We start from the raw sequence: 57,671 nt of genomic DNA, 5'->3' as shown, positions 1-57,671 counted from the left end.
GAGTCGCTGGCCGAGCCGAAGCCGTTGATATCGAAATCGGCTTCGGTGCGACCGACTTCCGCACCCACGAAGCCTTGGCCTTCAGCCGCCATCGCGACGGTGGACAGCGAGGCCAGCACCAGTGCGCACGAAAGAACCAGAATCTTCTTCATCATCTTTATCCGTAAGAGTTAGCCCCTACTGGGCGGGCCAGAGGTTGCGGCGTTGCCCTTGGATTTGTCAAATTTATGTTAAACGCTGAGTGAATCGACCCGGCGCTGCCGGTGGGCGCAAGCGGCGGCATTGCGCCGCCTCAGTCCGGGCGACGGAAGCGCAGCACCACGCCGCGTTGTTCGTCATCGGGTGCCGGCCGTTGCCACAGCACGGGTACATCCTGTGGCGCGCCAGGTTCGAGTTCATCGTGTCCACGCTGGGCTGCCAGGGCCGCGGCTTCCTCTTCCAGTTCCCAGCTGTAGCGGCGCCGCGGCGGCACGGGGTCGCTGCGGCGGAACAGCCACGCTGCCAACAGTCCGGCCGCCGCGCCACCGAGGTGCGCCTGCCAGGACACACCGGCTTCGCGCGGCAATACCGTCAGCAGCATGCCGCCGTAGAGGAAGAAGGCGATCATCGCCGCCGCCACCGCCGGTCGGTCGCGGCGTAGCAGGCCGAGCCCGAACACCAGGAACATCAGTCCGTGGCCGAGGCCGCTGGCGCCCAGATGGTGCGAGCCGGCTTCACCCAGCGCCCAGGCCCCGAGTCCGGACCCCAGCCAGAGCAACGGCAGGGCCCGCACCGTCGCGCGCGGGTAGACCGCACCGGCGAGGGTGCCCAGCAGCAGCAGCGAAATCGCGTTGGCGGCGAAGTGCTCGAGCGAGCCATGCAGCAGCGGCGCGGTCAGCACCCCGCGCAGGCCGGCCAGGACGTGCGGCTGCACCGTCCACCGCTCGACGTCGAACGTGCCCTGGGCGAAGAACACCGCCGCCAGCACGAGGACGAAGGCGAAGCTCAGGTTGAAGGCGCGCAACAGCCGGCGGCGGTCGTGCGCGCGCTGGGCCGGCGTGTCGGCGGGCAACTCGGGAGTGGGCAGGTGCATGCCTAAGCAGTGGCGACCGCGGGACCGCGATGCAAGGGCGGAGGGGCGGGACATTGAATCCCGCGGCTTAAGCACCCCTCATCCGGCGCTACGCGCCACCTTCTCCCCGCAAGCGGGGAGAAGGACGCCGAGTGCGTAAAATGCGGCGATGAATACCCCCGAACCGTACCCGATCGTCCGTCTCAAGAACGCCTGGAACTCCACCCATCCCTGGATCTTCCAGCGCCTGGTCGACAAGCCCGCGACGCGGCCCAAGTCCGGCCAGATCGTCGACGTGGTCGGCGTGGACGGGGTCTGGATCGGGCGCGGCTTCTACAACGGCCACTCGCGCATCGCCCTGCGCATGCTCGAGCGCGAGCCCGATGTCGACGTCGACGCCGCCTGGTTCGCACGCAAGATCGCCGAGGCGGTGCAGCTGCGCCGCGACATCCTCAAGCTCGACCAGATCAGCAATGCCTGGCGCGTCGTGCACAGCGAGGGCGACGGCATCAGCGGCCTGGTCGTGGACCGCTACGACGACCTGGTCGTAGTCGAGTTCTTCAGCGCCGGCGCGTTCCGCTACCGCGAGTGGATCTACGCCGCGCTGCGTGCGCAGTTCCCCGGCTGCCGTTTCCACGCCTCCGCCGACGAACACGTGCAGAAGCAGGAGTCGTTCGACTTCCGCGGCACCGAACCGGCGCAGCCGGCGGTGATCAGCGAGTACGGGGTGAAGTTCCGCGCCGACCCGGCCGGCGCGCACAAGACCGGCTTCTTCGCCGACCAGCGCGAGAACCGGCAATGGCTGTCGCAGCAGGTCGAAGGCAAGCGCGTGCTCGACCTGTGCTGCAATACCGGTGGCTTCGCGGTGTACTCGGCGGTGCGCGGCGCCAGCGAAGTGGTCGGCATCGACATCGACGAGGCGGTGATCGACATCGCCAAGGGCAATGCCAAGCTCAACAACGTGCGACCGCGCTTCATCCAGGCCGACATCTTCCCGTGGCTGCGCGACGCCGCCAACGCCGGCGAGCAGTTCGACGTGGTGATCCTCGACCCGGCCAAGATGACCCGCGATCGCGAGCAGGTGATCAACGCGCTGAAGAAGTACCTCGACATGAACAAGCTCGCGCTCGGCGTGGTAAAGCCGGGCGGACTGTTCGCGACGTTCTCCTGCACCGGCCTGGTCAGCGAGGAGCAGTTCCTAGACATGCTGCGCCGCGCCGCGTTCTACGCCGGGCGCACGGTGCAGGTGCTGAAGGTGTCCGGCGCCGGCCCGGACCACCCGTTCCTCGCCCAGGTGCAGGAGTCGCGCTACCTCAAGGCGGTGTTCTGCCGCGTGCTGGACTGAGGCAAACCGTGCTGCTGGGCGGGTCGCCCGGCAGCGCTAAAACCAGCAGCGCTAAAATCGGCGCATGTCCCAGCGCAAGCCCATCGATGCCTACCTCAAGCCCGCCGGCGGCTGGGACGCGCTGAAGAGTTCGTGGCACGCGCTGCACGAGCAACAGGTGGTGATGAAGGGCGCCAGCACGCTGCTGCGCACCAACCAGCCCGCCGGCTTCGATTGCCCGGGTTGCGCCTGGCCCGATCGCAACAAGCACTCGACTTTCGAGTTCTGCGAAAACGGTGTGAAGGCGGTCGCCAACGAGGCCACCAGCAAGCGCGTCACCCGCGAGTTCTTTGCCGCGCACACCGTGGCGCAGCTGGCGCAGCACGACGACCATTTCCTCGAGGCGCAGGGGCGTCTCACCGAGCCGATGCAGTACGACGCGGGCAGCGACCGCTACGTGCCGATCGGCTGGGATGCGGCCTTCGCCACGATCGCGACGGCACTGAACGCATTGGCCTCGCCCGACGAGGCGATCTTCTACACCTCCGGGCGCGCCTCCAACGAGGCGGCCTTCCTGTACCAGTTGTTCGTGCGCGAGTACGGCACCAACAACCTGCCCGACTGCTCGAACATGTGCCACGAGCCCTCGGGCGTGGCTCTTACCGAGCAGTTTGGCAGCGGCAAGGGTTCGGTATTGCTGGAGGATTTCGAACTCGCCGAGGCGATCTTCATCTTCGGCCAGAACCCCGGCACCAACCATCCGCGCATGCTCGGCGAACTGCGCGAGGCGGCCAAGCGCGGCTGTCGCATCGTCGCCTTCAATCCGCTGCGCGAGCGCGGACTGGAGCGCTTCGCCAATCCGCAGGTTCCCGCCGACATGCTGCCGGGCGGCCAGGGCGTGCGCATCGCCTCCGACTACTTCCAACCGCGCATCGGCGGCGATCTCGCCGTGGCGATGGCGTTGGCGAAGGTGGTGGTCGAGCGCGATGCGGTCGATCGTGAGTTCATCTCCGCGCACACGCGCGGTTTCGATGCCTTCGCCGCCAGCGTCCGCGCGGCGCGCTGGGACGAGCTCGAGCGTGAGTCCGGCCTGACCCGCGCGCAGCTCGAGCACGCCGCGCAGATATACATCGACAGCAACGCCAGCATCCTGTGCTGGGGCATGGGCATCACCCAGCACCACCGCAGCGTCGCCACCATCCAGATGCTTGGCAACCTGCTGCTGCTGCGCGGCAACGTGGGCAAGCCCGGCGCAGGGCCGTGCCCGGTGCGCGGGCATTCCAACGTGCAGGGCGACCGCACGATGGGCATCTACGAGAAGCCAACGGACGCGTTTCTCGACAGCCTCGGCGCCGAATTCGGCTTCGCGCCGCCGCGCGCGCACGGCTTCGACACGTTGGATGCGATCGCGGCGATGCGCGACGGCCGCGGCAAGGTGTTCTTCGCCCTCGGCGGCAACTTCGCCACCGCCACGCCCGACACCGCGCAGACCCAGGCCGCGCTGCGCAACTGCGGGCTCACCGTGCACGTCAGCACCAAGCTCAATCGTTCGCACCTGGTGCACGGCCGCGCCGCGCTGATCCTGCCGTGCCTGGGCCGCACCGAGATCGACCTGCAGGCCGCTGGCCCGCAGGCGGTGACGGTCGAGGACTCGATGAGCATGGTGCACCTGTCGGCGGGCATGAACGCGCCAGCGTCAGAGCTGCTGTTGTCGGAACCGGCGATCGTCGCGCGCCTCGCCGCGGCGACACTGCCGCGCAGCCGCACGCCATGGCTGGCGCTGGTCGAGGACTACGACCGCATCCGCGACCGCATCGCGCGCGTGGTCGACGGCTTCGAAGGGTTCAATCAGCGTGTGCGCACCGCGGGCGGTTTCCACCTCCACCATCCCAACCGCGAGCGCGCGTTTCCCACCCGCGACGGCGCGGCGCGATTCTTCGTGCATCCGCTGACGGCCGCGACCGGCATGGACGCGGCGTTGCTGACGCTGATGACGGTGCGATCGCACGACCAGTACAACACCACCGTGTATGGGTTCGACGACCGCTATCGCGGCGTGCACGGCCTGCGCAAGGTGTGCTTCATCTCGCGCGAGGACCTGCAGCGGCATGGCTTCGCCGATGGCGAGCTGGTCGACATCGTGTCGGTGTGGAACGAAGGCGGCCGTGTGCAGGAACGCGAAGTGCACGGCTTCCGCCTGGTCGAATACGACATCCCGGCCGGGTGCCTGGCCGCGTACTTCCCTGAAACCAATCCGCTGGTGCCGCTGGAGAGCTACGCCGAACGCGCGCGCACGCCGGCGTCGAAGTCGATCCCGGTGCGCTTGCGCAAGGCCGCCGCGCCGTGAGCGAGGAACGCGCGCTCGCCCTGCTGCAACTGTTGGCCGCGGAGGACGGGCAATCGATCCACCGCGTCGCCAAGCGCCTGGAGCTGAGCCTGAGCGAACTGCAGCGCCTGCTCACCGCGCTCGGCCCGGATCCGCGCTTCGATGGCCTCGACCTGGTCGAGCAACGCGTGGAGGGCGAGCGCACCCTGCTGTGGTTGACCGACAAGGGACGGCGCCTGTGCGCGACGGCCTGAACGATGCACTGGCGACGGTGCGCGCGCTGCGCGTGCAGGCCGACGCGCGCGAGGCACGCGAGGACGCGGCGGTGGTCGAGGCGCCGGTCGCGCTGCTCTACAACGGCCTGTCCTTCGCGGTGATGATGGCCACGCCCTGCGACCTCGAGGATTTCGCCCTCGGCTTCGCATTGAGCGAAGGCATCGTGGCATCGGACAAGGAGTTCAACCTGGTCGACAACGTGCGCGGCGAGACGGGCGTGGCCCTGCACGCGGCGATTCCGCAGGCGCGCTACGACGCCCTGCAAGAGCGACGGCGCAACCTCGCGGGCCGCAGCGGCTGCGGCCTGTGCGGCGTGGAAGCACTGCAGGACGCGCAACGTCCGGTGCCGCGCGTGCCGGAGCCGCAGGCGGTGTCCTTGGCGCAGATCCGCGCCGCGCTGGCCACGTTGGCCACGCAGCAGCCTTTGAATGCACGCAGCGGCGGTGTCCACGCCGCCGGCTTCGCCCATGCGCAGGGCTTGCTGGTGCGCGAGGACGTGGGCCGCCACAACGCATTGGACAAGCTGATCGGCGCGATAGTGCGCGCGGGGCTCGATCCAACGAGCGGTTTCCTCGTCATCACCTCGCGTGCGTCCTACGAGATCGTGCACAAGGCGGCGATGGCCGGCATCGGGATAGTGATAGCGATCTCCGCGCCCACCGACCTGGCGATCCGCACCGCCACGGCGGCCGGCATAACCCTGGCCGCGTTCGCGCGCGGCGATGCGCTCAACCTCTACAACGCGCCCGAGCGGGTCCTGCCGTAGCCGCGATCAGGCGGCCTCAGCCACGCAGGTCGCTTACTTCGAGCGGCCGTCGTAGTGGTGCACCGGCACCGCGTCGAGGTCGATGTCGGTAAGGCAGCGGATGTTGATCGCCGCCATCGCGTTGCCCTGGGGATCACGGCCCTCGCCGAAGGGATGGATGCCGCAGGTGGCGCAGAAGTGGTGCTGGATCACGTGGCGGTTGAAGGTGTACGTCGACAGCGCGTCCGCGCCCGTCGTCACCCGCAACTGCGCGCGTGGCACGAACCACAAGAGGGAACCCTTGCGCTGGCACATCGAGCAGTTGCAGGCCATCGCGCCGTCGATGTCGCCATCCACTTCGAATGCCACCTTGCCGCAGTGACAGCTGCCTTGATGCGTCGTCATCGTGTCGCTCCTTGGGGGTCGGGTCGCGCAAGCATACGGTGCCGGCACGACACCTGCGGGTCAGTGCGCAGGTCAATGCGTGGGTCCGGCCGCCATCACCGCGTCGCGCCTGGCCTTGTATTCGCTGCCGCGCAGCCAGTCCGGGAATGCCTCGCTTTCGGCGAGGCGATAACCCACGGCGAAGGCGAAGCGGGTCACGTCCACCGCACCCTCGTAGTTCCAGTCGCGCTTGATGGTGTCGTCGACCTGGTGGTAGTCGTTGTACGGCACGCCCGGGCTCATGCGTTCGCGGGGGCTGCCGGTGTCGCGGATGATGCCGGTCAGGTTCTGGCTGCCGCGGGCGAAGTAGAGACTGGGCACGCCGCCCAATGCGAACGCGTAGGCGTCCTGGCGTTGGTTGGCGCCCTCCCAGGGCGCCGGGTCGGGTGACACGGTCCGGTGCAGGGCGGCGGCGACCGTGCGCAGGAGCGGGTCCATGCTGGTCTCGCCAAGACCGACCACCCGGATGTCGCGCGTGGTCGCCCAGAAGCCGATCACGTCGAGATTCAGGTCCACCACGGTGCGCGATAGCGGATACAGCGCATTGGCCACGTAATGGCGCGCGCCGAGCAGGCCCTGCTCTTCCGCGGTGGTCGCCATGAACAGCACCGACCGCGCCGGTGGTTGCGGCAGCCGGCGCCATGCCTTGGCGATCTCGAGCATCGCGGCGACGCCGGAGGCGTTGTCGACGGCCCCGTTGTAGATCTGGTCGCCGGCGAGGCGCGGATCCCTGCCGAGGTGGTCCCAGTGCGCGGTATAGATGATGACTTCGTCGCTGCGTGCGCCTTCGCGACCGTCGATACGGGCCACCACGTTGTGCGACACCACGTCGCGGAACGTGTTGCTGACGTCGAAGCTGGCCGTCGCGTCGAGCGCGACCGGGCGGAAATCGCGTTGCTGCGCGCGCTTGCGCAGTGCTTCGAAGTCGTACCCCGCCATCCGCACCAGCTGGCGGACGTGGGCGATCGGCATCATCGCCTCGAACTGCAGGCGCGGCGCGGGATCGTCGCGCAGCTGCAGGTGCTCGCGGCCGGCGTCGGTGCGCGCCAGTGCGAACTCCCAACCCGCGTGCGCTGCCTCGTGCACGATGATCATCGCGGCCGCGCCCTTTTCCGCGGCGAGGGTCCGCTTGTAGCGGTTGGAGGCGTAAGTGGTCTTGATGGCGCCGCGAAACAGCGCGGGATCGAGCCTGGGGCCGCCGAGCTGGGGATCGTTCATCAGCACGACCACCGTCTTGCCGTGCACGTCGACGTCCTTGTAATCGTCCCAGCCGAACTCCGGCGCGACCACGCCATAGCCCACGAACACCAGCGGCGAGTCCTGCACCACCACGCGGGACTGCGGCAGCGCCGAGCTGCCGACGAAGTCCTGCGTGGGCACCAGGTCCAGGCGCTGTCCCTTCACCTCCAGGTGCAGTTGCGGCTGCGACGTGATTCCGATCAGGGGCACGTCCTGCACGTAGCTGCCGTCCGGATTGCCCGGCGCGAGCCCGAGCTGGCGGAAGGTCTCGGTCAGGTAGCGCACGCTGAGCTCCTCGCCGTGCGTGCCGGGCGCGCGGCCCTCGAACGCATCGGACGACAGCACCTGGATGTGATGGCGCAGCTCGGTATCCTTGATGCTGCGCAGCGCCTCGGGATCGGGCAGGACGCCGGCGTTATCGGCCGCCAGCACGGACACTGCCACCAGCGCCGCGGCGAGGCCGGCCAGGCGCGGGCGATTTCGCGTGGGACGCATGGCGCGCTCCTGGAAAACACCACGGCCAATGTAAACCGCCGGCAGTGGCGGACTTGTGCATTTCGTGCGCCTGCCGCGCGCGCAGTCGCAGGAATTGCGAAGCCCGCGGGCTAGACTGTCGCCATGCCCGTAACCACTTTGCTCCTGCTTCTCCTGCTGCTGGCGGTCGCCGTCGCCGTGGTCCTGCTCGTGATCCTGATCCTGCGCAGGCCGGATGGGGCCCTGGAGTCGTATCGCGAGAAGCTGGAGCAGGCCCTGCGCGAGGAGCAGCGCGACGGTCGCGGCGAGTTGCGCCAGCAGCTCGACAGCTTCTCCAGCCAGCAGGAGCTGCGCATCGACGGCTTCGCCAGCCGCCTCAACGAGGCCGCGGGACGCACCGACCAGCGCCTGGAGGACCTGCGCGAAGCCCTGACCGAGGACGCGCGCAAGGCGCGCCAGGAAACCGCGCTGGCGCTGAAGGATTTCGCCAAGGCGCTCGATGGCCGCGTCGGCGAACTCACCCGCAACAACGAACAGCGCCTCGGCGAGATGCGCACGACGCTGGAGCAGAAGCTGCGCGAGCTGCAGGTCGACAACGCCGCCAAGCTCGAGCTGATGCGCGCGACCGTCGACGAGAAGCTGCACGCGACGCTCGAGACGCGCCTGAGCGAGAGCTTCGGCAACGTCACCACGATGCTGGCGCAGGTGCACCAGGGCCTGGGCGACATGAACAAGCTCGCCGCCGACGTCGGTGGATTGCAGCGTGTGCTCGGCAACGTGAAGTCGCGTGGCGTCTTCGGCGAAGTGCAACTGGCCGGCCTGCTCGAGCAGGTGTTCGCGCCTGATCAATACGCGGCTAACGTGGCGACGCTGCCGGGCAGCAGCGAGCGCGTCGAATTCGCGGTGAAGTTCCCCGGCTCCACCGGCGAGGCGCCGCTATGGCTGCCGATCGACGCCAAGTTTCCGCGCGAGGACTACGAGCGCCTGCTCGATGCGCAGGAGCGTGGCGACGTCGCCGCCGCGCATGCCGCCGGCGATGCGCTGGAACGGCGCGTGCGCCTGGAAGCCGCGCGCATCCGCGACAAGTATGTCGGCCCGCCGCACACCACCGAATTCGCGATCCTGTTCCTGCCGACCGAGGGCCTGTACGCGGAAACGCTGCGCCGCCCGGGGCTGGTGGAGGCGCTGCAGCGCGACCAGCGCATCGCCGTGGCCGGTCCGACCACGTTGCTGGCGCTGATGACCAGCTTCCAGATGGGGTTCCGCACGCTGGCGATCCAGGAACGTTCGAGCGAGGTATGGCGCACCCTGGGTGCGGTGAAGACCGAGTTCGCCAAGTTCGGCGCGGTGCTCGACGGGGTGAAGAAGAAGCTCGACGAGGCCAGCAGCAAGATCGACGAGACCGGCCGGCGCACCCGCGTGCTCACGCGCAAGCTGCGCGACGTGGAAGCGCTGCCGCTGGAAGACAGCCAGCGCCTGCTGGGAACGGAGCTGGAAACCGCGGACGAGGAAGGCTCGTAACCGCCGTGCATCCCGGGTACGCACCGCGCCCCGGGCATTCGTGATTCGCGGCGACGGCGTCAGCCGTTGCCCGGTACCACCACCGGCATCGCATCCACCGGCACGGTGGAGTCGTCTTCGTCTTCGCGCAGGTAGTCCGGCAGCTTGCGGCTGTCGTCGTCCTGCTGGCGGTCGCCGAAGATCTGGTAGTCGCGGCGCTGCGACCAGGCGTCGCGCACCAGGGTGTAGTCGTCCTCCGCGCCTTCGCGCAACGAGTCGGTCGACAGCAGCTGCGCGCGCATGTCGACCAGCTGCAGGCCCTGCAGCGGAATGCGGACCTCGTTGGGTCCCACCCGGCGCAGCGGGCTCAGCGGTGCGTCGCCGGCCATGCCGAACACGTCGCGCACGGTGCGCGGCCCGAACAGGGGCAGCTCGAAGTAGCGCGAACGCTTCCAGCCCCACACGCCGAGGGTCTGCCCGAAGTCCTCGCTCTTCTGCGGCAGTTGCGCGCGCGAGGCCGGATCCAGGATGCCGGCGAGGCCGAAGGTGGAATTGAGCAGGAAGCGGCCCAACGACTGGGCCGCCTGCTTCGGCTGGCCCTGCAGCAGGGCATTGACCATGTTCAGCGGCTGGCTGAGGTTGTTGAAGAAGTTGCTTACGCCCAGGCGCACCGGTCGCGGCGTCACTTTCACGTAGCCGCGCGCGAGCGGCCTGGCGATGTGGCGGTCCACCGCGTTGTTGAAGCGGTGCACTTTGCGGTTGTACTTCTCCCAGGGATCGAAGGTCCCGGGCATCTCCGCCGCGGCCGGCAGCAACGGATCGGCGTAATCCTGGTCGCCCTGGCCGTAGATGTCGTTGAAGGCCTGTTCGGCATCGGTCGGTTCCGACGGCGCGGGTTGCGCCACGGCCGGTGTCGCCTCGCTGGCCGTTCCGGCCGCCGGCGTGTCGCCTGCGGCGGCCTCGGGGGGCGTCAGGTCGGCGGGTGGCGCCGTGCTGGCATCGGTCGTTGGCGGGGGCGCCTGGTCCGGCGGCGTGGCCGGGGTCTCATTGCCCGCGCTGGCCGGCGCGGGGGGCGTGCCCGCATCGGCGGCCACGGCGTCGACCTGCCCCGCGTTGAGCGCAGCCGGTTCCGCCGTCTGCGCGAACGCAGCCGCGGGAACCAGCAGCGTGGCCAGGGCAAGGTGGAGTCCGTTCGAACGCATTGGGGGCCGCAGTCGGGGGGAGCGGGGAGCGGCGAACACGCTACCGCAAAGGGGCGGCGCGATGCTCAGGCCGCAAAGGAAAGATCGTCCTGCAGGCGATACGCGCGGCGCAGCTCGGCCAGTCCTGCCGGGCTGCCGTCGATCCGTACGCCTTCGCCGGCCATTGCCGCGAGTTCAGCCAGCAGGGCCAGGCCAGCGCTGTCGACCAGCGGCACCGCCGACAGGTCGAAGCGGCGCACGCCGGCGAGCTGTCTGGGCACCTGCGGCCACAACACCGCCACGGCGGCGCGATCGAGGGTGCCGGTGAAGGCTAGGGTGTCGTCGTGCAGGGTGCAGGTGGCCGTCATGGGGGAATTGTCGGTGCGGGGGACGTGTGCGCCGGGCGGCTTCGGGGGAAGCCGCCGGACCTTGGCTGGGTTACTTGCTGGCTTCCGCCTGCAGCTTGCCCGCCTTGAGGTCGGCGGCGACCTGCGGGATCGACTTGCGGTTGAGCGGGCCATCGAACTGCGCGCGGAAGGTCTGCACGAAGCTCACGCCTTCGACCATCACGTCGAACACCTTCCAGCCGGTACCGGTGTTGCGCATGAAGTAGTCGACCGGCACGGGCTCGCCGCCCTGGCGCAGGAACTCGCTGGACACGCGCACGCCGCGGCCGTTGGGCAGCGCGGTTTCCGACTTCACCCGCACCTTCAGCCGGGTGTTGAAGTCGAGCAGCGAGGAGCCATAGCGGCTCATCAGGCTGTCGGCGAGCGCGTCGGCGAACAGCTTCACGTCTTCATCGGAGGCCCCGCGGCCGTGCGTGCCCAGGACCAGGCGCGCGGCATAGTCGCGGTCGAACATGGCGTTGAACTCACTGGACACGAACTGGCGCAGCGCGCCGCGGTCCTTGGTGAATTCGGCGCGGCGCGATTCCAGCGTGCTGAGGATGCGCGTGCTGTTGTCGAGCACCATCTTGCTGGGCGTGCCGGACTTGGCCGGGGTCGCGGCCGCCTGGGCATTGCCCTGCGCGAACGCCGCGGGCGTGGCGGCCACGAAGGCGGTGGCCAGGGCGAGGGAAAGCAGGGTCGTCTTCATCATTTGGTGGGCGCGTCCGTGGGGGCGGAGGATTCGTTGCTCTTGTCGCTGGCTTCGGCGTCGCCGGCCGGCTTGCCGCCAGAGAACATGTATTTGCCGACCAGCTGGATCAAGTCGACCGCGGGCTGGGTCAGGAAGATCTCGTCGCCGGGCTTGAGCGGCTCGGGATCGCCGCCGGGCGACAGGCCGATGTAGCTCTCGCCCAGCAGGCCATTGGTGAAGATGCCCGCGGAGGTGTCGCCGGGCAGGTCCTTGTACTTGCTATCGATGGCCAGGGTCACGACGGAGTCGTATTTAACCGGATCGACCTGAATATCGGCCACCTTGCCGACCGCGACCCCGGCAATCTTGACCGGCGCGTTCGGGCGCAGCGCGCCGATCGAGGTGAAGCGCGCCTTCAGCGGATAACTGGCGTGGCCGAAGCCCCAGTTGCGGTTGGTCGACGCCAGCGCCAGCACCAGCACCGAGGCCAGGGCCAGCAGCAGGAAGGCGCCGACGGCGAATTCGATTCTTGGACCACGCATAAATCACCTGTCCCGGCGCACGCCGGGGTTTCTAAATCATTTGAACAGCAGGGCGGACATCACGAAGTTGAACATCAGCACCAGCAGCGAGGCGTTGACCACCGCCTTGGTCGTCGCCACCGAGGTGCCTTCGATGGTCGGTTCGGCGTGGAAGCCGACGTACGCGGCGACCAGCGCCGCGGTGGCGCCGAACACGCCCGACTTCACGAAGGCCATCAGGAAGTCTTCATGGAAGTCGACGCTGTCCTTGAGCACCTGCCAGAAGAAACCCTGGTCGATGCCGATCACGTGCACGGCCTCGAAATAACCGGCGCTGATCGCGAGGCTGCAGAAGAAGCCGGTGAGCAGCGGCATCGAGATCAGCGCGGCCCAGAAGCGCGGCGCCACCGCTTTGCCGATCGGATCGATCGCCATCAGGCTGAGCGCGGTGATCTGGTCGGTCGCGCGCATCAGGCCCAGTTCCGCCGCAATCGAGGAACCGGCCCGGCCGATGAACAGCAATGCGGTGAGCACGGGCCCGAGTTCGCGGTACATACCCAGGCCGAGCATTGCGCTGACCTGGTTGGCGGCGCCGTAGGTATCGAGCGCTCGGTAGCCCAGCAGGGTGACCGACAGGCCGACGAAGGCGCCGCCGACGGTAACGATCGGCAGCGTGCGCGCGCCGATCTTGTAGATCTCGCGCACCAGTTCGCGGAAGAAGTCGGCGGTCGGCGCGCTCGCGCGCAGCACCGACATGGTGAACAGCCCGGCGCGGCCGATCGCGCTGGTGGCGGCAACGAACGGCATCAGGCCGGCTCCGTCTGCGAATTGAAGGCGCGGCTCTCGAACGGAATGGGACCGTCGGGCTCGCCGTTGAGGAACTGGCGGATCAGCGGATCGGTGCTGGCCTGCAGCGCGTCGGGTGCCCCCGAGAACACGATGCCGCCATTGGCGATCACCACGGCGTGGTCGGCGATCGGCAACGTCTCGTGCACGTGGTGGGTAACCACGATGCTGGTGAGGCCGAGCGTATCGTTGAGGCGGCGCACCAGGCTCATCACCACGCCACTGGCGATGGGATCGAGGCCGGTCAGCGGCTCGTCGTAGATCATCAGCGGCGGATCCAGCGCCAGCGCGCGGGCCAGGGCGACGCGCCGAGCCATGCCGCCGGAGAGTTCGCGCGGATAGGCATCGGCGGCGGCGCGCAGGCCGACCGCGTGCAGCTTCATCAGCACCAGGCGGCGGATCAGTGCCGACGGCAACTTCGTATGCGTGCGCAAGGGCAGCGCCACGTTTTCCGCGACGGTGAGATCGGTGAGCAGGCCGTTGCCCTGCAGCAGGACACCCAGGCCCTTGCGCATTTCCAGCAGCGCGCGCTGCGAGCGCGGCACCGGCTGGCCCAGCACCTCCACCGTGCCGGCCGCTGCCGGCAATTCGCCGGTCAGCGCTGCCAGCAGGGTCGACTTGCCGCAGCCCGACGGCCCCAGCACCGCGACGATGCTGCCGCGCGGCACGCTGAGGTTGATGTCGCGCAGCACGGTCCGGCCGCCGCGGTCGAGGCGGAGGTGTTCAATGCGGACGATGGGCGACGGCTCGGGCATGCGAAGGCAACAGGCAAGGTGCGCGCGGGCAAAAACGCGCGGGTAAAAAACGCGCGCAAGGATGGCGGTGTGCGGCTGAACGGGAGATGGCGGCGGCCATTGTCGCAGAGACCGCCTTGTTTGCCGCCCCGGATCCCGTCTCGCCCGTTGCGACCCGCATCCGGCAAGATGCACGCCGATGCCCGCCACGTCCGACTTCCGCCTCTATCACTCCAATGCCCTGGAGATCCTGGCGGGACTGCTGGCGGACGAGTTGCGCCGACCCGCACCCGGCCAGCCGCTATTGGCGCCGGACACCGTGCTGGTGCCACAGGTGGCGATGCGGCGCTGGCTGCAGGCGACGCTGGCGAAGCAGCACGGCATAGCCGCCAACCTGGAGTTCCTGACTCCGGGCGAATTCGTCCGCCGCGCTCTCGATGCCAATGAGGACGGCAGCGACCAGGACCTCGACGCTACCGCGCTGCACTGGCGTCTGTACGCAGCACTGACGGATCCCTCCGTCCTGCGCGAACCGGCCCTGCTCCCGCTGCGCGGCTACCTCGCGGGTGACGATCCGCTCAGGCCGTGGACGCTTGCGGGCGAACTCGCCGGCATCTTCGAGAAATACCAGGCCTGGCGACGCGACTGGCTGCTGGCATGGGAAGCGGGCGCCGCACCGGCCGAACCGCAAGCGGCGCTGTGGCGGCGCATCGCGCGCGGCCGACGCCATCGCGCGCGCCGCATCGACGATTTCCTCGCCCGCTTTGGCGGCGACGCCGGCACTGGTCCGTTGCCCGCCGGGCTGCCACCGCGCCTGTTTGCCTTCGCCACCTTGAACGTCTCCCCCGACGTGCTGCGGGTGATCGCCACGCAGGCGCGGGTCGGCACGCTGCACTTCTACCTGCCCACGCCCTCGCGCAAGTACTGGGGCGACCTGCACACGCTGGCCGAGCGCCTGCGCACCGGCGAAGACGCGTTCGATGTGGACGAGAACCCGTTGCTGCAGGCCTGGGGCGCCGCTGGCCGCGATTTCATGGCGGTGCTGGGTGGCTACGAAGTCGTGCACCCGTCCGGCGAGATCGCCGCATACGACGATCCGGAAGCCAGCGAGCACGCAACCGGGGACGAAACCCTGCTGCAGAGGCTGCGCCGCGACCTCCTGCACCGGCGCGGCCCCCCGGCGACGCCCTGGCGGGCAACTCCCGATCCCGGCGATAACAGCCTGCAGGTCCACGCCTGCCACACCCGCCTGCGCGAAGTGCAGGTGCTGCACGACCAACTGCGCGGCCTGCTGGAGGATCCACGCTTCGATCCGCCGCTGCAGCCGCGAGACATCGCCGTGCTCGCGCCTGACATCGATCCATATGTGCCGCACATCGCTGCGGTGTTCGGTGGCGGCGCGCGCCACGAAGCGATTCCCTACGCGCTCGCCGACACCAGCCCGATGGCCGCCGAGCCACTCGCGGCGGTGTTCCTGCAATTGCTGGCGTTGCCGGTGTCGCGCTTCGGCCTGAGCGAAGTACTCGACCTGCTCGCCACGCCGGCCCTTTGCGAGGCCGCGCAACTGGATGCGGCCGCGCTAGACCGCCTGCACGGCTGGCTGCGCGAAGCTGGCGCGCGCTGGGGCCTGGATGCCGCGCACCGTGGCCGCCACGACGCGCCGCGCGACGACGCCTGCACTTGGGCATTCGCGCTCGATCGCCTGTTGCTCGGCCACGCCAGCGACGACACGACGCCGATCCTGGGCGTCGCGCCGTACACCGACATGGAAGGCAGCGCGCTGGATGCCCTGGATTCCCTGATCCGCGTGCTGCGCGTGCTGGCCCGGCACGAACGCGTGTTCGCGACCGCGATGCCGCCTGCGCAGTGGCGCGAACGCCTGCTCGACCTGCTCGCCGCGCTGTTGCCCGAACACCTGCGCGCGTCCGGCGACCAGCGTGCGCGCGAACGCCTGCACGGCCTGCTCGACGACTTCGCCCGCGCCGCGGAGACGGCCGGTTTCGACGCAGCCGTGCCCCCCGAAGTGGTGCGCGCGCATTTCCACGGCGCGCTCACCCAGGCCGACACGCGCGCGCCGCTGCTCACCGGCGGCGTCAGCTTCGGCCGCATGGTGCCACTGCGGTTGCTGCCGTTCCGGGTGATCGCGCTGCTGGGCATGAACGACGGCGACTACCCGCGCCGCGATCCCGCCGGTGGCCTCAACAAGCTGGCGGCCGAACTGGGCGGGCCGACGCGCCGTCACGGCGACCGCTCGTTGCGCGAGGACGACCGCTTCCTGTTCCTGCAGCTGTTCGCCGCCGCCAACGACGTGCTCTACCTGAGCTATCTCGGCGCCGATCCGCGCGACGGCAGCGAGCGAGAGCCTTCGGTGCTGGTGTCCGAACTGCTCGACACCGCCGCGCGTTACCACGCGCCGACGCAGAAGCGCAGCGCCCTGGTCGTGCAGCATCCGCTGCAGCCGTTCGCCCCGGCCGCGTTCGGCGCCGCCCTGCAAGGCCAGGAGCCGCGTCGCTTCAGCTACCGCGCGGAGTGGCATCCGGCCGCGCAGAGCCAGGGCGGCATGCGCGAGCCGCTCGGCGCGTGGTTGCCCGCATCCCTGCCCGTGCCGGCACCCCGCGACGACGCGATGCCGGAACTGAGCGTGATCGAACTGCGTCGCTTCCTCGCCGATCCGCCCGCCGCCCTGCTGCGCCAGCGCCTGAACCTGCGCCTGCCCGAGGAAGCTGAAGCCGAGGACGACGTCGAACCGCTGGCCCTGCCCGCGAGCGGCCTGCAGCGTTGGCAGTTGCAGCACGCAGTGTTCGATGCCTGCGTGGCCGGCGCCACCGATGACCTTGCCCAGCGCCTCCGCGCGCGGGCGATGCTGCCGTCCGGGCCAATGGGCGCGCGCCAGCTGGACCGCTTGCGTGCGCAGGTGCAGCCCTACGCCGATGCATTTCGCGCCTGGCGCCAGGGCGAGCCGCGCACGCTGAACATCGATTTCGAACTGGACGGCATGCGTCTGTACGGCCGCATAGACAATCTGCATGCGGCCGGCTTGGCGCGGTTGCGTTTCGATGAACTGCACGGCCCGGCGCAGATCTCGCATGGGCTGGACTGGCTGGTGCTTTGTGCCGCGGGCCACGCACAACCGTTGTGGCAGTTCGCGCCGATCGACAAGGACCTGGGCCCGCACCCGCGCGATCCGGTGCCGCAGGCGCAGGCGCAGGCCGCGCTGCGTGAGCTGCTGCGGTTGCGCGAGCGCGGCCTGCGCGAAGCGCTGCCGTTCCTGCCGCGCGCCGGCTGGGTCTGGTACCAGGCCGAACAATCGCAACGCGCCGGCGCGGTGATCCGCAGCAACGCGAAGGGAGCGTGGGAGCGCGCGCGCGAGGCGTGGACCGGCGGCAACAACGGTTGGAGCGAGAGCGCCACGGCAAGCGCGCGGCTGGTGTTGCGCGGCCACGATCCGTTTGCGGACGCCGCCGTGGGCGAGCAGTTCCGCGCGATTGCGACGCAGGTGTTCGATGCGGTCGTGCATGCGCGTAGCGGAGGCGCGGCATGAACGCAGCTTCGACGACGGCCGTGCTCCAGCGCGACCCCTATCTCGATCTCGACCTGCACGGGTTGCAGCTGATCGAGGCCAGCGCCGGCACCGGCAAGACCTTCACCCTGGCCACGCTGGTCACGCGCCTGGTGATCGAGCGCGAACTGCGCGTCGGCCAGATCCTGGCGGTGACCTTCACCGAAGCGGCGACCCAGGAACTGCGCGAACGCCTGCGCCAGCGCCTCACCCTGGCCGCGCAACTTGCCAGTGGCGTGGACGTCGGCAACGACGACGCGCAGGTCGCGCTCACCCGCGAACTGATCGCGCGCCGGCTCGCGCACGAAAGCGCGACCGCGCTGCAGGCGCGTCTGCAACGCGCCGCGCACGAGATCGACCTCGCCGCGGTGTTCACCATCCATGGCTTCTGCAGCCGCGTGCTTGGCGAGCATGCGCTGGAAGCCGGGCAACCCTTCCTCGCCGCCGAACTGGTGGGCAGCGACCGCGAACTGCGCGACGAGGTCGCCGCCGACCTGTGGCGCGCCTTCGGTGCGGAGGCCGGCGATGCCGAGTTGCTCGCACGCGAATGGCCGGGCCCCACCGAACTGGCCAACGACCTGGGCGCCCTGCTCGCGGCGAATGCGGTGCTCCCGCCGCCGCCGCCGACGGCGCCAGATCCGCTGCCGGAATTGCAGCAGGCCGGCGCGTTGCTGCGCGCCGCGTTCGCGCGCCATGGCGAGCAACTGCGCAGCGACCTGGACGCCGCGATCCTCGCCGGCGTCCTCAACGCCAACAGCTACAAGCCCGACCTCACCGCAGCGGTGTGGCCGGCGCTGCAGCGCTGGTGCGCCGGCACGCACGACAGCGGCCCGATCCACTCGCATCTCGATCGCCTGACCCCACAGACGCTGGCGTTGCGCACCAAGAAGGGCCGCGAGCGCGAGACCCCCGCATCGCCGCTGTGCGAGTCGGTGGCGGCGTATCTCGCGGACCATCAGGTGCGCGAGGACTGGCTGCAAGGCCACGCCATCGGCCTCGTCCACCGCCTGCGCGAACAGGCCCTCGCGCGTCTCGCCCGGCTCAAGCGCGTGCGCCGCGTGCAGACCTTCGACGACCTCATCGAAGGCGTCGCCAGCGCGCTCGAAGGCGCGCAAGGCGATGCGCTGGTGCAGCGGCTGCGCCAGCAGTACGCGGTGGCGCTGGTTGACGAGTTCCAGGACACCGATCCGCGCCAGTGGGCGATCTTCCGACGCGTGTTCGCCGGCGGCGAGGCGGGCCCCGAGGCCGCAAACCTGTTCCTGATCGGCGACCCCAAGCAAGCGATCTACCGTTTCCGCGGCGGCGACGTGCACACCTACCTCGCCGCCGCGAGCGATGCGCACCGCGCGCCGGAGTTGCGCCAGAACTTCCGCTCGCGCCCGGCGGTGCTGCGCGCGATCCAGGCGCTGTACGACCGCGCTGGCGACACGGCCTTCGTCGACCGCAGCATCCGCTTCTTCCCCGTCGAGCCCGGCGGCACCGCGCACGATGCCGACTTCCTGCGCAGCGATGCGATCGCGCCAGCGCTGACCCTGCGCGAGCTGCCCGCGCCGGACGGCGGCGGCGCCTGGAAGGCCGACGATTCGCGTCGCCGTGCCGCCGAAGCCTGCGTCGCGGCGATCCACGGACTGCTCTCCGATTCCCGCCGCGACGCCGCGACGATCAAGGGTCTCGCCGTGGGCCCGGGCGATCTCGCCGTGCTCGTGCGCGAGCACCGCGAAGCGACGCTGATGCAGGAGCTCCTCGCGCGCGCCGGCATCCCTGCGGTGGCGGCCGGCCGGTTGAGCCTGTTCCACAGCGAGCAGGCGCTGGAAGTCCTTGCCCTGCTCGAAGCGCTGCTGCATCCCGGCGACGACGCGCGCCTGCGCGGCGCCCTGGCCGGCGTGTGGCTGGGCGTGGACGCAGCGACGCTCGCGCAGATGGATGAGGACGACCACCTGCGCGCCAACTGGCAACTGCGCGCGCTGGATTGGCGCGAACGCTGGGAGCGCCACGGCCCGCTCGCGCTGATCACCGATCGTTGCGCCGAACAGGCGCCGCGCCTGCTTCGGCTGCTCGACGGCGAGCGCCGCCTCACCAACCTGATGCAGCTGGCCGAAGTGCTGCAGGAAGCGACTGCAACCGCGCTGGGCGTGCACGGCTTGGCGGACTGGCTGCGCCGGCGTATCGCCGAAGCCGACGATCGCGATGAAACCCAGCAGTTGCGCCTGGAGTCTGACGCGCAGCGCGTGCAGGTGATGACGCTGCACAAGAGCAAGGGCCTGGAATTCCCGCTGGTGTTCCTGCCATTCGCCGGCGTGGGTCGCGACCGCAAGTCGCCGCAGCGCTGGTGCGAAGTGCTGTCCGCGCAGGGACGCACCCTGCAGCTCGATACCGGGCGCGCCGTCGATGCGGATGCGTGGACGGCTGCCGTCGCCGCGCGACAGCGCGAGGAAGACGCCGAGGACGCACGCCTGTTGTATGTCGGCATGACCCGCGCGCAACACGCGTTGTGGCTCGCCTGCGGCCCGCTGTTCGCTTACGACAGGACGCCACTGGCGCGCCTGCTCGGCGAAACCGCGACACTGCCCGCTGCCGCGGGCGACGCCATCGTGCTCGACCGCGACGCCACGATGGCCACCGCCTTGCCATATCTGGCGGCGGAGGCCGCCAGCGACGTACCCGCGGCCCGCGTTGCCCATCGCGCGTTGCCGCGCGACTGGTGGGTGTACAGCTTCACCCAGCTCGCGCGCGAGGACAGCAGCCACGCCGCCGCCGCAACAGGCGCCGAGGTCGGCGCGGCCGACGAACCCGAGCCCCTCGCCTCTGCCGATTACGATCGCCGCTTCAGCGGCAGCCGTTTCGGCAACGTCCTGCACGCAGCGCTCGAGGGCGTGGACTTCGCCGCTTGGCGCGATGCCGATGGCGTGATCCCCATCGGCCAGCAAGCGCCCCTGCGCGAAGCGCTCTCCGGCGGCGGTTACACCGAAGCCGACAGCGAGGACGGCTTGCCGGTACTGGCGAGGCTGGTCGCTGACACGCTCAACGTCGTGCTGCCCGAAGGCGTTCGCCTGTGCGACGTGCCTGCCGCGCAGCGCCGCGCGGAAATGGAATTCCACTTCTCGCTGCAAGCCGTCGACGTGCATGCCCTGATCGGCATGTTGCACCGGCATGACGTGTTGCGCGACCGCCATGCCTTCGGCCTGCGCCAGCGCCTCGATGGCCTGATGACCGGCAAGATCGACCTTGTCTACACCGTAGCCGACGGTCCGCACGCGGGCCGCACCTGCCTGCTCGACTACAAGTCCAACCGCCTGCCCGCCTATGACGCAGCGACGTTGGACGCGGCGATGAACGACAGCGAGTACACCCTGCAGGCGCTGATCTACACGCTGGCCTTGCATCGCTGGCTGCGGTTCCGCCTGGGCGCGGACTACGACTACGACCGCCACTTCGGCGGCGTGCGCTATCTCTACTGCCGCGGCCTCGATCCACTCGACCCCGCCGCACCGGGCGTGCACGCGCACGTGCCGCCGCGCGCGCTGGTCGAGTCACTCGACGCGCTGTTCGCGGGAACAGCGGCATGAGTCTGCTCGACACTCTTTATCGCCACGGCGTGCTGCGCACCGTCGACCATGCGCTGGCGCAGAGCCTGCGCCGGCTCGATCCCGCCACGCCCGACCCCGTGCTTGCTGCCGCCGCGCTCGCGTCGCAGGCGATCGCGCTGGGCCACGCGGGCATCGATCTCGCGCGGCCACCGGAAATGCCGGATGTCGAACTCGCCTGGCCGGAGCCGGCCGCGTGGCGCGCGGCGCTGCAGGACTCGCGCTGGGTGGCCGCGCCCGCCCCCAATGTCGCCGCCGCCGCGGATGCGCCGCTGGTGCTGGAAGGCGACCTGCTGTACCTGCGCCGCTACCGCGAATACGAACGCCGCCTCGCCCTGCACTTGCAGCGCCTCGCCGCGCATGCGGCACCGAGCGGCGATGACGCCGCGCTCGAGCTGCTGTTCGCGGCCCTGTTCCCGCAGCGCGACGACGCCCAGGCACGGGCCGCGTGGCTGGCCTTGCGGCGCTCGTTGCTAGTCATCACCGGCGGTCCCGGTACCGGCAAGACCACTACGATCGCCCGCTTGCTGGTGCTGCTGCTGGCGCAGGCACGCGTGGCGGGCCGACGCATGCCGCGCATCGCCCTGGCCGCACCTACCGGACGCGCGGCCGAGCGCATGGCGCAGAGCCTGCGCAAGGCGCTGGCGCAGATGCAGGCGATACCCGGTGTCGATCCCGCGCTGTGCGCTGCGTTACCGCAGCAAGCGCGCACGCTGCACCGCCTGCTCGGCACGCTGCCTGGCAAGCCACGGTTCCGCCACGATGCCGACCACCCGCTGCCGTTCGACGTGGTGGTGGTCGACGAGGCATCGATGGTCGACCTGCCGCTGATGTGCAAGCTGGTCGAAGCGGTGCCTGACGGAGCCCGCCTGCTGCTGCTGGGAGATCCGGATCAGCTGCCGTCCGTGGAAGCCGGCGACGTGCTGGCGGCGATCGTCGCCGCGGCAGTGGAGGAAGCCGGGGCCGTCGCGGTGCGAGCGGCAGGTTCCTCCGAGCCGATGCCCCCGGCGCGCCGCACGCATGCCGCCGATCCTTCGCAGGCCGACCTGTTCGCGCCGGTTTCGATGGCCTCCCCGAGTGCGCCGATGGCCGTGCCGTCAGCCGGCCTGGCGCGCGTGCACCTCGACCGCGGCTATCGCCAGTCCGACGCGCTCGACCTCGCCCCACTCGCCGACGCCGCGCGCACCGGCGACGGCGACGCGCTGCTCGAACGCCTGCGCAGCGGGACGTTGGCCGGCGTGCATTTCCACGATGGCCTTGTCGATCCGTTGGCCGCCGACGTGCGTGCGGCCCAGCTGGCGCCGTGGCGCAAGTTGGCCGAGGTCGATGATCCGCAGGCCGCACTGGCGCTGGCCGACACCGCACGCGTGCTTACCGCGCTCCGCGACGGGCCGCAAGGCTCGGTGCAACTCAACGCGCGGATCGAGGAAGCCCTGGCCGGCGCGCAACGCGAACGCTATTTCCATGGCCGCCTGCTGCTGGTGAGCGAGAACAGCTACCGCCACGGCCTGTTCAACGGCGACATCGGCGTGTGCCTGCGCGATGCCGCCGGCACCATGGTGGCTTGGTTTGCCGGCGGCAGCGAGGGCGTGCGCGCCTTCCATCCCGCGGCACTGCCGCAACACGGCGGTGCCTTCGCGATGACCGTGCACAAGGCGCAGGGCTCGGAGTACGACACGGTGTGGCTGCAATTGCCCAGGCAGGACGCGCGCACGCTTTCGCGCGAACTGGTTTACACCGCGCTGACGCGCGCGCGGCGTGCGGTGCACCTGTGCGCCAGCGAAGCGGTGCTGCGTGCCGCGCTCACGCGGCATGCACAACGTGTGTCAGGACTTGCTTGGCGACTGAAGCATTAAGGCAAGTTTGAATGCCGTGCACCGCATTCAGCGCTTCTTGACTCTACCTGCACTGTCGACTGACTAGCTTCGTGCGTCCCGGCACCACTTGGTCGCCGGCCAACGCAGGAGCAACACAATGAAAGACGTGAAAAAAGACCACAGCATCGGTGCAGGCACGGGTGCAATGACCGGCGTGGTGGCCGGTGCTGCGATCGGTTCGGCCGCGGGTCCCGTCGGTAGCGCCGTCGGTGCGGTGGTGGGCGGCATCGTTGGGGCCAAGGCGGGCGACTCGATCGCCGAAGCGGTCAATCCAACGACCTATACCGAGCACTTCCGCAAGGACTACGTGAGTGCACCGTATTACATCAGCGGCAGCGAATGGCGTGACTACGAACCGGCGTACAAGTACGGCTACGACACTTACGGTCAGTACCGTGGGCGCCAGTTCGACGACGTCGAGAGTGAACTCCAGCGCAATTGGGACACCACGCGCGGCAACTCGCGCCTGGCTTGGAACGATGCGCGCCAGGCCGTACGCGACGGCTGGCATTACATCGAACGCGCAATGCCCGGCGATGCGGACCGCGATGGGCGATGAGGCGCGCTTGTGCGCCACTGGCGCACGCGCCGAAGAGCGCCCGCCGCGCTGCGGCGGGCCGGACCGATGAGCGGCGTTCACGGATGAGCGGCGTTCCCGGTGGCGCTGCGAAGGGGCTGGACCGATGAGGCAATAGAGCACCCATGCACAGGGTGAGCTTTTGATCTTTTGACGAGGAACAGCACACAGCCATGCGGAACCGGCAACGGTTCCGCATTTCTGTCCACGCGCCGCTGGAGTACGATGCCCGCCTCACCGAACGACGAGGCCGGCCGCGTGGCTGGCGATTCCATGGCCAACGACAAGCCCTCCCGCGAACAGGCCGAAGCCGCCGTCCGCACCCTGCTCAGCTGGGCCGGTGACGATCCCGGCCGCGAAGGCCTGCTCGACACGCCGAAGCGCGTCGTCACCGCCTTTGGCGACTGGTTCAGCGGTTACGACGTGGATGCGCGGGCCTACCTCGCCCGCACCTTCGAGGAAGTCGCCGGCTACGACGAGATGATCGTCCTGCGCGACATCCAGTTCGAAAGCCATTGCGAGCACCACATGGCGCCGATCATCGGTCGGGCCCATGTCGGCTACCTGCCCGATGGCAAGGTCGTCGGCATCAGCAAGCTCGCCCGCGTGGTCGAAACCTATGCGCGCCGCCTGCAGGTGCAGGAAAAGATGACCGCGCAGATCGCCGACTGCATCCATGACGTGCTGCAGCCGCGTGGCGTCGGCGTGGTGATCGAGGCCGCGCACGAGTGCATGACCACGCGCGGCGTGCACAAGCGTGGCGTCAGCATGATCACCTCGAAGATGCTCGGCAGCTTCCGCGAGGACGCGCGCACCCGCGCCGAGTTCCTGCAGTTCATCGACGTCGGCCCCGGACGTTGAACTTCCGGACGCCGCGCGCCGCGCGGCGGACTTCCGAAAACCCTCGTGGAGCGTGGTGATGGATTGCATGCCGTCGTGGTTGCGTGCCCCGGTCTCGTTGTTGCTGGCTCCGCTGTTGCTGGCGGCGGTTTCCTGCGCGGCGAACGCCGCCGAAGCCCCCGCCACCCTGCGCGTCGACATCCTGCACAGCGGCAATGCGTTGACCGACTCCTATGCGCTCGATCGCGTGGTGCTGGAACCGTTGCCGTGGCCGGGCAATCCGGCGCGGCCACTGGACGACACCAACCGCGGCCTCAACCGCTTCGAGGTGGTCGATCCGCAGACCAACAAGGTGCTGTACTCGCGCGGCTACAGTACGATCTTCGGCGAGTGGCGCACGACCGAGGAAGCGCAGAAGCACAGCCGCGGCTTCCAGGAATCGCTGCGTTTCCCGCGCCCGGACAAGCCGGTCAGGGTGCGCGTGCTGCAGCGCGACGACCGCAACGAGTTCTCGGTGGTGTGGAGCGTCGATGTCGATCCGGCCGCGCTGGACATCGAGCAGGAAAAGCACCCGGCGCCGGCGACGCCGATCGCGATCCGCAACAACGGTCCCTCGGCGGACAAGGTTGACCTGCTGATCCTGGGCGACGGCTACACGCGCGAAGAACTCGGCAAGTTCGAGGCCGATGCGCGCCGCCTCGCCGATCATCTCTTCAGCGTCTCGCCGTTCCGCGAACGCGCCAGCGACTTCAACGTCTGGGCACTGGCCGTGCCCACGCGCGAATCCGGCGTGTCGCGCCCGTCCACCGGCACCTTCCACGACTCCGCGCTCAACACCCGCTACGACATCTTCGGCAGCGAGCGCTACGTGCTCACCCTCGACAACCGTGCCCTGCGCGAGCTGGCGCAGTACGCGCCGAACGAGTTCATCGAGATCCTGGTCAACAACGAGACCTACGGTGGCGGCGGGATCTTCGGCCAGTTCAGCACCGCGGCAGCCAGCAACGACTGGGCGAACTACCTGTTCGTGCACGAGTTCGGCCACCACTTCGCCGCGCTGGCGGACGAGTACTACACCTCGCCGGTGGCCTATACCGCGGGCGCGGAGCGGCCGGAGCCGTGGGAGCCCAACGTCACCGCGCTGCTCGATCCCGCGCAACTGAAGTGGAGGCGCCATGTCGCCCCGACCACGCCCTTGCCGACGCCGTGGCCCAAGGCCGAATACGAGAAGTACCAGCGTGAGTACCAGGCCAAGCGCGTCGCGCTGCGCAAGGCCAACCGTCCGGAGTCGGAGATGAGCGCGCTGTTCGCCGCCGAACGCCGCTTCACCGACCAGCTGTTCGCGCGCCATCCCAACCACGGCCTGGTCGGCGCCTTCGAGGGCGCGAACTACCAGGCCAGCGGTTATTACCGCTCGGAAATGCAGTGCACGATGTTCAGCCGCACGGAGCGCTTCTGCCAGGTCTGCCAGGACGCGATCGCGGACATCATCGACCTGTACGCAGGGGCGCCGGCGGCGACGCGCTAAACTCCGCGCTCGCAACTCCTCGAAGCGCCATCGTGACCGAACCCAATACCGGCGCGCGCCAAGCCGCGCTGATCTTCATCTTCATCACCGTCCTGATCGACATCCTCGCGTTCGGGCTGATCATTCCGGTGCTGCCGCTGCTGGTGAAACAGTTTGCCGGCGGCGACTACGGCGACGCCGCGCATTGGATCGGCTGGTTCGGCATGCTGTTCTCGGCGATCCAGTTCGTGTGTGCGCCGATCCAGGGCGCGCTCTCGGACCGCTTCGGCCGGCGACCGGTGATCCTGTTGTCGTGCCTGGGCCTCGGCGTCGATTTCATCTTCATGGCGCTTGCGCCATCGATGTCATGGCTGCTGGTCGGCCGGGTGATCTCCGCGATCTTCTCCGCCAGCTTCACCACCGCCAATGCCTACATCGCCGACATCACCGCGCCGGAAAAGCGCGCGCAGGCCTTCGGCATGCTCGGCGCGGCGTTCGGCCTGGGCTTCATCGTCGGTCCGGTGCTGGGCGGACTGCTGAGCGGGATCGACCTGCGCTTCCCGTTCTGGGGCGCGGCCTTCCTCGCCCTGTGCAATTTCGCCTATGGCTGGTTCGTGCTGCCCGAATCGCATCCGCGCGAGCATCGCTCGCCGATCTTCGACTGGCGCCACGCCAACCCGCTGGGTTCGCTGAAGCTGTTGCGCAGCTATCCGCGGATCTGGGGCCTGGCGGCGGTCGTGTTCCTGATCAACCTCGCCCACTTCGTCTATCCGAACATCTTCGTGCTGTTCGCCGACTACCGGTACCAGTGGCATCCGAAACAGGTCGGCCTGGTGCTGGGCGTGGTCGGCGTGTGCGGCGTGATCGTGCAGGCCGGCCTGGTGAAGCACGCGGTGGCCGCGTGGGGCGAGCGCCGCGCGCTGCTGTTCGGGCTGTGCGCGGGCATCGTGGGCTTCAGCATCTACGGCTGGGCGCCGACCGGCATGCTGTTCCTGATGGGCATTCCGATCATGGCGTTCTGGGGCTTCGCGATGCCGGCGACGCAGGCGATGGTGACCAGGCAGGTCGATCGCAGCGTGCAGGGGCGCGTGCAGGGAGCCTTGAGCAGCCTGATGAGCTTGGCCGGGATCCTGGCGCCGCATTTCTACACCGGCATCTTCGCCTGGTTCATCAGCGACAAGGCGCCTTCCCATCAGCCGGGCGCGCCGTTCTGGGCCGCGGGCCTGCTGCTGGTGGTCGCACTCGGGATGGCGTGGCGCTTCGCGCGCGCGCCGCAGGTGGTGGCGCAGCCGGCCACGTAGGCGCCAACGCGCGGCTAACAAGGAGCGCGCGAGACTGCCGGTTCCTTCGCGATCGGGAACCGTGCCATGGCCCGCTGTGACGTCTGCGGCAACGACTACGACAAGGCGTTCACCATCGACGGGCCACGCGGCCGTGGCACCTTCGATTCGTTCGAGTGCGCCATCCACGCGCTGGCACCGGTCTGCGCGCACTGCGGTTGCCGGATCATCGGCCACGGCGCCGAGCACCACGGCCGCTACTACTGCTGCGCGCATTGCGCCCGCGAGTCCGGCGTGAAGGGCCTCGACGACCGGGTGTGAAGCCGGCGCCGCCGCGGATCAGATCGCCAGCTTGTCCAGCTGCTCCTGCGGCAGCGGCATCAGCGCCCAGAACGGCACGCCCTGCTCACCCCAGACGACGGCGGCCTCGTTGAGGATGTCGAGCAGGGTGGCGAAATTCTCGTCATCCGCCTGGCGCCACATGTCGGTGTGTTCGAGCAGCAGCACGTAACCACGCGCGCGCAGCCAGCTCAGGTCGCCGAGGCTGTCGGCCAGGGCGTCGAAGTTGCCGCCGAACCAGGCGGGGAAGCGCAGCGCCTGGGCGAAGCGTTCCAGTGCCCGGTGCTTGCTGCCGCAGCCGGCGAGCTCGATCCGCACCACCGCGAAATCCAGCGCCTGCGCGGCCTCGGCGAGGGCGTCGCTCTCGCGCGCATCGACGAAATACGCGCCGCCCTGGCTCGGGTCGGCCAGTACCTCGCGCACATCGATGGCCATCATCGGGACACCTCGGCCGCTTCAATGCCGAAGCGGCGGAAACTGCGGTAGTGGTCGTCGGTGTACCAATACTCGCGCGGGGGCTCACCGCCGGTGATGATGCGGCGCGCGCCACGATCGGAGGCGCCGGGCGTGGCGACCGTGTACTCGTGGTAGTAGCCGCGCGGCTGCGCAGGCAGGCGGTGTTCGCGGTTCTGGAACACGCTGCCGTCCTGGCGGAACGGATACGGGCCGCCGCGGTCGATGTTTTGGAGGACAGCGTGCGCCTCCACCGGCAAGAAGCTGGGATAGCGCGAAACCGTTGTGTCGTCCGCTGCGCGCGGGAGCACGGGCGCGACTTGCGGCAGCGCTGCCACGGACGTGGGGGCGCTGGCCGTGGGCGCAGGCGCGCGCTGCTGCGACCACAACCACAGGCCGAGCAGTACGAACAGGGCAAGGAAGATCCAGGCGATACGCCGCATGCAACACAACCATGCAAGTGTGATGCCAGCCGTTGGAAGCGGTTGAAACGCCGCTGCCTGTCAGGCGTGGCGCCGTTCCCGGCGAAGACGCGGGGAGCGCCGCGGCAGCTTCGGCCCTGGCCCGCCGCCGATTTGGACGCTACGCGTCACCCGCAGCGGACATTGCTGATGGTGTTGCCGGCATCGACGTCGATGTTCAAGCGGCTGGCGTTGTATTCCATGGTCACCACCTGGCCCGGCTTGAGCGTGCGTGCGATCTCGGCACCGGCGGCGCTGCGCGCCTGCTCCACCGTCTCGGCGGTGGCCATCTGGCCGACCACGCTGCGTGCGGCTTCGGCGTTGCACCCGGGCTGCATCGGGGGCGTGGCGGCGGTGTTGCCGGTGGTCGTCGCGGTGGCGGCGGCAGCCTTGTCCGCGTCGACGTCAGCGGCGGATCGGGTGGTGGTGCAGGCGCCCAGCGCGAGCAGCATGGGCGCAGTCAGGACCAGCAGGCGGCGTGGCATGGCGGACATCCCGGGGGAGGAGGCGGCAGTGTGGCAGCCAACGCGTGTGCTGCCGGTCAACCCGCGGCGTGGCGCGGCGCCCCGCTATGGCCCCGCCGCTGCCGGTGCCGGTGCGGTGTCATGCGCCTGCGCCTGCAGTTCGTGTTCCACCAGCGGCACCAGCGCCGCGGTGAAGCGGGCCGCGTCGGCCGCGGTGAGATGCGACCACTCCGGCAGCTCGTAACCCTGCAGTTGCCGGTAATCCTCGAAGTGGATTCCCGGGGCGCCCGTGCGCTGCAGCAGCGGCGCCCAGGTGTTCGCGCGCGGCAGTACCTTCTGTTCGAAGGCGTAATACGCACCGTTGCTGGGCGGCCGCACGAACACTACCGGCACGCCGCGCCGGCGCAGCGTCGCGATTGCCTTCGCGGCGCGCTCGATCTGTTCCGTCGCCACGGCGCGGGCCTTGGCCGGGGTATCCATGTTCGGCGGCGGCGGGCCGGTGAAGTGCTCGGCCCAGATGCTGCGCGCGAGCGCGCGGTACTGCGGATCGACTTCGACCTTGCGCCAGATGCGCGTGTTGCGGTCGGCGTCCTGCGTCATCAGCTTGCGCACGCGCGTGTCCTTGCGCATCCCGGGACGCAGCGGCCAGTCCTGGCGCATCACCACCGTCGGCAGGGCGAAGTCCGGATCGTAGAAGGCGAAATACGGTTCGAGCAGGTGCTTGGACAGCCAGTGGCCGCTGCGCTGCGACGGGCCCTGGCGGTGGTAGTGCGAGATCGCCTCGCCGCGGTAGGCGAAGCCGCTGAAGAACAGGTCGGGCGCAACGCCGACCACCAGCCGTCCGGTGAAGTTCGGATCGCTGGCGAGGTCTTCCAGCACCGGCACCGGCGAGGTGCCCTCGAGCGCGAGCTGGATCGGGCGTTCGCCGGTCATGCGCTCCCACACCGGCAACTGCACGTCGAACAGCACGCGCGAGGAACCGATCAGCACCGTCTTGCCGCCTTCGCCGGCATCGATGCGGCGGCGCTGCTCCGCCCACGCACCGTTGCTGTTGCGGTAGCCCGGGGTGGCGCCGAAGTCGCGCCAGTACAGTTCCCACGCGGTCATCAGCAGCAGGAACAGCGCCAGCGCGCCGAGCAGGATCCGGCCCCACGGCTGCGGCGGAATGTCGCGCTCTGGCACCGGCTGCGCGACACCCGGACGGTCGGACGCGGTGAGCCGCACGAAGCCGGGGCGCTCGAACTGCGCCGGGAGCGCCACGCCTTCGGCGGCGGCCACCGATGCTGTCAGTGCCACGTCAGAACTGGAAATAGATGAAGGCATTGCCTGCCCCTTGCGCGGCCACGACCGCGAATGCCATCAGGCCCAAGGCTGCCGCCAGCGGCAGCGGATGCCGCCGCGCCAGCATCGCCTCGAGCGTCTGGCTGCGCATCAGCCAGTGCGCGAGCACGATGCCGGTGACGATCAGCGCCACCATCGTCAGTTGTGCGGTGGCGAGGATCGGCTGCGCGCCGCCGTTGCCGCCGAACATGCCGCGCAGCACCTGCCACGCCTGCGCGAAGGTCTTGGCGCGGAAGAACACCCAGGTGAGGTTGACCAGGGCGTAGGTGAGCAGGCCGAGACCGAAGAACGCGAGCGGCGACGGCGTGTAGCCGGTGAAGCGCGCACGCAAGGCGCGCTCGCCTGCGAGGTAGAGGCCGTGCAGTCCGCCCCACACCACGAAGGTCCAGCTGGCGCCATGCCACAGCCCGCCCAGCAGCATCGTCGCCATCAGCGCGCAATACGTGCGCGCCTCGCCGTGGCGGTTGCCGCCCAGCGGGATGTACAGGTAGTCGCGCAGCCACGCCGACAGGGTGATGTGCCAGCGCCGCCAGAAGTCGGAGAAGCCCACCGCCGCGTACGGAAAGCGGAAGTTGTCCGGCATCGCGAAGCCCAGGCACATCGCCGCACCGATCGCCGTGGTGGAATAGCCGGCGAAGTCGCAGAAGATCTGTCCGCTGAAGGCGAGCGTGCCCATCCACGCATCCAGCGCGCCGGGTGCGGCGGCGCGGGTCGAATACACCGCTTCCGCGGCCGGGGCGAGGAAACCGTCGGCCAGCACGACCTTCTGGAACAGGCCCAGCGTCATCAGCGCCAGGCCGAAGCCGAGCTGCCGTGCGCTGGCGCGATGCGGCTGTTCGAACTGCGGCACCAGTTCGGTCGGGCGCATGATCGGACCGGCGACGAGGTGCGGGAAGAAGGTCACGAACAGCGCGTAGTCGAGCCCACTGCGCGCCGGATGCGCGCGGCGCAGGTAGACGTCCAGCGTGTAGGACAGCGTCGCGAACGTGTAGAAGGAGATGCCGACCGGCAGCACGATGTCGAGGCTGGGCGGCTGGTAGGCGATGCCTGCCGATTGCAGCAGCGCGGCGAAGTTCCCCATCAGGAACCCGCCGTACTTGAAGTAGCCGAGCATCCCCAGGTTCACCACCAGCGACAGCAGCATCCACGCGCGCCGCGCATGCGGGTTCTCCGCGTTCGCCAGTTTCTTCGCCGCCCACCAGTCGACCAGCGTGGAGATCCACAACAGCACCACGAACGGCGGGTTCCACGCGGCGTAGAACAGATAGCTCGCCAACAGCAGGTTGACCTTCTTCGTCGTCCAGTCCAGCGGCAGGTTGTGCAGCAGCAGGACGCAGGCGAAGAACACCGCGAAGGTGAGGGAGTTGAAAACCATGGCTCGCTCCACCGCCGCCGGCCGTCGCGGCCGTTACGGGACTCACCAACGCAAGTGGAACCCGGGAACGGTCACGGTCCGGCCGGTCCGTACCTGACTGGCCAGACTGGCCGCCTGTGGCGCCGCCACGCGGCGTGAACGGGAGGTCGCGTTAGATTGCCCGGATCGCGGCGCGTGGCGTCGCAGCCTGGGGTACGCCATGGCGCACACGGTCACCTTCAACGTCCCGCAGCGCGCGCTCGGCCGCGAGGACATCGAGTTCGTGGTCGAGCGCGACGGGGTGCGCTTCGGCACCCTGCTGGTGTCCAAAGGCGCGGTGGAATGGCGCCCGGCCAACAAGGTCTATAAACGCCGCCTGCGCTGGGAGCAGTTCGACCAGTTGATGCAGGAAAGCGGCAGGCGGGTGTAATGGACCCCCGCACCCACCACCCGAACGGGTGATGCCTGACCATGTCCGGCAAGCCGCACGCCCCCGCCTGCGAACGCAACCGCGATCCGATCCTGGACGTGTTGCGTCTGCATTTCGCCGATCGCCAGCGCGTGCTGGAAGTGGGCAGCGGCACCGGCCAGCACGCGGTGTACTTCGCCGAGGCGATGCCGTGGCTGACCTGGCAGTGCTCGGATGTCGCCGAACAGTTGCCCGGCATCAGCTTGTGGCTGGACGGGGCACAGCTGGCCAACACGCCGCCGCCGCTCGAGCTCGACGTGCGCGGGGCCTGGCCACAGCAATCCTTCGACGCGGTATTCAGCGCGAACACTCTGCACATCATGGCGTGGCCGGAAGTCGAGACCTTCTTCGACGGCGTGGACAAGATCCTGCAGCACGCGCCGCAGGGCGGCGTGCTCGCGGTGTATGGCCCGTTCAACTACCGCGGTGCCTACACCAGCGCCAGCAACCGCGAGTTCGATGAGTGGCTGCGGACCCGCGATCCGCGCTCGGGCATCCGCGATTTCGAATCGGTGGATGCGCTCGCCCGCGGCATCGGCCTGCAGCGCGTGGCCGACATCGCCATGCCCGCGAACAACCGCACGCTGGTGTGGCGACGGTCGGCCCCGTAGCGCGGTCAACAGAGGAGTGAAGACAATGAGCAAGACAACAACGACGGTCGTGCTGGTGCACGGCTTCTGGGGCGGCGCCGCGCACTGGAGCAAGGTGATCCTTGCGCTCGCGCGCAAGGGCTACCACGACCTGCGTGCCGTCGAACTGCCGTTGACGTCACTGGCGGATGACGCCGAACGCACGCGCAAGATGGTGGCGCAGGTGAGTGGCCCGGTTGTGCTGGTCGGGCATTCGTATGGCGGGGCCGTGATCTCGCAGGCTGGCGACCTGCCGAATGTGACGGCACTCGTGTACATCGCCGCGTTCGCGCCGGATGCGGGCGAGAGCCCGGGCGGCATCACCCAGCAGCATCCGCCGGTCGCCGTGCCCAACCTCGCGCCCGACAGCGACGGCTACCTGTGGATCAAGCCGGACAAGTTCCACGAGAGCTTCTGCCAGGACCTCACGGCGAATGAGGCGCTGGTAATGGCGGTGACGCAGAAGGCGCCCCTCGCCAGCACCTTCGGCGACGCCGTGACGGCGCCGGCATGGAAGAGCAAGCCGTCCTGGTATCAGCTCTCCAGCGAGGACCGCATGATCGCGCCGGAGAACCAGAAGCGCATGTCGGCTCGGCTCGGCGCGCGGAAGGTGATCACGCTCGCGGCGAGCCATGCGTCGCTGGCGTCGATGCCGGAGGAGGTGGCGGCGCTGATCGACGAGGCGGCCATGGCGACGGCGACGCGGTGACGCACGCGCGACCCAAAAAAGAACCCCGCCGGAGCGGGGTTCTTCGTTTCCAGTATTGGCTGCGGATCAGGCGACCTTGACGATCCGCAGCGGATTGCGCCATTCCTTCAGCAGTTCGGCTTCGCGTTCCTTGGCCTTGTGCAGGTGCTCTTCCTTGACGTGGCCGTAGCCGCGGATGTGTTCCGGAACCGAGGCGATCTCGGCGGCGAGGTCGACGTTGCCGCGGTCGAGCGTACCGAGCAGGCCGTCGATCGTGGCGAAGTAATCGACGATCAGCTGGCGCTCCATCTTGCGTTCCTCGGTCCGGCCGAAGATGTCGAACGTACCGCCGCGCAGGAAGCGCAACTTCGCCAGCCACTTGAACGCGGTGAACACCCACGGGCCGAATTCCTGCTTGATCAGGTGGCCCTGCGCGTCTTTCTTCGCCAGCAGCGGCGGGGCGAGGTGGAACTTGAGCTTGTAGTTGCCGTCGAACTGCTGCTCCAGCTTCTTCTGGAAGTCGCCGCTGGTGTACAGGCGCGCGACTTCGTACTCGTCCTTGTACGCCATCAGCTTGAAGGCGTAACGCGCGACGGCTTCGGTCAGGTCGGTGGAGCCGGCGATCTTCGAGGTCTCGGCTTCGCGCACCTTGGTGACGAAGTCGCTGTAGCGCCTGGCGTAGGCCGCATCCTGGTACTCGGTGAGGAAGCCGACGCGGCGCGTGATCAGTTCGTCGAGCGAACGCGACAGGCGCGCATCGTCGAGCGGCAGGAAGGCGATGTTGTCGCCGTCGGTGCCGTGCTCCGGCACGTGGCGCAGCTCGTCTTCCGTGCGCGTGGCGCGCGGCGCGGAGGTCGCGCCCCATTCGTTGCCCTCCCACGCACCGGCCTTGAGCATCGGCAGTTCGTGCGGCGTGGCTTCGGCGGCGGTCGGTGCGTTGCGGATCAGGCCGGCGGCTTCCGCCACGGCCTTGGGATCGATCGCGGCGAGACGGCCCCAGGCGAACGCGGTCTTGTTCATCTCGATCGCGGCGCCGTTGAGTTCGACCGCGCGCATCAGCGAATCCAATGCGATCGGCACCAGGCCCTGCTGCCAGGCGTAGCCGAGGATGAACAGGTTAGTTGCGATCGCATCGCCGAGCAGCGCAGTCGCGAGCTGCGTGGCATCGACGATGTGCAGACGGTCCGCCGCCTGCTCGCCGTTGCCCAGCGCCTTGCTGATCGCGGACACGATGTCGGTCGCCGGGAACTGCATGTCCGGGCGCGTGGTGAAGGTGCCCGGCATCGCCTCGTAGCTGTTGAGCACGACGTTGCTGCGGCCGGTGCGGATCTTCGACAGCACCCAGTAATCGTTCACCACCACCATGTCGCAGCCGAGCACGAGGTCGGCTTCGCCCGCGGCGATGCGCACGGCGTGGATGTCGGCCGGCGTCTTGGCGATGCGGATGTGGGTGGTGACCGCGCCGCCCTTCTGCGCCAAGCCGGTCTGGTCGAGCACGGTCGAGCCCTTGCCCTCCAGGTGTCCGGCCATGCCGAGCAGCGCGCCGATTGTGACCACGCCGGTGCCGCCCACGCCGGTGAGCAGGATGTTCCAGGGCTGGTCGAGCGACGGCAGCGTCGGCAGCGGCAGCGCGTCGAGGCGATCCTTGGCCGAAGACGGCTTCTTCTTCTTCAAGCCGCCGCCTTCGACGGTGACGAAGCTCGGGCAGAAGCCGTTGACGCAGCTGTAGTCCTTGTTGCAGTTGGACTGGTCGATCTCGCGCTTGCGGCCGAATTCGGTTTCCTTCGGCAGCACCGACACGCAGAACGACTTCTTGCCGCAGTCGCCGCAGCCTTCGCACACCAGGCTGTTGACCATCACGCGCTTCTGCGGATCGACCATCTTGCCGCGCTTGCGGCGGCGGCGCTTTTCGGTCGCGCAGGTCTGGTCGAAGATCAGCACCGAGGTGCCCTTCACTTCGCGCAGGCGCTTCTGCACCGCGTCGAGTTCCTTGCGGTCATGGAACTCGACGCCGGAGGGGAAGATCTCGCGCTTGTTCCACTTGGCGATGTCGTCCGACAGCAGCACGATCGTGTCGACGCCTTCGCTGCGCACCTGGTGCGCGATCTGCGGCACCGACAGCGTGCCGTCGACCGGCTGGCCGCCGGTCATCGCGACCGCGTCGTTGTAGAGGATCTTGTAGGTGATGTTGACGCCGGCGGCGATCGACTGGCGGATCGCCAGCGAACCGGAATGGAAGTAGGTGCCGTCGCCGAGGTTCTGGAACACGTGCGGGGTTTCGGTGAACGCCGCCTGGCCCGCCCATGTCACGCCTTCGCCGCCCATGTGCGTGAAGGTGTCGGTGTTGCGGTCCATCCAGGTGACCATGTAATGGCAACCGATGCCGCCGAGCGCGCGCGAACCTTCCGGCACCACGGTCGAGGTGTTGTGCGGGCAGCCCGAGCAGTAGTGCGGCACGCGCGGGAACTGCGCGCGCGGCAGGGCGAGTTCGGATTCCTTCTCGGCCATCCAGCGCAGCACGTTCTCCATGTGCTCGCTGTTGTGGAAACGCTGGATGCGCTTGGCGATGACGCCGGCGATGCGCGCGGGCGTGAGTTCGCCGGTCGAGGGCAGGATCCATTCGCCGCTCTCGTCGTACTTGCCGACGATCGACGGGCGTTGGCCGCCGTCCCAGTTGTACATCGACTCCTTCATCTGGCTTTCGATGAAGGCGTGCTTTTCTTCGACGACGACGATGTCCTGCAGGCCGCGCGCGAAGTTGCGCAGGCCCACCGGCTCCAGCGGCCAGGTCATGCCGACCTTGTAGACGCGGATGCCGAGGTCGGCGCAGGCGCGCGCGTCGAGGCCGAGGTATTCCAGCGCCTGCAGCACGTCGAGGTAGGACTTGCCGGTGGTGATGATGCCCAGGCGCGCGTTCGGCGAATCGATTACCAGGCGGTCGATCCTGTTGGCACGCGCAAAGGCCTGCGCCGCTTTCACCGCGTACTGGTGCAGGCGCATTTCCTGGTTCAGCGGCGGATCCGGCCAGCGGATGTTGAGGCCGCCTTCGGGCAGCTCGAAATCGGTCGGGATGACGATGTCGAGCGCGAGCGGATTGACGTCGACCGAGGCCGAGGATTCGACGGTTTCGGCGATGGTCTTGAAACCGACCCAGCGGCCGGTGAAGCGCGACATCGCCCAGCCGACCAGGCCCATGTCGAGGATGTCCTGCACGCCGGCCGGATTGAGCACCGGCATCATCGCGCTGACGAATTCGTGTTCGGAGCCGTGCGGCAACGTGGAGCTGCGGCAGTTGTGGTCGTCGGCCGCGAGCGCGAGCACGCCGCCAAACCTGCCGGTGCCGGCGGCGTTGGCGTGCTTGAACACGTCGCCGCAGCGGTCCACGCCGGGACCCTTGCCGTACCACATGCCATAGACGCCATCGACCTTGGCGCCGGGGAACAGGTTGGTCTGCTGCGTGCCCCAGACCATGGTCGCGCCCAGGTCTTCATTGAGGCCCGGGGTGAACTTCACGCCCGACGCTTCCAGGTGCTTGCGCGCGCGCCACAGCTCCATGTCGAAGCCGCCCAGCGGCGAGCCGCGGTAGCCGGAAATGAAGCCGCCGGTGTTGAGGCCCGCGGCCTGGTCGCGCAGGCGCTGCATCAGCGGCAGGCGCACCAGCGCCTGGACGCCGGAGAGGTAGATGCGGCCTTCGACGCGGCTGTACTTGTGCTCGAGGGTGTAGTCCGGGTCGACCACGCTGTTGGTGAGCGAGGTGTTCGCCGAGGACGGCGAGCTGAGTTCGGCGGTGCTGGTCATGGGCATGGCTCGTGCACGCGGCCGGGGCCGCGGGTGTGGCTGGGGGCGCCCGGCACTGCGCCTCACGACCGGGTGGCCGCGAGCAAAGTCCCGAGCAAAGACTCGGAATTATAGCCCGCGCCACGCGCCCTGGCCCTTGAGCTCCCTCCCCGCGTGCGGGGGAGGGCTGGGGAGGGGGAGGGGGCGCTGGGAAGCTTCACCGCCGCCCGCCCCCATCCCAACCTTCCCCCGCACAGCGGGGGAAGGGGCAAAAGCGGGGGAAGTGGGGAGTCCTAGCCTTGACCACCGATCCAGCTGCCCCGGACCCGCAATTCCGGGTCCAGCCGCACCAGGTCGGCGCGGTAACCCGGGGCGATCCGGCCCAGTTCTCCGCCCAGGCCCAGGAATTCGGCCGGATAGGTCGAGGCCATGCGGCAGGCCTCAGCCAAGGGCAGGCCCACGCGCTCCACGGTGTTGCGCACCGCGCTGGCCATGTCGAGCGCCGAGCCAGCCAGCGTGCCGTCGGCGGTGGTGCATTTGCCGTCGCGGCAGGTCATCGCCACGCCGTACAAGGTGAAGTCCTCGCGTTCGCCACCGACCGGGGGCATCGCATCGGTCACCAGCAACATCTTGCCGACCGGCTTGGCCGCGATGGCGACGCGCAGGGCGGCATCGTGCACGTGGTAGCCGTCGACGATCAGGCCGCACCAGCTGTCCGCATCTTCCAGCGCGGCGCCGACGGCACCGGGGTCGCGGCTCTGCAACGGCGTCATCGCATTGAACAGATGGGTCACGCCGCGCACGCCGGCGGCGAACGCGTCGCGCAGTTGTTCATAGCTCGCCGCGGTGTGGCCGGCGCAGACGATCACGCCGCGCGTCGTGAGCGCACGCAGGGTCTCGGCGCCGAAACGCTCCGGCGCCAGCGTCACCATCGTTCGGCCGACGCCGAGCGATGCCACCAGGTCCAGCTCGGCCGCGTCGGGGGTGTGGAACTTGTGCGGGTCGTGCACGCCCTTGCGTGCTTCGGCCAGGTACGGCCCTTCGAGGTGGATGCCGAGGATGCCGGGCACGCCCTGCGCGATCGCCTCGCGCGTGGCGTCGATCGCGCGACGCATCACCGCGACGTCGTCGCTGATCAGCGTCGGCATCAGGCCGGTGGTGCCATAGCGGCGATGCGCGGCGGCGATGCGGCGCAGGCCGTCGACGTCCGGCGCATCGTTGAACAGCACATCGCCGCCGCCATTGACCTGCGTGTCGATGAAGCCGGGGACGAGATAGCCGCCGTCCAGGTCGATCGCCTGCGCACCGCGCGCCGCTTCGCCATGCAGGACCGCGACGATGTGGCCGTCCTCCACCACCACGCTCACATCGCGCTCGAAGCCGCGTTCGGTGAGTACGTGGCCGTTGCGGAAAACCAGCGGGGGATGCGGCGCGGTCATGGCGTCAGACGGTCTCGGTGACCTTGTTGAGGTGCGGCGGCACGTCGGGATTGTGCCCGCGCGCCACGGCGAGGGCGTTGACCGCGCCATAGAACGCCTGGACCGTCAGCAGCGGGGTGCAGGCCGGATGCCGCGGTGCTGGCAATGGCAACACGCCGGCACCCTGCGCGCCCGGCAGTGCCAGCCATACCGGCGCACCGCGCGCGCGGAATTCGCTGGCGATGGCCGCCGTGCTGGCGCCGGTATCGTCGTCCTGGGCGAAGGCCAGCACCGGGAAATCCGCGCCGACGAGCGCCATCGGTCCGTGCTTCACCTCGGCCGAAGAAAATGCCTCGGCATGCAGGCCGCAGGTTTCCTTGAACTTCAGCGCGGCTTCCTGCGCCGCGGCCAGGCCCAGTCCGCGCCCGAGCACGAACAGGTTCTGGGCCAGGCGCAGGCCCGACACCAGCGATGACCAGTCCTGCCGCCACGCCGCGCGCATCGCCTCGGGCAATTCCTCGAGGGCGGCGAGCAGCGCGGCATCGCCGCTCCAGCGCGCCGCCAGCTGCAGCAGGGCGGCGAGCGAACACAGGTAGCTCTTGGTTGCGGCCACGCTGTTCTCGGGGCCGGCACGCAACGGAATGACGGTGTCGGCGAGGCGCGCCAGCGGCGAATCGGCGACGTTGACCAGGGCGACGACAATGGCGCCGGCGGCCTTGGCGATCTCGGCGTTGCGCAGCAGGTCCGGGCTCTTGCCCGATTGCGAGATCACCACGAACAGCGCGCCGTCCAGTTGCGGCTGCACGGCGTAGACCGAGCCCACCGAGGGCGAGGCCGATGCCGTCACCAGGCCGAGCGTGGTTTCGAACAGGTATTTGCCGTAGGTCGCGGCGTGGTCGGAACTGCCGCGCGCGCAGGTGACGATGAAGCGCGGCGGCGCCTGCTTCAGGCGCGCCACCAGCGCATCGATCACGTCGGCGTTGGCAGCGAACTGGCGGGCAACGGCGTCGGCGGCCTCGGCCGCTTCGGTGTACATCTTGGTGGTCGTGGGGTCGATCATGGCGCGGCGTCCGGTGATTGCATGGGTCGTCATCGCGGCGACGATGACGCACGCAGGGCTTATTCCGTGTGCAGTTCGGCGACGAAGTCGTAGGCGTCGCCGCGATAGAAGGAACGAGTGAACTCGACCACGCGCCCGTCGTCGAGGAAGGTGCGGCGTTCGATGAAGAGGCCGGGGCTGCCTTCGGGCAACTGCATCAGCCGTGCCTGTTCGGCATCGAAGGCGATGGCGCGCAGGCGCTGCAGCGCGCGCGCCGGGCGGATGCCGCATGCGGCGAAGGCCTCGTACAGGGAGTTGCCGACCATAGCGGGATCGGCGAGCACGGATTGCGGCACCGCCGTGCGCTCCAGGGCCAAGGGCTGGTCGCCGGCAGTGCGCAGGCGGTAATAGCGCACGACCTGGGAACCGGGCGAGAGGTTGAGCGCCATGGCTTCCTCGGGCGTCACTTCGCCGACACCGCGTTCGAGGAACACCGACTTGGGATCCAGTCCGCGCGCGCGCAGGTCGTCGGTGAAGCTGGTCAGCTTGGAAAACGACTTGACGATGCGCTCGGCGACAAACGTGCCCGCGCCGTGGCGCTGCACCAGCAGGCCATCCGCGACCAGGCCGGCGAGGGCCTTGCGCACGGTGACGCGGGACAAGGCCAGCAGCTTGCCCAGCTCGCGCTCGCCCGGCAGGGCCTGGCCCGGGGTGAATTCACCGTTCTCGATCGCGTGCTGCAGGGTCCGGCGCAGGTGCTGGTAGGCCGGCGCCCGACGGGTCTCGGCTTGGCGCTGGAACTCGCTGACCAGATAGCTCTCCATGCTCAAACAATACCAGTTGCAGACCATCAGGGCAATAATACCGGTCAGTGGTATGCAACTGGTATCAACACTGGTAGTGTGACCCCACTGCCACTGGACCTGCCCCATGACCCCCGTCGTACCCGTTGGCTCCGTTGCCCACCCGGCTCACTCGTCTCCCCTCCCATCGTTTGACCTGGTGATCTTCGGCGGCTCCGGCGACCTTGCACTGCGCAAGCTGTTGCCGGCGTTGTTCCATCGCTATCGCGATGGGCAGATCGTGGACGGCACGCGCATCGTCGGCGTCGCCCGCGACGTCCGCAGCGACGCGGATTACCGGGAACAGGTCCGCGCGGCGCTCGCCGCTTCCATGCAACACGACGACGCGGACAATCCCGGCGGCGCCGCGCTGGCAGGTTTCCTCGAGCTGTTGTCCTACCAGCGCCTGGACCTGGCCGGCGATGCCGGCTGGGAAGAGTTCGCGCAAGCCATGCGCCGCGAACGGCGCGTGCGCGTGTTCTATCTCGCGGTGGCGCCGGACCTGTTCGCGCAGGCCGCGAACCGGCTGGGGGCGTGGGACCTGATCGATGCGGACGCCCGCGTGGTGGTGGAGAAGCCGATCGGCACCGACAGCGCCAGCGCCGATGCGATCAACGACGCGCTCGGTCGCGTGTTCGCCGAACGGCAGATCTTCCGCATCGACCACTACCTGGGCAAGGAAACGGTGCAGAACCTCACTGCGCTGCGCTTCGGCAACGCGCTGTTCGAGCCGCTGTGGCGCGCGCAGCACATCGACCACGTGCAGATCACCGTCGCCGAGACCATCGGCGTGGAAGGCCGCGCGCCGTACTACGACCGCGCCGGTGCGCTGCGCGACATGGTGCAGAACCACCTGCTGCAGCTGCTGTGCCTGGTGGCGATGGAGCCGCCGACCTCGCTCGATGCCGACGCGATCCGCGACGAGAAACTGAAAGTGCTGCGCGCGCTGCGTCCGATCGACGCGGGCAACGCGGCGCAGCTGGTCGTGCGCGGCCAGTACCGCGACGGCGCCGCCGAAGGCCGCGCCGTCCGCGGTTACGCCGAAGAGCTCGGCCGCAGTTCGCGTACCGAAACCTTCGTCGCCCTGAAGGCGGAAGTGCGCAGCTGGCGCTGGGCCGGCGTGCCGTTCTACCTGCGCACGGGCAAGCGCCTGCCCGCGCGCGTGTCGGAAATCGTGGTGACCTTCCGACCCGTGCCGCATTCGATCTTCGAAGGCGTGAGCGAGCTCGCGCCCAATCGCCTCGTGCTGCGCCTGCAGCCCGACGAAAGCGTGACGATGTGGCTGATGAACAAGGTGCCGGGTCCCGGCGGTCTGCGCCTGCGCCACGTGCCGATGGACCTGAGCTTTGCCGAGACCTTCGGCGGCCGCCAGGCCGATGCCTACGAACGCCTGCTGATGGACGTGGTGCGCGGCAATCCGATGCTGTTCATGCGCCGCGACGAGGTCGAAGCCGCGTGGAAATGGATCGATCCGATCCGTGCCGCATGGGAAACAGGCAATGACGCGCCCAAGCCCTACACCGCCGGCACCTGGGGTCCGAGCGCCGCGGTGGCCCTGATCGAACGCGATGGCAGGACCTGGCATGAAGATGCAGCGTGAGCACCTGGCCGTGATCGCGCCGGTGCGCCCCATGTTCGACGAATGCCGCCATGGCGACGGCGATGCACTGGCGACCGCGCTCGCACGCTGCGTCGCCGACGACCTGCGTTCCGCGCTCGACCAACGCGGTGAAGCGAAGCTGGCGCTCTCCGGCGGTACCACGCCGCTGCGTTTCCTGCAGGCGCTCTCGCGCGAGGCGCTGGAGTGGTCGCGCGTGCAGGTGCTGCCGGTCGACGAGCGCTGGCTGCCACCGCTGCACCGGCGTTCCAACGAGCGCCTGCTACGCGAGCACTTGCTGCGGAACGCGGCGGCCGCGGCGAACCTGCTGTCGCTGTTCCGCCCGGTGGCCACGCCCGAATGCGCATTGCAGGCCGTGCTGACGCAGGTTGCACTGCGTGGATTGCCGCTCGACGTCGCCGTGCTGGGCATGGGCGTGGACGGCCACGTCGCTTCGCTGTTCCCCGACCTGCCGCGCCGCGACATCGGCCTGCAAGCGGGCGGCCGCGCACCGGTGCTCGCCGTGCGCAGCAGCGCTGCGCCCGAGCCGCGCATGTCGCTGACCCTGAGCGCGATATTCACCGCGCCGTCGCTGTACCTGCACATCGAAGGCGACACCAAGCGCCGCGTCCTGGAAGCGGCGATCGAGGATCCGCGCAGCCGCCTGCCGATCCGCGCCTTCATGGCGCAGGCACCAGTGCCGCCACGCGTGTTCTGGTGTCCGGATGTGGCGGCCACACGCGGCAACGACAGCGCCGCCGGCGAGAGATCCGCATCGAACGCGCTGAGCTGCACGGGAGCGGCCTGACATGGTGCTTCCGGTGGTTGCCGAGGTCACCGCGCGCATCGTCGAACGCAGCCGCGAACGGCGCACCGCCTACCTGGCGCGGATCGAGGCCGCCGCCGGCACCGGACCGCATCGGCGCGAGCTTTCCTGCGGCAACCTGGCGCACGGCTTCGCCGCCTGCGCGCCCGACGACAAGGCCGCGCTGCGCACGGGCATCGCGCCGAACCTTGGCATCGTCAGCGCCTACAACGACATGCTGTCCGCGCACCAGCCGTTCGAGCGCTTTCCTTTCCTGATCCGCAACGCAGCGCGCGGCGTCGGCGCGACTGCGCAAGTGGCCGGCGGCGTGCCGGCGATGTGCGACGGCGTGACGCAGGGGCGCGAGGGCATGGAGCTGTCGCTGTTCTCGCGCGAGGTGATCGCGTTGTCGACCGCGATCGCGCTGTCGCACGACATGTTCGACGCCGCGCTGTACCTGGGCGTGTGCGACAAGATCGTGCCGGGCCTGCTGATCGGCGCCTTGAGTTTCGGCCACCTGCCGGCGGTGTTCGTGCCGGCCGGACCGATGTCCTCGGGCCTGCCCAACGACGAGAAGTCGCGCGTGCGCCAGCGTCATGCGGAAGGCAAGGCGACGCGCGAAGAGCTGCTCGATGCCGAGGCGCGGAGTTACCACGGTCCCGGCACCTGCACCTTCTACGGCACCGCCAATTCCAACCAGATGCTGATGGAGCTGCTGGGCCTGCACCTGCCGGGTGCCAGTTTCGTCGCGCCGGAATCGCGATTGCGCGATGCGCTCACCGCGGAGGCCGCGCGCCGCGCGGCGGCGATCACCGCTCTCGGCGATGACTATCGTCCGGTTGGCCGCCTGATCGACGAACGCGCGATCGTCAATGGCGTCGTCGGCCTGCATGCGACCGGCGGATCGACCAATCACCTGCTGCACCTGATCGCCATTGCCGCGGCTGCCGGGATCGAGCTGCGCCTGGACGACATCGAGGCGCTGTCGCACGCGGTGCCCCTGCTGGCGCGCGTGTATCCCAACGGCAGCGCCGACGTGAACCACTTCCACGCCGCCGGTGGCATCGCATTCGTGATCGGCGAGCTGCTCGATGCCGGCCTGCTGCACGAAGACGTCGAAACCGTCGCGGGTCGTGGCCTGTCGCGCTATCGCGTCGAGGCCAGCAGCGATGCAAGCAACACTTTGCAATACGTGCCGGCGACCGGGCGCAGCGAAGACCTCTCCGTCCTGCGCCCGGTCGCCGCGCCGTTCCGCGGCGACGGTGGCCTGCGCGTGCTGCGCGGGCCGCTGGGGACCGCCGCGATCAAGGTCTCGGCGGTCCCCGAAGACCGCTTCGTCATCGAGGCGCCGTGTCGCGTGTTCGCGCGGCAGGACGAAGTGCAGCGTGCGTTCGACAACGGCGAACTCGACCGCGATGTCGTCGTCGTGGTGCGCTTCCAGGGGCCGCGCGCCAACGGCATGCCGGAACTGCACGCGCTCACGCCGCTGCTGTCGGTGCTGCAGAAGAAAGGCCATCGCGTGGCGCTGGTGACCGACGGCCGCATGTCGGGGGCGTCGGGCCAGGTACCGGCGGCGATCCATGTCAGTCCCGAAGCGGCCAGTGGCGGCGCGATCGCGAAGCTGCGCGACGGCGATGTGCTGCGCCTGGATGCGGACGCCGGCACGCTCGACGTTCGCGTCGATGACCGCGAGTGGCGAACGCGCGAGGCGGTGTCCGCCGATCTGTCCGCGAGCCAGCAGGGCATGGGGCGCGAACTGTTCGCCCTGTTCCGCGATCGGGCAAACGCGGCCGATGCCGGCGGCGGCATTTTCCATTGCGCATGAACCGTGCCGATGAACCCGTGCCGACAAAACCGCGCCGACAAAATCTGGGAAACACACATGGAATTCCTTGAATCCGTGCTCCACGCGGCACCGGTCATTCCCGTGGTCGTGATCGAAGATGCCGGGAGCGCCGTCGCACTGGCGCGGGCCCTGGTCGCGGGCGGAGTACCCGCGATTGAAATCACCCTGCGCACGCGCGCTGCGCTCGATGCGGTACGTGCGATTGCCAGCGAAGTCGAGGGCGCCATGGTCGGTGTCGGCACCGTGCGCATGCCGCAGGACCTGGCCGCTGCCGAAAAGGCCGGCGCCCGCTTCGCCGTATCGCCGGGGTCGACGCCCACCCTGCTCGCAGCGGCGCGGGAAAGCGCGTTGCCGTGGTTGCCGGGCGCGGGCACGGCCAGTGAAGCCATGCTCCTGGCCGAGCACGGCTTCCGCTACCAGAAGTTCTTCCCCGCCGCGTCCGCGGGCGGCGTTGCCGCGCTGCGCTCCCTGCACGGTCCATTGCCCGACGTGCGTTTCTGCGCCACCGGCGGCATTGGTGCCGGCAACGCGCGCGAGTACCTGTCAGCTCCGAACGTCGCCTGCGTTGGCGGCTCCTGGCTGACGCCGCCCAGCCTCATTGCCGCCCGGGACTGGGCGGCGATCGAACGGCTGGCGCATGCGGCCGCGCAATTGCGCGCCTGAAACAAGAGCAACGCGGTCGGAAGCGCGTCAGCGTGCCTTCGGCCGCGGTGGTGCTGTCGATCCGCGCACGATCAATTGCGGGCTGAAGCCTTCGTTGGACAGGGCCTTGCGCGGCCGGTCCTGGATCTCCTGCAGCAGGCGCCGCGCGGCGTGCTGGGCGATTTCCTCGGTGGCCTGCTTCGCGGTGGTCAGGGCCGGCCAGCTCTGCTTGGAGAACGGGCTGTCCTCGAAGCCGGCGATAGACAGGTCATAGGGCACGTTCATGCCACTGGACTTGGCTGCGGCGAGTACACCCGCGGCGATCTCGTCGTTGCTGCCGAAGATCGCAGTCGGCGGGTCGGGCAGACCCAACAGCCGGCGCGCTCCGCGGAAACCGTCGTCGAAGGAGTAATCGCCCTCGACCACCAGCGACTCGTCCAGCGCGATGCCGTAGTCATGCAGCGCTTCTTTGTAGCCTTTGTGGCGTTCCCATGAGGAGCCGTGCGACTTGCCGCCCCACAGGAACCCGATGCGGCTGTGGCCAAGCTGGATCAGGTGTTCGGTGATTTCATAGGCGGCGTCGCGGTCATCGACGTAGATGCACGCGCTGCCGTCCTGCGGGTCGGCCGCGGCCGAAACGACGCGCACCAGGCGGATGCCGGCGGCAATCAGTTCGTCGACCAGTTCCTGCCGTTCCGACATCGGCGGCGCCAGCACCAGGCCCGCCAGGCGCGCGTGCTGCACCAGGCGGATGATTTCGCTGGCGAGCTTGGGCGACGACGAGTCGCAGGGGTGGATCTGCAAGCCGTAGCCGGTTTCGCGGCAGACCGCCAGCACGCCGTTCTGCATCGCGATCACGTAGTACGGATTCGGGTTGTCGTAGATCAGGCCGATCGCATACGACTGTGCGCTGCGCAGGCTGCGCGCAGATGGGTCAGGCTGGTAGCCGAGTCCGGCGATCGCCTCCTGCACGCGTTCGCGCGTGCGCGCCTGCACGCTGGGCTCGTCGTTGATGACGCGCGAAACGGTCTTGAGCGATACCTGGGCGCGCTCGGCAACGTCCTTGATGGTGGGTCTGCGCAACGAAGCCTCGCGGTTTACATCCGACGGACCGCGGCATCGCTCGACGCGGCGGGAGGGCTAGCCTATCCAACCCCCGCCGTGGTGGATACACGTGCGGGGGCGTGTGGAATGGCGTCAGTTCAGTTCTGTGACACCGCACCCCGCGCGCTCGCTACCGGCGCGTGCTGTGCGTGTCCCACGTTGTGGCCGCGCATCGCGAAATACAGGATGTACAGGTAGCACGGCACCATCAGCGACAGGAACACCAGCTGGAAGTCATGCACCTGCTTGAGGTGCACGAACAACTGCGGGATCACCGCGCCGCCGGCGATGCCCATGATCAGCAGCGCGGAGCCCTTCTCGGTCAGGCGGCCCAGGCCCTGGATCGCCAGCGGAAAGATCGCCGGCCACATCATCGCGTTGGCGAAGCCGAGCGCGGCGACGAAGTACACCGACGCATAGCCCTTGGTCAGGAAGGCGCCGATGGCGAGCAGCACGCCGAGGATGGCGGACAGGCTCAGGTAACGCTCCTGCGAGATGTAGCGCGGAATCACGACCAGGCCGACCACGTAGCCGACCAGCATGGCGCTCAGCGTGAAGCCGGTGAAGAACTTCGTCTCGTCCAGCGGCAACCCGAACGCCTGGCCATAGGTGCCGATCGCGTCACCGGCCATCACCTCCACGCCGACGTAGACGAAGATGCACAGCGCGCCCAGCCACACGTGCGGGAACTGGAACAGGCTGGTCTTGCTGCCGGCATCGCCCTCGGTATTGACTTCCTCCGCGCGGATTTCAGGCAACGGCGAGAACAGGATGCCGACCGAGAGCAGTGCCAGCAGGCCGGCCATCAGCATGTACGGATCGTGGATGCGCGCGGCGAACTCATTGAGTACGGCTTCCTTGGTGGCGGCATCGGCCGCACCCGCCACGCGGCTGGCTACGTCGCCCATGCCATGCATCACCAGCGTGCCGATCACGAATGGCGCCGCCCATCCGGCCAGCTTGTTGCAGATGCCCATCACCGCGATGCGCTGCGCCGCGCCCTCGATCGGACCGAGGATGCTGATGTACGGGTTGGAGGCCGTCTGCAGGATCGCCAGGCCCGCGCCGATCACGAAGATGCCGGCGACGGCGCCCGGATACACGCGCGCCGTCGTGTACTGGCCGAACACCAGGGCGCCGACCGCCATCAGGAACAGGCCCAGCGCCATGCCTTTCTTCATGCCTGTCCTGCGCAGGATCAACGACGAAGGCAGGGCCAGGAAGAAATACGAGATGTAGAACGCGCTCGGGATCAGGAACGCGAGGGTGTCGCTGACGTCGAAGGCGAGCTTGGCGAAGGAGATCAGCGGGCCGTTGAGCCAGGTGACGAAGCCGAAGATGAAGAACAGCGCGCCGACGATCGCGATCGAGCCGTAGCGGCTGCGCGATGCACCGGCGGTGCCGGGTGATGAGGTGGACATTGCAGGACTTCCCTCCCGAGGAATGCGGGCTGCCCCGCGGCGACCGGATCGATTTGACCTGTGCGACAAGCAACGTTGTCACCAGTGGACAAGCCGACCCGGCAATTGCGGCCTAGTCTCGCCGCGTTGGCCGCATAAATCTTGCTGCTGTGCAGCACGAAAACACCGGAGTTTCCGGGCTTAAAGCACGGGCGATCACTTTTTTCTAACAATTGTTGACATCGTTGTCATCGCGGGCGCAATCTCGGCCGCGATTGAGGCTTGGGGGTCAGGGAAAGGCATGCCGTGGAAATCAGCAGGACCACAATCGGGGAACGGCTGCCGCCAGCTGATGAGCCGGGCAGCCGGAGTGAGGCCGTGAGCCCGATGGCGTCCTCGTCTGCCGACCAGCAATTCATCGCCGCCGACGTGGGCGGGACCAATGCGCGCATCGGCGTGGTCCGGGCGACCGCGGACGGTGCCATCGAAGTACTCGCGTATCGCAAGTACAGCTGCAGCGATTACCCCAGTCTCACCGTCATCCTCGCCGAATTCGTGGCCGAGCACGCCGTCGCCGCCGGCATCGATCGCATGGCGATCGCGAGCGCGGGCGTGGTGCTGGACGACGAGGTCATCAACTCGAACCTGCCCTGGCGTATATCGCTGTCGGAGATGCGCCGCGAGCTTCGCCTGCGCGAGCTGCATGTCATCAACGACTTCGCCGCCGCCGCGCACGGTGCGCAATGCCTGGATCCGTCCGAGTCGCGCCTGCTGACGCCCGGTGTGACCGTCGCCGATCCCGGCCCGGTCCTGGTGATCGGCCCGGGTACGGGCCTGGGCGCCGCGATCTGCATCCCGGATCCGCGCGGCACGGTGGTGCTCCCGACCGAAGCGGGCATGACCGCCTTCGCGCCCGGCAACGAGCGCGAGATCGCGATCCTGCGCTGGCTGCAGCAGCGCACCCGCCATGTGTCGACCGAACAGCTGGTGTCGGGGCCGGGCCTGGTCAATCTCTACGACGCGTTGTGCGCGATCCATGGCCACGATCCCGCCCTGCGGGCGCCCGCGGCGATCACCGAGGCCGCGCGCCGCGGCGATGCCATCGCGCGCGAAGCCGTACTCGCCTTCTGTGCCCTGTTGGGCAGCGTCATCGGCGACTTGGCCGTGATCGGGAGCGCCCGCGCGGTATTCGTCGCCGGCGGGATCGTGCCCCAGCTCCTCGATTTCCTCGCCAGCAGCGACTTCCATGCCCGCCTGGTCGACAAGGGCGCGATGCGCGCCGTGCTCGAGCGGGTACCGGTGCGGCTGATCGAGAACGAACGCCTCGGCGTGATCGGCGCGGCGAACTGGTTTGTGCAGTACCTGAACCATCGGCAGGACGCCGATCCCAGCAGCAAAGACGCAGGCCACAGCTCAGCGTGACAAGAAGCGGTCGAAGGCTCTGCCGGGGGAGGCGGAATCCACAGGCCAATACCAATAAAACCGTGGGAGGGGATATCCATGCAGCTCCGTAAAAAGATCCTGTCGATCAGCATCGTCGCCGCGCTCGGCGTCGTCGCCGGGTCGGCCAGTGCACAGGAGGCGCCGGCGGCGTCGAAGCAGACCGCAACCGATCTCGACACCGTCGTGGTGAAAGGCATCCGCGGCGCCATCGAGGCCTCGCTGGACACCAAGCGCGGTGAAGACACACGCGTCGAGGTGATCACCTCGGAAGACATCGGCAAGATGCCGGACAAGAACGTCGCCGACTCGCTGGCGCGCGTCCCGGGCGTAACCATCAGCGCCGCCAGCGCCAACGAAGGCGCGTTCGACGAGAACGACCGCGTCTCCATGCGTGGCACCAGCCCAAGCTTCACCCAGACCCTGATCGACGGCCACAACATCGGCAGCGGCGACTGGTTCGTGCTCAACCAGTCTGGCACCGTGGGTCGCAGCGTCAGCTACTCGCTGCTGCCCTCCGAACTGGTCGACAAGGTGGTGGTGCACAAATCGTCCGAGGCCAAGCTGGTCGAAGGCGGCGCCACCGGCACGGTCGACATCATCACCCGCAATCCGCTCAACTTCGAGGACGGCTTCAGCATCTTCGGCTCGGTCGGCACGGTCTACGCCGACCTGCCGGACAAGTGGGATCCGCAGATCTCGGTATTGGGCAACTGGAAGAACACCGACGGCACCCTCGGTGTGATGCTGCAGCTGTTCAGCGAAAAGCGCCACCTGCGCCGCGACGGCCAGGAACTGCTGGGCTACGAGCAGATCGGCGCCGGCACCGCCGCCGCCCAGGCGCATCCTGACCTGGAGGGGGTGTTCTTCCCGGTGCTGATCGGCTCGGCTTTCTTCGAGCAGGAGCGCAAGCGCACCGGCGGCATGTTCAGTGCGCAGTGGAAGCCGACCGACACCATCGAACTGGAAGCCAACTACTTCAAGTCCGACATGGACGCGGACAACTACAACCGCAACTACATGCTGTGGGGCCGGCGCATCATCAACGGCACCAACGGCACCAATGGCCAAGTCCCGCTGCCGGGCTACGTGGTTCACAATAACACCCTGGTGTCCGCCGAGTTCGCGCCGACGCCGGGCGCAAGTCCGAGCAACGCGTTCGGCGTCTACGACCAGATCTCGCGCCCGGGCGCCAAGTCCAGCACCGAGTCCTTCAGCCTCGAAGGCAAGTGGGACGTCTCAGAGAAGCTGCGCTTCAGCGGTCAGGCCGGTACCTCGGAAGGCCATGGCAAGACGCCGACCCAGGACGTCGCCGAGTGGGACACGGGCCTCAACAGCGGCGGCGGTTGGCAACTCAACGGGGTCGGCGCGGCTGACTGGAACCTGGGCACCGCCAACACCGGCACGCCCGGCACGCCCAACACCGACTACCGCCTCGACTGGATCTTCGGCGTCCAGGACATCGACGTCGAGGACAAGGAGGACTGGGGCCAGATCGATGGCACCTACTTCACCGATGGCGGCGTGCTGCAGTCGTTGGACTTCGGCGTCCGCGCCGCCAAGCATGAGCGCAACCTGCCGCAGGTCACCAACCAGGGCCCGAACTTCGCCGCGGCGATCTCGCCGTTCGATCCGGCCGCCTGGCCGCAGGGCTTCCAGAACTATCCGAGCGATTTCGGCGACGGCCTGGGCGGCAGCTTCCCGCGCAACATCTGGTTCTTCAGCACGGGCCAGCTCGCCCAGTTCAACGACGTCTACGCCAACCGCAATCCGATCACGCGCTTCGACTACACCGGCGCGTACGGCCTGGAAGAACGCAGCGAGGCGGCCTACGGGCAGCTGAACTTCGGCGGTGACCACTGGACGGCCAACGTGGGCATGCGCTACGTGCGCACCGAGGAGGAGGTCTCCAACTATGTGAACCCCACCGACCCGAACGCTCCGGACGTGATCACGACGTCGGCCTTCGGTCCCTACCACATCGTCGTCACCAAGCACACGTACAAGGACTGGCTGCCAAGTGCCAACCTGAAGTGGGACATGACCGACGACGTGGTGCTGCGCCTGGCCGCCAGCCAGACGCTGACCCGCCCGGACTTCTCGGCGCTTAGTGGTGCGGTGCAGTTGAACGCACCCGCGTCCTTCCCCAGCACGGGTACTGGCAAAGGCGGCAACCCGGATCTGGCACCGATCATCTCGACCAACCTCGATGCGACCCTCGAGTGGTACTACGCCGAGCGTGCGCTGGTGTCGGTGGGCGTGTTCAGCATGGACATCGACGACTACGTGTCGCTGAGCAATGTGCAGCGCACGTTCCTCACCGAGGACAACGTCACCGACCCACTGAATCCGGTGCTCGTGCCGGTCGTGTACGACCTGACCGTCCCGGTCGGCACCGGCGCCAGCGTCAACGGCTTCGAGCTGGCCTGGCAAGGCCCGATCGGCGAGTACTTCGGCGCGTTTGCGAACTACACCTGGTCCGAGGCCGACGTCGACGACGGCACACCGATGCTGGGTCAGTCCGAGAACACGTACAACGTCGGCGTGTGGTTCGAGAACGACATGTTCAACGCCCGCGTGAACTACAACTATCGCTCGTGGTTCTACAGCGGCCTGGATCGCAACTCGGCGTTCTTCCAGGACGACATCGACAGCTTGTCGGCATCGTTCGGTTGGAAGATCAACGACAGCTTCAACCTCACCCTGGACGCGATGAACCTCAACAACCCGAAGACCAAGTATTACGCCGAGAACAGGAGTCGTCCGCGCTCGATCTACGAGAACGGCCGTCAGTACTACCTGAATTTCCACTTCAAGTATTGAGTCGGTGGGCTGTAGCAAAGCAAGTGCGTGACAACGGGCCCGGCTTGCCGGGCCCGTTCTTTTGTTAGGCAACGTAGCGAGGAAAGGACATGAAGGTACGCATGGGCATGGTGCTGGTGCTGGCGGCGATGGCAATTGCGATGGCGTTTGCCGGCATCGCCAATGCGACGGAATCAACCGAACCCCAACTCACGCCGGTGATCCCGTTGCCCGCGCGCGTGGTGCCGGGCGAAGGCGTGTTCCGGTTCGATGCACGCACGCGGATCGTGGCGCGCGGCGGCGGGGAAGCCGAGCGCGTCGGCCATGACCTGGCGGACCGCATCGGCCACAGCCGCGGCTTCGTGCCCGCGCTGGCACGGCGTGGTGGCGACAACGCCGTGACGCTGGTGCTCGACCCGCGGGCGCCGCTGCCGGGCGACGAGGCATACACGCTGGAGATCACGCCGCGTGGCGCGGAAGTCCGCGCCCGCGCATCGGCCGGCCTGTTCTACGGCGCGGTGACGCTGTGGCAGTTGGCCACCGCCGACGGCGCACAGGGCGCCGCGACCATTGCGGCACAACGCATCGAGGACGCTCCGCGATTTGTCTGGCGCGGATTGATGCTCGATGTCGCCCGCCATTTCCGCAGCGTCGACGAGGTCAAGGCGCTGATCGACCAGATGGCGCTGCACAAGCTCAACACGCTGCACTGGCACCTGGCCGACGACCAGGGCTGGCGCATCGAGATCCCGCGCTATCCGCGCCTGACCGAGGTCGGCGGTTGCCGCATCCCCGCCGGTGCCGCCGGGCGTAATGCCGATGGCACGCCGCGGCCGTACTGCGGCTTCTATACGCAGGCGCAGATCCGCGACGTCGTTGCCTACGCGGCGCAGCGCCACGTCGCCGTGGTGCCCGAGATCGACCTGCCCGCGCATGCGCAGGCGGCGATTGCCGCATATCCGCAGCTGGGCGTGACCGGCCAGGCGCCGCCGGTGTCGCCGGACTGGGGCGTGCACACGTGGTTGTTCAATGTCGACGACGGCACGATCAGCTTCCTGCAGAACGTGCTCGATGACGTGATGACGCTGTTTCCGTCGCGCTATATCCACCTGGGTGGCGACGAATCGGTGAAGGACCAGTGGGAGCAGTCGCCGGCGGTGCAGGCGCGGTTGCGGGCACTGGGCCTGAAGGACGAAAAGCAGCTGCAGAGCTGGTTCATGGGTCGCCTCGGGCAGTACCTGCAGGCGCACGGCCGGCACATGGTCGGCTGGGACGAAATCCTCGAAGGCGGGCCACCCGCGGACGCCACCGTGATGTCCTGGCGCGGCACGCAAGGCGCGATCGACGCAGCGCGCGCCGGGCACGACGTGGTGTTGGCGCCGTCGCCGGACATGTATTTCGACCATGTGCAGAGCGACCTCGGCGACGAGACGCCGGGCCGCCTCGGGGTGATCGACCTCAAGAGCGTGTACGCATTCGAACCCGTGCCCAGTGAGCTGACGGCGGCGCAGCAGGCCCACGTGCTGGGTGCGCAGGCGAACTTGTGGACCGAACACCTGCGCACGAACGAACGCGTGCAGCGCGCCGCCTTCCCGCGCGCGGCCGCGCTGGCGGAAGTGACCTGGACCCCGGCCCCGCGCCGCGACTGGGACAGCTTCCTGCAGCGGCTCGCGCCGATGCGGGCGCGCTGGCTCGCGGCGGATTTCCACGCGGCGGACAGCGCGTTCGCCGTGCGCATCGCCCCCGCCCCCGCGCCGTCCGGAGCGGCGTCGGTGGTCCTGACGAACCAGACCGGCTTCGGCACGATCCGCTACACCACCGACGGCACGCCGCCGACGCCGCAGTCACCGGCCTATGCGGGCCCCCTGCAATTGCCGGTCGCGGAGCAGCTGCTGACCGCCAACGCGTTCGCCGGTGATCGCGCGCTGGCCGCACCGCGCGCGTTGCGACTCGACATCCGCAGCCTGCGCGCGCGCGACAGCCAATCGCTGCGGTCGTGCAAGGGCGGCCTGACCCTGCGCATGGAAGACGATGCCCCACGCGATGGACCGCGCGCGCTCATGACGGCCGACGTCTTCGATCCATGCTGGATCTACGAACAGGCCGACCTGGACGGAGTCCGCCGCCTGTCGGTCCGGGTGGGGCAGCTGCCCTTCAATTTCCAGCTGTGGCGCGACGTCAAGCAGGTCGTCACCCGCCCCGCCTCCCAGCCCGGGGGCGCGCTCGAGGTGCGCGTCGACGGTTGCGCGGGCCGCGTGGTCGCCACGCTGCCGCTGGCGCCGGCACGGGCCTCGGACGCCCTGAGCGTGCTGGACGCGCCGCTCGCGGCCATGACCGGGCGGCACGACCTGTGCTTCGTGTTCGCCTCCGGCTCGGCCGACCCGCTGTGGGCCATCGACGAGGTCGCGCTGCTGCCCTGACCGTCCGTCGACACCAACGTTTGGCAGGGTGCCGGGCGTTGGCGGCGGGGGTAACATCGACTCAGCATCAGGGGGCCTCCATGCGTATTCGTTTCTTTATCCCGCTTATCGCGGGCCTTGCCATCGCGGGCGCTGCATCCGCGCAGTCGCTGCCCAAGCCGGCAGAGTTCTATTTCGATGCCGATGCCGCCACGACCCGGCCGGTCCTCGCCATCAAGGACACCGGCGATGCCGCGGTGCAGAAGCTGCTCAAGGCGATCGAGCGCGATCCGCACGCCAAGGCGGAACACGCCCAGCTCGCCCACCTGGCCATGGACGCAGGCCGGGTCGACCTGGGCAAGGAGCTGTACGGCCGCGCCCTGGCCCGCATCACGTCCACCGATTCGCTGTGGCGCCCGCTGCTGTGGAACTACGGCTGGGACCTGTACCGCAACGGCGACGCCGCCGGCGCGCTCGCGCAGTGGCAGCAGCTGCTCAGCGTGCGCCGCAGCAACGCCAACTGGGTGCCGCCGACCCTCGCCCTCGCCCTGTGGAGTGCGGGCCACAAGGACGAGGCGGTGCAGTGGTACGGCGCGGCCATCCGCACCGAACCCCAGCTGTGGCGCGATCCGGCCAACTTCACCCGCCTGCTTCCCGACTGGCGCGACAGCGAGCACGCCACGCTGGCCGAGGTGCAGGCGGCATGGGCCGCGAATCCGCCGCAGTGGCCTTGAGGCGCTGAAGCGGGCGGACGACGGCGCCAGCCCACGCGAGCTGGCGTTTCTCCCGGTCAGGGACAGGCAGTCGCACGGAACACCGTGCCGGCGCTAGAGTGCGGTCAGGTCGAAGGGCCGGGAGCGGCGCAGATGCGCGACGCCCGGCAATGGCCAGCGCACCGAGGCGGACCGGATGCCCTTGTCGAAACTGAGCGTCATGGTGGTCGAGGATCACGGCTTCCAGCGCCGCATGGCGCTGCGGCTGTTGACCGACCTGGGCATCGGCGAGGTCAGTGAGGCCGCGGACGGCCACGGCGCCCTGCACCTGCTCGAGAACGGCGGCGCTCCGCCTGACGTCCTGCTGGTCGATCTCGACATGCCCGGCATGGACGGGATCGAATTCATCGGCCATGTCGCGCAGCGCCAGCTCGCGCGCGCCGTGATCGTCGCCAGCGCGCTCGATCCGGCGCTGCTCAACACCGTGCAGACCATGGCCCGCGCCTACGGCCTGCGCGTGCTCGGCAGCGTCGAGAAACCGCTGACCCGCGACAAGCTCGCATCCGTGCTCGGCAGCTACGACGAAGAGCTGCAAGCCCACGACGACGACGAAGTGATCGACGTGACCGTCGACGCCGTGCGCGAGGCGATGGCCCGCAACGAGATCGAGCCCTGGTTCCAGCCGCAGGTCGAACTCGGCAATGGCAAGCCGATCGCGGTGGAGGCGCTCGCACGCTGGCGTCGCCGCGACGGACGGATCGTGTACCCCGCCCATTTCATCCCGCTGGTCGAAGACGAAGGCCTGGTCGGCCAGCTCACCGACTACATGCTCGTGCAGTCCTGCCGCTGGAAGCATTACTGGGACCAGCGTGGCCTGCGCCTCAACGTCGCCGTCAACGTCTCGCCGCACATCCTTACCGACGAAACCGCCGCCGACCGCTACCAGGACATCGTGCGCCAGCAGGGCGTCGAACCCAACGAGGTGGTCCTCGAAATCACCGAGAGTTCGCTGATGGCCGACGCCGCGCGCGGGCTGGGCGTGCTCGCGCGACTGCGACTGAAGGGCTTCGGCCTGTCGATCGACGATTTTGGCACCGGCTATTCCTCGCTCGCCCAGCTCTCGCAGATTCCCTTCACCGAACTCAAGATCGACCAGGGCTTCGTCTCCGGCGCACAGTTGCAACCACGCAAGCGTGCAGTGATCGAGGCCAGTCTCGACCTGGCCCGCAAGCTGCAGCTCGACGTGGTCGCCGAGGGCGTGGAAACCGTGGAGCAATGGCAGATGCTCGCCGACCTCGGCTGCGGGATGGCGCAGGGGCACCTGATCGCCGCGCCGGTGCCCCCCGATGAACTGCCTGCGGTGCTGTCGCGCTGGCGGCGGCCGGAGTTCTAGGGCAAGCGCTCGGGCATGGGCTACCGGGAATCGCCGACGGCTCTCCTCTCCGCTCCGGTCGCGCGCGATCCGGTCTGTCCGCGTCGATGAAGGCCGGCATCCGCCAACAACTGTGGATCCTGTTCGGCCTGTTCCTGCTGACCGGCGCCACCGTGCTGGTGGTGGACGAGCTCGCGCAGTACCAGGCGCGGCAGTCGCTGCTCGCCCTGCGTGGCCAGTCGCTGCTGGGCCTGCGCGAGATCAAGGCGGTGTCCGACGCCTACGGCCTGGAAGTCGTCGACACCACTTTCCGCACGCGCAACCACCTGATCACCTGGGAAGAGGGCGAGGCCAGGATCGACGCCGCGCGCGTGCGCATCGATCGCAGCTGGGAGTCGCTGGCGCAGCTGCCGCGCACGCCGGAGGAGGCAACGCACTTCCGCGCCGCCGAGCAAGAGCGCGTCGAGGCGGACGCGGCCATGGTCGAACTGCACGACATCCTGGCGCGCAAGGACATCGATGCGCTCGGCCGCTTCGCCAAAACGCGCCTGTATCCCGCCATCGACCCGGTGACGGCGCGACTCAAACTGCTGTCCGACCTTGCCACGGTCAAGGCCGATGCGGTGGTGCGCGACAACCTGCGCGCCAACCGCCGCGTCAGTGCGCTGCGCATCGGCCTGTCGCTGACCGCGCTGGTGGTGATCGCGCTGATCGGCCGCATCGTGCTGCGCAACGCCTACCGCGGCGTGGAGAGCCTCGCCTTCATCGCCGGGCGCATGCGCCAGCACGACTACGCAGCGATGCCGCCCTACCTGCCCAGGGGCAGCGAGCTGGGCATGGTGGCCGATGCGTTCCTGGAGATGCGTCGTGATGTTCTCGGCTTCGAGACAGAGCTGACCGAGCAGCTTGCGCGCAACGAGAAAGTGCGCGCTGAGCTCGAGCAGCGCGAGCTGTTCCAGCGTTCCCTGCTCGACGCCGCGCAGGTGGCGATCATCGCGATGGACGGCGAAGGCCGCTGGACCACGTTCAACGCGTTCGCCGAGCGCATGCTCGGCTGGCGAGCGGAGGAAGTGGTCGGCCGCGTCCCGCGCCACGCCACCGAAGCCCGGTTGCCGGACGACGCGCCGCTGATGATGCCGAGGGCCGCTGCCGATCGCATCGCTGCCGAGGTGAGGCAGCGTCTGGGTCGCGAAGTGCAGCACGACTGGCAGGGCATATACGACCTGGCCGAGCTGCGGCAGGCGCCGGCCGAAGCCCGCCTGCTGCACAAGGACGGCCACGAAGTGCCGGTACTGCTGGCGTTGGCCGCGCTGCA

General features: G+C 68.9%; 47 protein-coding genes (2 of these 47 running past the window's edge). 26 read left to right on the top strand and 21 right to left on the bottom strand.

Annotation, left to right across the window (positions count from 1 at the left end; translation table 11 throughout):
* Both ACYVGE_RS12345 and ACYVGE_RS12340 read right to left on the bottom strand, forming a co-directional pair.
* Positions 1-152, bottom strand: partial view of a porin family protein gene (locus tag ACYVGE_RS12345; RefSeq protein ID WP_460730288.1) — the start only. It extends 397 nt beyond the left edge of the window; the window shows 152 of its 549 coding nt (coding positions 1-152); it begins with the start codon at positions 150-152; its stop codon lies beyond the left edge, outside the window.
* 140 nt (positions 153-292) lie between these two features.
* The gene (locus ACYVGE_RS12340; protein WP_460730286.1) at positions 293-1,072 is read right to left on the bottom strand and encodes a rhomboid family intramembrane serine protease; all 780 of its coding nucleotides are present in this window, start codon (positions 1,070-1,072) and stop codon (positions 293-295) included.
* A gap of 148 nt (positions 1,073-1,220) precedes the next feature.
* On the opposite strand from ACYVGE_RS12340, the gene ACYVGE_RS12335 reads away from it, so the two are divergent.
* The 4 genes from ACYVGE_RS12335 to fdhD all read left to right on the top strand — a co-directional run bounded on the left by ACYVGE_RS12335 (position 1,221) and on the right by fdhD (position 5,743).
* Positions 1,221-2,396 (top strand): class I SAM-dependent rRNA methyltransferase, encoded by a 1,176-nt coding sequence (locus ACYVGE_RS12335; protein ID WP_460730284.1) that lies wholly within the window; start codon positions 1,221-1,223, stop codon positions 2,394-2,396.
* Between the two features lie 64 nt (positions 2,397-2,460).
* Positions 2,461-4,722 carry an FdhF/YdeP family oxidoreductase gene (locus tag ACYVGE_RS12330; protein ID WP_460730282.1) on the top strand — a complete coding sequence of 754 codons (2,262 nt, stop codon included), beginning with the start codon at positions 2,461-2,463 and terminating at the stop codon, positions 4,720-4,722.
* The gene (locus tag ACYVGE_RS12325; RefSeq protein WP_310054835.1) at positions 4,719-4,955 is read left to right on the top strand and encodes a helix-turn-helix domain-containing protein; all 237 of its coding nucleotides are present in this window, start codon (positions 4,719-4,721) and stop codon (positions 4,953-4,955) included. Before ACYVGE_RS12330 ends, ACYVGE_RS12325 begins: the two co-directional genes overlap by 4 nt.
* Positions 4,940-5,743, top strand: coding sequence for a formate dehydrogenase accessory sulfurtransferase FdhD (gene fdhD, locus ACYVGE_RS12320; RefSeq protein ID WP_460730280.1), 804 nt, complete (start codon positions 4,940-4,942; stop codon positions 5,741-5,743). Before ACYVGE_RS12325 ends, fdhD begins: the two co-directional genes overlap by 16 nt.
* A gap of 33 nt (positions 5,744-5,776) precedes the next feature.
* On the opposite strand, the gene ACYVGE_RS12315 is transcribed toward fdhD, so the two are convergent.
* Together ACYVGE_RS12315 and ACYVGE_RS12310 are read right to left on the bottom strand one after the other, a co-directional pair.
* Positions 5,777-6,127 (bottom strand): GFA family protein, encoded by a 351-nt coding sequence (locus ACYVGE_RS12315; protein WP_310054830.1) that lies wholly within the window; start codon positions 6,125-6,127, stop codon positions 5,777-5,779.
* Between the two features lie 72 nt (positions 6,128-6,199).
* Positions 6,200-7,900: a M20/M25/M40 family metallo-hydrolase gene (locus ACYVGE_RS12310; RefSeq protein WP_460730277.1), complete on the bottom strand. Its 1,701-nt coding sequence runs from the start codon at positions 7,898-7,900 to the stop codon at positions 6,200-6,202.
* 123 nt (positions 7,901-8,023) lie between these two features.
* Between ACYVGE_RS12310 and ACYVGE_RS12305 the strand changes: the two genes are divergently transcribed.
* Positions 8,024-9,400 (top strand): DNA recombination protein RmuC, encoded by a 1,377-nt coding sequence (locus ACYVGE_RS12305; RefSeq protein WP_460730275.1) that lies wholly within the window; start codon positions 8,024-8,026, stop codon positions 9,398-9,400.
* 59 nt (positions 9,401-9,459) lie between these two features.
* Here ACYVGE_RS12305 and ACYVGE_RS12300 read toward each other — a convergent pair whose 3' ends face one another.
* From ACYVGE_RS12300 to ACYVGE_RS12275, 6 genes are all read right to left on the bottom strand, one after another.
* Complete coding sequence (locus ACYVGE_RS12300; RefSeq protein WP_460730273.1) at positions 9,460-10,581, bottom strand: MlaA family lipoprotein; 1,122 nt, start codon at positions 10,579-10,581, stop codon at positions 9,460-9,462.
* A gap of 65 nt (positions 10,582-10,646) precedes the next feature.
* Positions 10,647-10,928 carry an STAS domain-containing protein gene (locus tag ACYVGE_RS12295; protein WP_460730271.1) on the bottom strand — a complete coding sequence of 94 codons (282 nt, stop codon included), beginning with the start codon at positions 10,926-10,928 and terminating at the stop codon, positions 10,647-10,649.
* Positions 10,929-10,998: 70 nt separating this feature from the next.
* The gene (locus ACYVGE_RS12290; RefSeq protein WP_460730269.1) at positions 10,999-11,655 is read right to left on the bottom strand and encodes an MlaC/ttg2D family ABC transporter substrate-binding protein; all 657 of its coding nucleotides are present in this window, start codon (positions 11,653-11,655) and stop codon (positions 10,999-11,001) included.
* Positions 11,655-12,179: an outer membrane lipid asymmetry maintenance protein MlaD gene (gene mlaD, locus ACYVGE_RS12285; protein WP_460730267.1), complete on the bottom strand. Its 525-nt coding sequence runs from the start codon at positions 12,177-12,179 to the stop codon at positions 11,655-11,657. The genes ACYVGE_RS12290 and mlaD overlap by 1 nt, the downstream gene beginning before the upstream one ends.
* A gap of 36 nt (positions 12,180-12,215) precedes the next feature.
* Positions 12,216-12,965: an MlaE family lipid ABC transporter permease subunit gene (locus ACYVGE_RS12280; RefSeq protein ID WP_460730265.1), complete on the bottom strand. Its 750-nt coding sequence runs from the start codon at positions 12,963-12,965 to the stop codon at positions 12,216-12,218.
* Positions 12,965-13,759: an ABC transporter ATP-binding protein gene (locus ACYVGE_RS12275; protein WP_460730263.1), complete on the bottom strand. Its 795-nt coding sequence runs from the start codon at positions 13,757-13,759 to the stop codon at positions 12,965-12,967. Before ACYVGE_RS12275 ends, ACYVGE_RS12280 begins: the two co-directional genes overlap by 1 nt.
* A 178-nt stretch (positions 13,760-13,937) precedes the next feature.
* Between ACYVGE_RS12275 and recC the strand changes: the two genes are divergently transcribed.
* The 8 genes from recC (at position 13,938) to ACYVGE_RS12235 (ending at position 27,283) form a co-directional block, all read left to right on the top strand.
* Entirely contained in the window at positions 13,938-17,279 is a 3,342-nt protein-coding gene (recC, locus tag ACYVGE_RS12270; RefSeq protein ID WP_460730261.1) for an exodeoxyribonuclease V subunit gamma, read from the top strand.
* On the top strand, positions 17,276-20,863 hold the full coding sequence (recB, locus tag ACYVGE_RS12265) for an exodeoxyribonuclease V subunit beta (RefSeq protein ID WP_460730259.1): 3,588 nt from the start codon (positions 17,276-17,278) through the stop codon (positions 20,861-20,863). Before recC ends, recB begins: the two co-directional genes overlap by 4 nt.
* Positions 20,860-22,737: an exodeoxyribonuclease V subunit alpha gene (gene recD / locus ACYVGE_RS12260; RefSeq protein WP_460730257.1), complete on the top strand. Its 1,878-nt coding sequence runs from the start codon at positions 20,860-20,862 to the stop codon at positions 22,735-22,737. The genes recB and recD overlap by 4 nt, the downstream gene beginning before the upstream one ends.
* A 118-nt stretch (positions 22,738-22,855) precedes the next feature.
* On the top strand, positions 22,856-23,317 hold the full coding sequence (locus tag ACYVGE_RS12255; protein WP_460730255.1) for a hypothetical protein: 462 nt from the start codon (positions 22,856-22,858) through the stop codon (positions 23,315-23,317).
* Positions 23,318-23,608: 291 nt separating this feature from the next.
* The gene (folE, locus tag ACYVGE_RS12250; protein ID WP_310056207.1) at positions 23,609-24,196 is read left to right on the top strand and encodes a GTP cyclohydrolase I FolE; all 588 of its coding nucleotides are present in this window, start codon (positions 23,609-23,611) and stop codon (positions 24,194-24,196) included.
* Positions 24,197-24,254: 58 nt separating this feature from the next.
* A complete protein-coding gene (locus tag ACYVGE_RS12245; protein ID WP_460730253.1) occupies positions 24,255-25,703 on the top strand; it encodes a M64 family metallopeptidase in 1,449 nt (482 codons plus the stop codon).
* Between the two features lie 29 nt (positions 25,704-25,732).
* Positions 25,733-26,983, top strand: a complete 1,251-nt coding sequence (locus ACYVGE_RS12240; protein ID WP_460730577.1) for a TCR/Tet family MFS transporter — start codon at positions 25,733-25,735, stop codon at positions 26,981-26,983.
* Between the two features lie 66 nt (positions 26,984-27,049).
* A complete protein-coding gene (locus tag ACYVGE_RS12235; RefSeq protein ID WP_460730251.1) occupies positions 27,050-27,283 on the top strand; it encodes a hypothetical protein in 234 nt (77 codons plus the stop codon).
* A gap of 18 nt (positions 27,284-27,301) precedes the next feature.
* Here ACYVGE_RS12235 and ACYVGE_RS12230 read toward each other — a convergent pair whose 3' ends face one another.
* The 5 genes from ACYVGE_RS12230 to ACYVGE_RS12210 form a co-directional block, all read right to left on the bottom strand.
* Positions 27,302-27,739, bottom strand: a complete 438-nt coding sequence (locus ACYVGE_RS12230) for a barstar family protein (RefSeq protein WP_460730249.1) — start codon at positions 27,737-27,739, stop codon at positions 27,302-27,304.
* A complete protein-coding gene (locus ACYVGE_RS12225; protein ID WP_460730247.1) occupies positions 27,736-28,197 on the bottom strand; it encodes a guanyl-specific ribonuclease in 462 nt (153 codons plus the stop codon). The genes ACYVGE_RS12230 and ACYVGE_RS12225 overlap by 4 nt, the downstream gene beginning before the upstream one ends.
* A gap of 146 nt (positions 28,198-28,343) precedes the next feature.
* The gene (locus ACYVGE_RS12220) at positions 28,344-28,700 is read right to left on the bottom strand and encodes an I78 family peptidase inhibitor (protein ID WP_460730245.1); all 357 of its coding nucleotides are present in this window, start codon (positions 28,698-28,700) and stop codon (positions 28,344-28,346) included.
* Between the two features lie 84 nt (positions 28,701-28,784).
* The gene (locus tag ACYVGE_RS12215; RefSeq protein ID WP_460730243.1) at positions 28,785-29,975 is read right to left on the bottom strand and encodes a hypothetical protein; all 1,191 of its coding nucleotides are present in this window, start codon (positions 29,973-29,975) and stop codon (positions 28,785-28,787) included.
* 1 nt (position 29,976) lies between these two features.
* Positions 29,977-31,395, bottom strand: coding sequence for an MBOAT family O-acyltransferase (locus ACYVGE_RS12210; protein WP_460730241.1), 1,419 nt, complete (start codon positions 31,393-31,395; stop codon positions 29,977-29,979).
* Between the two features lie 199 nt (positions 31,396-31,594).
* Between ACYVGE_RS12210 and ACYVGE_RS12205 the strand changes: the two genes are divergently transcribed.
* From ACYVGE_RS12205 to ACYVGE_RS12195, 3 genes are read left to right on the top strand one after another with little or no spacing between them, the layout of a single operon-like run.
* Positions 31,595-31,804 (top strand): hypothetical protein, encoded by a 210-nt coding sequence (locus ACYVGE_RS12205; RefSeq protein ID WP_310054800.1) that lies wholly within the window; start codon positions 31,595-31,597, stop codon positions 31,802-31,804.
* A 41-nt stretch (positions 31,805-31,845) separates the two neighbouring features.
* Positions 31,846-32,454: a DUF938 domain-containing protein gene (locus ACYVGE_RS12200; protein WP_460730239.1), complete on the top strand. Its 609-nt coding sequence runs from the start codon at positions 31,846-31,848 to the stop codon at positions 32,452-32,454.
* Positions 32,455-32,479: 25 nt separating this feature from the next.
* Positions 32,480-33,181: an alpha/beta hydrolase gene (locus tag ACYVGE_RS12195; protein ID WP_460730237.1), complete on the top strand. Its 702-nt coding sequence runs from the start codon at positions 32,480-32,482 to the stop codon at positions 33,179-33,181.
* Between the two features lie 66 nt (positions 33,182-33,247).
* Here the strand turns inward: ACYVGE_RS12195 and ACYVGE_RS12190 are convergent, their stop codons facing one another.
* The 4 genes from ACYVGE_RS12190 to ACYVGE_RS12175 form a co-directional block, all read right to left on the bottom strand.
* A complete protein-coding gene (locus ACYVGE_RS12190; protein WP_460730235.1) occupies positions 33,248-36,958 on the bottom strand; it encodes an indolepyruvate ferredoxin oxidoreductase family protein in 3,711 nt (1,236 codons plus the stop codon).
* A gap of 272 nt (positions 36,959-37,230) precedes the next feature.
* Complete coding sequence (nagA, locus tag ACYVGE_RS12185; protein ID WP_460730233.1) at positions 37,231-38,376, bottom strand: N-acetylglucosamine-6-phosphate deacetylase; 1,146 nt, start codon at positions 38,374-38,376, stop codon at positions 37,231-37,233.
* A gap of 4 nt (positions 38,377-38,380) precedes the next feature.
* Positions 38,381-39,415, bottom strand: a complete 1,035-nt coding sequence (locus ACYVGE_RS12180; RefSeq protein WP_460730231.1) for an SIS domain-containing protein — start codon at positions 39,413-39,415, stop codon at positions 38,381-38,383.
* A 59-nt stretch (positions 39,416-39,474) separates the two neighbouring features.
* Complete coding sequence (locus ACYVGE_RS12175; protein ID WP_310054793.1) at positions 39,475-40,218, bottom strand: GntR family transcriptional regulator; 744 nt, start codon at positions 40,216-40,218, stop codon at positions 39,475-39,477.
* 106 nt (positions 40,219-40,324) lie between these two features.
* Here ACYVGE_RS12175 and zwf point away from each other — a divergent pair, with 106 nt between their 5' ends.
* Genes zwf through eda form a run of 4 tightly spaced genes read left to right on the top strand, consistent with a single transcriptional unit; the run spans position 40,325 to position 45,147 of the window.
* Positions 40,325-41,836, top strand: a complete 1,512-nt coding sequence (gene zwf / locus ACYVGE_RS12170; RefSeq protein WP_460730229.1) for a glucose-6-phosphate dehydrogenase — start codon at positions 40,325-40,327, stop codon at positions 41,834-41,836.
* The gene (pgl, locus tag ACYVGE_RS12165; RefSeq protein WP_460730227.1) at positions 41,820-42,641 is read left to right on the top strand and encodes a 6-phosphogluconolactonase; all 822 of its coding nucleotides are present in this window, start codon (positions 41,820-41,822) and stop codon (positions 42,639-42,641) included. The genes zwf and pgl overlap by 17 nt, the downstream gene beginning before the upstream one ends.
* Before the next feature lies 1 nt (position 42,642).
* A complete protein-coding gene (gene edd, locus ACYVGE_RS12160; RefSeq protein ID WP_460730225.1) occupies positions 42,643-44,463 on the top strand; it encodes a phosphogluconate dehydratase in 1,821 nt (606 codons plus the stop codon).
* Positions 44,464-44,520: 57 nt separating this feature from the next.
* Positions 44,521-45,147 carry a bifunctional 4-hydroxy-2-oxoglutarate aldolase/2-dehydro-3-deoxy-phosphogluconate aldolase gene (gene eda, locus ACYVGE_RS12155; protein ID WP_460730223.1) on the top strand — a complete coding sequence of 209 codons (627 nt, stop codon included), beginning with the start codon at positions 44,521-44,523 and terminating at the stop codon, positions 45,145-45,147.
* A gap of 27 nt (positions 45,148-45,174) precedes the next feature.
* Here the strand turns inward: eda and ACYVGE_RS12150 are convergent, their stop codons facing one another.
* Positions 45,175-46,209, bottom strand: a complete 1,035-nt coding sequence (locus ACYVGE_RS12150) for a LacI family DNA-binding transcriptional regulator (protein WP_460730221.1) — start codon at positions 46,207-46,209, stop codon at positions 45,175-45,177.
* A gap of 119 nt (positions 46,210-46,328) precedes the next feature.
* Positions 46,329-47,651, bottom strand: coding sequence for a sugar MFS transporter (locus tag ACYVGE_RS12145; protein WP_460730219.1), 1,323 nt, complete (start codon positions 47,649-47,651; stop codon positions 46,329-46,331).
* Between the two features lie 366 nt (positions 47,652-48,017).
* On the opposite strand from ACYVGE_RS12145, the gene glk reads away from it, so the two are divergent.
* The 6 genes from glk to ACYVGE_RS12115 form a co-directional block, all read left to right on the top strand.
* A complete protein-coding gene (gene glk, locus ACYVGE_RS12140) occupies positions 48,018-49,052 on the top strand; it encodes a glucokinase (protein ID WP_460730576.1) in 1,035 nt (344 codons plus the stop codon).
* A gap of 78 nt (positions 49,053-49,130) precedes the next feature.
* On the top strand, positions 49,131-51,893 hold the full coding sequence (locus tag ACYVGE_RS12135; protein ID WP_460730217.1) for a TonB-dependent receptor: 2,763 nt from the start codon (positions 49,131-49,133) through the stop codon (positions 51,891-51,893).
* An 89-nt stretch (positions 51,894-51,982) separates the two neighbouring features.
* Positions 51,983-54,292, top strand: a complete 2,310-nt coding sequence (locus tag ACYVGE_RS12130; RefSeq protein WP_460730215.1) for a family 20 glycosylhydrolase — start codon at positions 51,983-51,985, stop codon at positions 54,290-54,292.
* A gap of 80 nt (positions 54,293-54,372) precedes the next feature.
* Positions 54,373-55,005, top strand: a complete 633-nt coding sequence (locus ACYVGE_RS12125; RefSeq protein WP_460730213.1) for a tetratricopeptide repeat protein — start codon at positions 54,373-54,375, stop codon at positions 55,003-55,005.
* A 175-nt stretch (positions 55,006-55,180) separates the two neighbouring features.
* Positions 55,181-56,377, top strand: coding sequence for an EAL domain-containing response regulator (locus ACYVGE_RS12120; RefSeq protein ID WP_460730211.1), 1,197 nt, complete (start codon positions 55,181-55,183; stop codon positions 56,375-56,377).
* A gap of 86 nt (positions 56,378-56,463) precedes the next feature.
* Positions 56,464-57,671: the beginning of an ATP-binding protein gene (locus ACYVGE_RS12115; RefSeq protein WP_460730209.1), read on the top strand. 1,735 nt of this gene lie beyond the right edge of the window; 1,208 of the gene's 2,943 nt are visible here — the first part of the coding sequence; its start codon is at positions 56,464-56,466; the stop codon falls past the right edge of the window.

The organism is Lysobacter rhizosphaerae, from assembly GCF_054779795.1.
This window is presented reverse-complemented; position numbering and strand designations above follow the sequence as displayed.

Coding starts and splice junctions, on each gene's coding strand:
- ACYVGE_RS12275 (WP_460730263.1), bottom strand. CDS start 13,759: ATGCCCGAGCCGTCGCCCATCGTCCGCATTGAACACCTCCGCCTCGAC.
- ACYVGE_RS12310 (WP_460730277.1), bottom strand. CDS start 7,900: ATGCGTCCCACGCGAAATCGCCCGCGCCTGGCCGGCCTCGCCGCGGCG.
- ACYVGE_RS12315 (WP_310054830.1), bottom strand. CDS start 6,127: ATGACGACGCATCAAGGCAGCTGTCACTGCGGCAAGGTGGCATTCGAA.
- ACYVGE_RS12335 (WP_460730284.1), top strand. CDS start 1,221: ATGAATACCCCCGAACCGTACCCGATCGTCCGTCTCAAGAACGCCTGG.
- ACYVGE_RS12295 (WP_460730271.1), bottom strand. CDS start 10,928: ATGACGGCCACCTGCACCCTGCACGACGACACCCTAGCCTTCACCGGC.
- ACYVGE_RS12305 (WP_460730275.1), top strand. CDS start 8,024: ATGCCCGTAACCACTTTGCTCCTGCTTCTCCTGCTGCTGGCGGTCGCC.
- ACYVGE_RS12210 (WP_460730241.1), bottom strand. CDS start 31,395: ATGGTTTTCAACTCCCTCACCTTCGCGGTGTTCTTCGCCTGCGTCCTG.
- ACYVGE_RS12190 (WP_460730235.1), bottom strand. CDS start 36,958: ATGACCAGCACCGCCGAACTCAGCTCGCCGTCCTCGGCGAACACCTCG.
- ACYVGE_RS12225 (WP_460730247.1), bottom strand. CDS start 28,197: ATGCGGCGTATCGCCTGGATCTTCCTTGCCCTGTTCGTACTGCTCGGC.
- ACYVGE_RS12205 (WP_310054800.1), top strand. CDS start 31,595: ATGGCGCACACGGTCACCTTCAACGTCCCGCAGCGCGCGCTCGGCCGC.
- pgl (WP_460730227.1), top strand. CDS start 41,820: ATGAAGATGCAGCGTGAGCACCTGGCCGTGATCGCGCCGGTGCGCCCC.
- ACYVGE_RS12220 (WP_460730245.1), bottom strand. CDS start 28,700: ATGCCACGCCGCCTGCTGGTCCTGACTGCGCCCATGCTGCTCGCGCTG.
- ACYVGE_RS12330 (WP_460730282.1), top strand. CDS start 2,461: ATGTCCCAGCGCAAGCCCATCGATGCCTACCTCAAGCCCGCCGGCGGC.
- ACYVGE_RS12340 (WP_460730286.1), bottom strand. CDS start 1,072: ATGCACCTGCCCACTCCCGAGTTGCCCGCCGACACGCCGGCCCAGCGC.
- ACYVGE_RS12175 (WP_310054793.1), bottom strand. CDS start 40,218: ATGGAGAGCTATCTGGTCAGCGAGTTCCAGCGCCAAGCCGAGACCCGT.
- folE (WP_310056207.1), top strand. CDS start 23,609: ATGGCCAACGACAAGCCCTCCCGCGAACAGGCCGAAGCCGCCGTCCGC.
- ACYVGE_RS12135 (WP_460730217.1), top strand. CDS start 49,131: ATGCAGCTCCGTAAAAAGATCCTGTCGATCAGCATCGTCGCCGCGCTC.
- glk (WP_460730576.1), top strand. CDS start 48,018: ATGGCGTCCTCGTCTGCCGACCAGCAATTCATCGCCGCCGACGTGGGC.
- ACYVGE_RS12195 (WP_460730237.1), top strand. CDS start 32,480: ATGAGCAAGACAACAACGACGGTCGTGCTGGTGCACGGCTTCTGGGGC.
- ACYVGE_RS12130 (WP_460730215.1), top strand. CDS start 51,983: ATGAAGGTACGCATGGGCATGGTGCTGGTGCTGGCGGCGATGGCAATT.
- nagA (WP_460730233.1), bottom strand. CDS start 38,376: ATGACCGCGCCGCATCCCCCGCTGGTTTTCCGCAACGGCCACGTACTC.
- recC (WP_460730261.1), top strand. CDS start 13,938: ATGCCCGCCACGTCCGACTTCCGCCTCTATCACTCCAATGCCCTGGAG.
- ACYVGE_RS12235 (WP_460730251.1), top strand. CDS start 27,050: ATGGCCCGCTGTGACGTCTGCGGCAACGACTACGACAAGGCGTTCACC.
- ACYVGE_RS12180 (WP_460730231.1), bottom strand. CDS start 39,415: ATGATCGACCCCACGACCACCAAGATGTACACCGAAGCGGCCGAGGCC.
- ACYVGE_RS12255 (WP_460730255.1), top strand. CDS start 22,856: ATGAAAGACGTGAAAAAAGACCACAGCATCGGTGCAGGCACGGGTGCA.
- ACYVGE_RS12120 (WP_460730211.1), top strand. CDS start 55,181: ATGCCCTTGTCGAAACTGAGCGTCATGGTGGTCGAGGATCACGGCTTC.
- ACYVGE_RS12245 (WP_460730253.1), top strand. CDS start 24,255: ATGGATTGCATGCCGTCGTGGTTGCGTGCCCCGGTCTCGTTGTTGCTG.
- ACYVGE_RS12230 (WP_460730249.1), bottom strand. CDS start 27,739: ATGATGGCCATCGATGTGCGCGAGGTACTGGCCGACCCGAGCCAGGGC.
- recD (WP_460730257.1), top strand. CDS start 20,860: ATGAGTCTGCTCGACACTCTTTATCGCCACGGCGTGCTGCGCACCGTC.
- recB (WP_460730259.1), top strand. CDS start 17,276: ATGAACGCAGCTTCGACGACGGCCGTGCTCCAGCGCGACCCCTATCTC.
- mlaD (WP_460730267.1), bottom strand. CDS start 12,179: ATGCGTGGTCCAAGAATCGAATTCGCCGTCGGCGCCTTCCTGCTGCTG.
- ACYVGE_RS12300 (WP_460730273.1), bottom strand. CDS start 10,581: ATGCGTTCGAACGGACTCCACCTTGCCCTGGCCACGCTGCTGGTTCCC.
- ACYVGE_RS12290 (WP_460730269.1), bottom strand. CDS start 11,655: ATGAAGACGACCCTGCTTTCCCTCGCCCTGGCCACCGCCTTCGTGGCC.
- zwf (WP_460730229.1), top strand. CDS start 40,325: ATGACCCCCGTCGTACCCGTTGGCTCCGTTGCCCACCCGGCTCACTCG.
- ACYVGE_RS12280 (WP_460730265.1), bottom strand. CDS start 12,965: ATGCCGTTCGTTGCCGCCACCAGCGCGATCGGCCGCGCCGGGCTGTTC.
- edd (WP_460730225.1), top strand. CDS start 42,643: ATGGTGCTTCCGGTGGTTGCCGAGGTCACCGCGCGCATCGTCGAACGC.
- ACYVGE_RS12125 (WP_460730213.1), top strand. CDS start 54,373: ATGCGTATTCGTTTCTTTATCCCGCTTATCGCGGGCCTTGCCATCGCG.
- eda (WP_460730223.1), top strand. CDS start 44,521: ATGGAATTCCTTGAATCCGTGCTCCACGCGGCACCGGTCATTCCCGTG.
- ACYVGE_RS12200 (WP_460730239.1), top strand. CDS start 31,846: ATGTCCGGCAAGCCGCACGCCCCCGCCTGCGAACGCAACCGCGATCCG.
- ACYVGE_RS12145 (WP_460730219.1), bottom strand. CDS start 47,651: ATGTCCACCTCATCACCCGGCACCGCCGGTGCATCGCGCAGCCGCTAC.